This window comes from Paraburkholderia sp., assembly GCF_047605525.1.
GTDB lineage: Bacteria > Pseudomonadota > Gammaproteobacteria > Burkholderiales > Burkholderiaceae > Paraburkholderia.
This window is the reverse complement of record NZ_JASGFN010000030.1, coordinates 1-57,671: the sequence shown is the minus strand read 5'-3', so window position 1 is coordinate 57,671 and position 57,671 is coordinate 1. Positions and strand designations below refer to the sequence as shown.

Annotated in this window: 50 protein-coding genes, 1 tRNA gene and 1 pseudogene (1 of these 52 running past the window's edge); 21 read left to right on the top strand and 31 right to left on the bottom strand. The window is 64.0% G+C overall.

Annotated features, from left to right (window positions below):
* The 4 genes from QM685_RS31785 to QM685_RS31770 form a co-directional block, all read right to left on the bottom strand.
* Positions 1-204, bottom strand: partial view of an amino acid racemase gene (locus QM685_RS31785; RefSeq protein ID WP_415122970.1) — the beginning only. The gene continues 1,311 nt to the left of window position 1, outside the view; 204 of the gene's 1,515 nt are visible here — the first part of the coding sequence; it begins with the start codon at positions 202-204; the stop codon falls past the left edge of the window.
* 246 nt (positions 205-450) lie between these two features.
* Entirely contained in the window at positions 451-1,776 is a 1,326-nt protein-coding gene (locus QM685_RS31780) for an MFS transporter (RefSeq protein ID WP_415122968.1), read from the bottom strand.
* A gap of 112 nt (positions 1,777-1,888) precedes the next feature.
* The gene (locus tag QM685_RS31775; RefSeq protein ID WP_415122966.1) at positions 1,889-3,175 is read right to left on the bottom strand and encodes a CaiB/BaiF CoA transferase family protein; all 1,287 of its coding nucleotides are present in this window, start codon (positions 3,173-3,175) and stop codon (positions 1,889-1,891) included.
* Complete coding sequence (locus QM685_RS31770; RefSeq protein WP_415122964.1) at positions 3,172-4,938, bottom strand: acyl-CoA dehydrogenase family protein; 1,767 nt, start codon at positions 4,936-4,938, stop codon at positions 3,172-3,174. Before QM685_RS31770 ends, QM685_RS31775 begins: the two co-directional genes overlap by 4 nt.
* 109 nt (positions 4,939-5,047) lie before the next feature.
* Between QM685_RS31770 and QM685_RS31765 the strand changes: the two genes are divergently transcribed.
* On the top strand, positions 5,048-5,974 hold the full coding sequence (locus tag QM685_RS31765) for a LysR family transcriptional regulator (RefSeq protein WP_415122962.1): 927 nt from the start codon (positions 5,048-5,050) through the stop codon (positions 5,972-5,974).
* An 89-nt stretch (positions 5,975-6,063) separates the two neighbouring features.
* Here the strand turns inward: QM685_RS31765 and QM685_RS31760 are convergent, their stop codons facing one another.
* From QM685_RS31760 to QM685_RS31750, 3 genes are all read right to left on the bottom strand, one after another.
* Positions 6,064-7,089, bottom strand: a complete 1,026-nt coding sequence (locus QM685_RS31760) for an aldo/keto reductase (RefSeq protein WP_415122960.1) — start codon at positions 7,087-7,089, stop codon at positions 6,064-6,066.
* Between the two features lie 92 nt (positions 7,090-7,181).
* Positions 7,182-8,939 carry a tetratricopeptide repeat protein gene (locus tag QM685_RS31755; RefSeq protein ID WP_415122958.1) on the bottom strand — a complete coding sequence of 586 codons (1,758 nt, stop codon included), beginning with the start codon at positions 8,937-8,939 and terminating at the stop codon, positions 7,182-7,184.
* 246 nt (positions 8,940-9,185) lie between these two features.
* Positions 9,186-9,758 (bottom strand): DUF4142 domain-containing protein, encoded by a 573-nt coding sequence (locus tag QM685_RS31750; protein WP_415122956.1) that lies wholly within the window; start codon positions 9,756-9,758, stop codon positions 9,186-9,188.
* Between the two features lie 372 nt (positions 9,759-10,130).
* Here QM685_RS31750 and QM685_RS31745 point away from each other — a divergent pair.
* Positions 10,131-11,049 (top strand): annotated as a pseudogene (locus tag QM685_RS31745) (chemotaxis protein).
* A 54-nt stretch (positions 11,050-11,103) separates the two neighbouring features.
* Here QM685_RS31745 and QM685_RS31740 read toward each other — a convergent pair.
* Both QM685_RS31740 and QM685_RS31735 read right to left on the bottom strand, forming a co-directional pair.
* Positions 11,104-12,201, bottom strand: a complete 1,098-nt coding sequence (locus tag QM685_RS31740; RefSeq protein ID WP_415122954.1) for an asparaginase — start codon at positions 12,199-12,201, stop codon at positions 11,104-11,106.
* 73 nt (positions 12,202-12,274) lie between these two features.
* Positions 12,275-13,285 carry a LysR family transcriptional regulator gene (locus tag QM685_RS31735; protein WP_415122952.1) on the bottom strand — a complete coding sequence of 337 codons (1,011 nt, stop codon included), beginning with the start codon at positions 13,283-13,285 and terminating at the stop codon, positions 12,275-12,277.
* Positions 13,286-13,448: 163 nt separating this feature from the next.
* On the opposite strand from QM685_RS31735, the gene QM685_RS31730 reads away from it, so the two are divergent.
* Positions 13,449-14,360 carry a DMT family transporter gene (locus QM685_RS31730; RefSeq protein WP_415122950.1) on the top strand — a complete coding sequence of 304 codons (912 nt, stop codon included), beginning with the start codon at positions 13,449-13,451 and terminating at the stop codon, positions 14,358-14,360.
* 22 nt (positions 14,361-14,382) lie between these two features.
* Here the strand turns inward: QM685_RS31730 and QM685_RS31725 are convergent, their stop codons facing one another.
* From QM685_RS31725 to acs, 7 genes are all read right to left on the bottom strand, one after another.
* Positions 14,383-15,645, bottom strand: a complete 1,263-nt coding sequence (locus QM685_RS31725) for an MFS transporter (RefSeq protein ID WP_415122948.1) — start codon at positions 15,643-15,645, stop codon at positions 14,383-14,385.
* A 280-nt stretch (positions 15,646-15,925) separates the two neighbouring features.
* Positions 15,926-17,122, bottom strand: a complete 1,197-nt coding sequence (locus QM685_RS31720; protein ID WP_415122946.1) for a phytanoyl-CoA dioxygenase family protein — start codon at positions 17,120-17,122, stop codon at positions 15,926-15,928.
* Positions 17,123-17,197: 75 nt separating this feature from the next.
* A complete protein-coding gene (locus tag QM685_RS31715) occupies positions 17,198-18,100 on the bottom strand; it encodes a class I SAM-dependent methyltransferase (protein ID WP_415122944.1) in 903 nt (300 codons plus the stop codon).
* Between the two features lie 473 nt (positions 18,101-18,573).
* Positions 18,574-18,664, bottom strand: a tRNA-Ser gene (locus QM685_RS31710).
* A gap of 69 nt (positions 18,665-18,733) precedes the next feature.
* A complete protein-coding gene (locus QM685_RS31705; RefSeq protein WP_415122942.1) occupies positions 18,734-20,752 on the bottom strand; it encodes a sodium:solute symporter family protein in 2,019 nt (672 codons plus the stop codon).
* Between the two features lie 4 nt (positions 20,753-20,756).
* The gene (locus QM685_RS31700) at positions 20,757-21,179 is read right to left on the bottom strand and encodes a DUF4212 domain-containing protein (protein ID WP_415122940.1); all 423 of its coding nucleotides are present in this window, start codon (positions 21,177-21,179) and stop codon (positions 20,757-20,759) included.
* Between the two features lie 146 nt (positions 21,180-21,325).
* The gene (gene acs, locus QM685_RS31695) at positions 21,326-23,308 is read right to left on the bottom strand and encodes an acetate--CoA ligase (RefSeq protein ID WP_415122938.1); all 1,983 of its coding nucleotides are present in this window, start codon (positions 23,306-23,308) and stop codon (positions 21,326-21,328) included.
* Positions 23,309-23,911: 603 nt separating this feature from the next.
* On the opposite strand from acs, the gene QM685_RS31690 reads away from it, so the two are divergent.
* The 9 genes from QM685_RS31690 (at position 23,912) to QM685_RS31650 (ending at position 30,961) form a co-directional block, all read left to right on the top strand.
* Positions 23,912-24,094 carry a hypothetical protein gene (locus tag QM685_RS31690; RefSeq protein WP_415122936.1) on the top strand — a complete coding sequence of 61 codons (183 nt, stop codon included), beginning with the start codon at positions 23,912-23,914 and terminating at the stop codon, positions 24,092-24,094.
* Positions 24,095-24,259: 165 nt separating this feature from the next.
* The gene (locus QM685_RS31685; RefSeq protein ID WP_415122935.1) at positions 24,260-24,829 is read left to right on the top strand and encodes a TIGR00645 family protein; all 570 of its coding nucleotides are present in this window, start codon (positions 24,260-24,262) and stop codon (positions 24,827-24,829) included.
* Between the two features lie 53 nt (positions 24,830-24,882).
* Complete coding sequence (locus QM685_RS31680; RefSeq protein ID WP_415122933.1) at positions 24,883-26,406, top strand: fumarate hydratase; 1,524 nt, start codon at positions 24,883-24,885, stop codon at positions 26,404-26,406.
* Between the two features lie 218 nt (positions 26,407-26,624).
* A complete protein-coding gene (gene bfr, locus QM685_RS31675; RefSeq protein WP_415122931.1) occupies positions 26,625-27,104 on the top strand; it encodes a bacterioferritin in 480 nt (159 codons plus the stop codon).
* Positions 27,105-27,341: 237 nt separating this feature from the next.
* A complete protein-coding gene (gene murI / locus QM685_RS31670) occupies positions 27,342-28,229 on the top strand; it encodes a glutamate racemase (RefSeq protein WP_415122929.1) in 888 nt (295 codons plus the stop codon).
* A gap of 196 nt (positions 28,230-28,425) precedes the next feature.
* Positions 28,426-28,680 carry a bacterioferritin-associated ferredoxin gene (locus QM685_RS31665; RefSeq protein WP_415122927.1) on the top strand — a complete coding sequence of 85 codons (255 nt, stop codon included), beginning with the start codon at positions 28,426-28,428 and terminating at the stop codon, positions 28,678-28,680.
* A gap of 342 nt (positions 28,681-29,022) precedes the next feature.
* Complete coding sequence (locus QM685_RS31660; protein WP_415122925.1) at positions 29,023-29,760, top strand: energy transducer TonB; 738 nt, start codon at positions 29,023-29,025, stop codon at positions 29,758-29,760.
* Between the two features lie 27 nt (positions 29,761-29,787).
* On the top strand, positions 29,788-30,525 hold the full coding sequence (locus QM685_RS31655) for a MotA/TolQ/ExbB proton channel family protein (protein ID WP_415122923.1): 738 nt from the start codon (positions 29,788-29,790) through the stop codon (positions 30,523-30,525).
* A 16-nt stretch (positions 30,526-30,541) separates the two neighbouring features.
* Positions 30,542-30,961 carry an ExbD/TolR family protein gene (locus tag QM685_RS31650; protein WP_415122921.1) on the top strand — a complete coding sequence of 140 codons (420 nt, stop codon included), beginning with the start codon at positions 30,542-30,544 and terminating at the stop codon, positions 30,959-30,961.
* Positions 30,962-31,371: 410 nt separating this feature from the next.
* Here QM685_RS31650 and QM685_RS31645 read toward each other — a convergent pair whose 3' ends face one another.
* Positions 31,372-32,370, bottom strand: coding sequence for a LysR family transcriptional regulator (locus tag QM685_RS31645; protein WP_415122919.1), 999 nt, complete (start codon positions 32,368-32,370; stop codon positions 31,372-31,374).
* Positions 32,371-32,492: 122 nt separating this feature from the next.
* On the opposite strand from QM685_RS31645, the gene QM685_RS31640 reads away from it, so the two are divergent.
* The 4 genes from QM685_RS31640 to hemP all read left to right on the top strand — a co-directional run bounded on the left by QM685_RS31640 (position 32,493) and on the right by hemP (position 34,963).
* On the top strand, positions 32,493-33,371 hold the full coding sequence (locus QM685_RS31640) for a pirin family protein (protein WP_415122917.1): 879 nt from the start codon (positions 32,493-32,495) through the stop codon (positions 33,369-33,371).
* Positions 33,372-33,556: 185 nt separating this feature from the next.
* Entirely contained in the window at positions 33,557-33,955 is a 399-nt protein-coding gene (locus QM685_RS31635; protein WP_415122915.1) for an OsmC family protein, read from the top strand.
* 79 nt (positions 33,956-34,034) lie between these two features.
* Positions 34,035-34,517: an SRPBCC family protein gene (locus tag QM685_RS31630; RefSeq protein ID WP_415122913.1), complete on the top strand. Its 483-nt coding sequence runs from the start codon at positions 34,035-34,037 to the stop codon at positions 34,515-34,517.
* A 185-nt stretch (positions 34,518-34,702) separates the two neighbouring features.
* Positions 34,703-34,963, top strand: a complete 261-nt coding sequence (gene hemP, locus QM685_RS31625) for a hemin uptake protein HemP (RefSeq protein ID WP_415122911.1) — start codon at positions 34,703-34,705, stop codon at positions 34,961-34,963.
* Positions 34,964-35,253: 290 nt separating this feature from the next.
* Here hemP and QM685_RS31620 read toward each other — a convergent pair whose 3' ends face one another.
* The 5 genes from QM685_RS31620 to uvrB form a co-directional block, all read right to left on the bottom strand.
* Positions 35,254-36,663, bottom strand: coding sequence for a 4Fe-4S binding protein (locus tag QM685_RS31620; protein WP_415122909.1), 1,410 nt, complete (start codon positions 36,661-36,663; stop codon positions 35,254-35,256).
* Positions 36,660-37,505 (bottom strand): FTR1 family iron permease, encoded by an 846-nt coding sequence (locus QM685_RS31615; protein ID WP_415122907.1) that lies wholly within the window; start codon positions 37,503-37,505, stop codon positions 36,660-36,662. The genes QM685_RS31620 and QM685_RS31615 overlap by 4 nt, the downstream gene beginning before the upstream one ends.
* A gap of 96 nt (positions 37,506-37,601) precedes the next feature.
* A complete protein-coding gene (locus QM685_RS31610) occupies positions 37,602-37,934 on the bottom strand; it encodes a cupredoxin domain-containing protein (RefSeq protein ID WP_415122905.1) in 333 nt (110 codons plus the stop codon).
* Between the two features lie 141 nt (positions 37,935-38,075).
* Positions 38,076-38,624, bottom strand: coding sequence for an iron transporter (locus QM685_RS31605; protein ID WP_415122903.1), 549 nt, complete (start codon positions 38,622-38,624; stop codon positions 38,076-38,078).
* Positions 38,625-38,951: 327 nt separating this feature from the next.
* On the bottom strand, positions 38,952-41,045 hold the full coding sequence (gene uvrB / locus QM685_RS31600; protein ID WP_415122901.1) for an excinuclease ABC subunit UvrB: 2,094 nt from the start codon (positions 41,043-41,045) through the stop codon (positions 38,952-38,954).
* 459 nt (positions 41,046-41,504) lie between these two features.
* Between uvrB and QM685_RS31595 the strand changes: the two genes are divergently transcribed.
* The gene (locus tag QM685_RS31595) at positions 41,505-42,704 is read left to right on the top strand and encodes an amino acid aminotransferase (protein ID WP_415122899.1); all 1,200 of its coding nucleotides are present in this window, start codon (positions 41,505-41,507) and stop codon (positions 42,702-42,704) included.
* 150 nt (positions 42,705-42,854) lie between these two features.
* On the opposite strand, the gene QM685_RS31590 is transcribed toward QM685_RS31595, so the two are convergent.
* Together QM685_RS31590 and QM685_RS31585 are read right to left on the bottom strand one after the other, a co-directional pair.
* Positions 42,855-44,084 carry a DUF3734 domain-containing protein gene (locus QM685_RS31590; RefSeq protein ID WP_415122897.1) on the bottom strand — a complete coding sequence of 410 codons (1,230 nt, stop codon included), beginning with the start codon at positions 44,082-44,084 and terminating at the stop codon, positions 42,855-42,857.
* 11 nt (positions 44,085-44,095) lie between these two features.
* Entirely contained in the window at positions 44,096-44,893 is a 798-nt protein-coding gene (locus QM685_RS31585; RefSeq protein WP_415122895.1) for a 3-hydroxybutyrate dehydrogenase, read from the bottom strand.
* Positions 44,894-45,116: 223 nt separating this feature from the next.
* Here QM685_RS31585 and QM685_RS31580 point away from each other — a divergent pair, with 223 nt between their 5' ends.
* Together QM685_RS31580 and QM685_RS31575 are read left to right on the top strand one after the other, a co-directional pair.
* Positions 45,117-46,088, top strand: coding sequence for a potassium channel beta subunit family protein (locus QM685_RS31580; protein ID WP_415122893.1), 972 nt, complete (start codon positions 45,117-45,119; stop codon positions 46,086-46,088).
* 83 nt (positions 46,089-46,171) lie between these two features.
* Complete coding sequence (locus QM685_RS31575) at positions 46,172-47,017, top strand: 23S rRNA (adenine(2030)-N(6))-methyltransferase RlmJ (protein ID WP_415122891.1); 846 nt, start codon at positions 46,172-46,174, stop codon at positions 47,015-47,017.
* 72 nt (positions 47,018-47,089) lie between these two features.
* On the opposite strand, the gene QM685_RS31570 is transcribed toward QM685_RS31575, so the two are convergent.
* The 4 genes from QM685_RS31570 to cueR form a co-directional block, all read right to left on the bottom strand.
* Complete coding sequence (locus QM685_RS31570; RefSeq protein WP_415122889.1) at positions 47,090-48,130, bottom strand: ABC transporter substrate-binding protein; 1,041 nt, start codon at positions 48,128-48,130, stop codon at positions 47,090-47,092.
* A gap of 294 nt (positions 48,131-48,424) precedes the next feature.
* Complete coding sequence (locus tag QM685_RS31565) at positions 48,425-48,775, bottom strand: hypothetical protein (protein WP_415122887.1); 351 nt, start codon at positions 48,773-48,775, stop codon at positions 48,425-48,427.
* Between the two features lie 248 nt (positions 48,776-49,023).
* Positions 49,024-49,170 (bottom strand): DUF3563 family protein, encoded by a 147-nt coding sequence (locus tag QM685_RS31560; RefSeq protein ID WP_415122885.1) that lies wholly within the window; start codon positions 49,168-49,170, stop codon positions 49,024-49,026.
* Between the two features lie 301 nt (positions 49,171-49,471).
* Positions 49,472-49,894, bottom strand: a complete 423-nt coding sequence (gene cueR / locus QM685_RS31555) for a Cu(I)-responsive transcriptional regulator (protein WP_415122883.1) — start codon at positions 49,892-49,894, stop codon at positions 49,472-49,474.
* Positions 49,895-50,018: 124 nt separating this feature from the next.
* Between cueR and QM685_RS31550 the strand changes: the two genes are divergently transcribed.
* Positions 50,019-50,222 (top strand): heavy-metal-associated domain-containing protein, encoded by a 204-nt coding sequence (locus QM685_RS31550; protein ID WP_415122881.1) that lies wholly within the window; start codon positions 50,019-50,021, stop codon positions 50,220-50,222.
* A gap of 13 nt (positions 50,223-50,235) precedes the next feature.
* On the top strand, positions 50,236-51,159 hold the full coding sequence (locus tag QM685_RS31545) for a dTDP-4-dehydrorhamnose reductase family protein (protein WP_415122879.1): 924 nt from the start codon (positions 50,236-50,238) through the stop codon (positions 51,157-51,159).
* Between the two features lie 56 nt (positions 51,160-51,215).
* On the opposite strand, the gene QM685_RS31540 is transcribed toward QM685_RS31545, so the two are convergent.
* From QM685_RS31540 to imuA, 3 genes are read right to left on the bottom strand one after another with little or no spacing between them, the layout of a single operon-like run.
* Positions 51,216-54,830, bottom strand: coding sequence for an error-prone DNA polymerase (locus tag QM685_RS31540; protein WP_415122877.1), 3,615 nt, complete (start codon positions 54,828-54,830; stop codon positions 51,216-51,218).
* 5 nt (positions 54,831-54,835) lie between these two features.
* Positions 54,836-56,584, bottom strand: a complete 1,749-nt coding sequence (locus QM685_RS31535) for a Y-family DNA polymerase (protein ID WP_415122875.1) — start codon at positions 56,582-56,584, stop codon at positions 54,836-54,838.
* Positions 56,484-57,302, bottom strand: a complete 819-nt coding sequence (imuA, locus tag QM685_RS31530) for a translesion DNA synthesis-associated protein ImuA (protein ID WP_415122874.1) — start codon at positions 57,300-57,302, stop codon at positions 56,484-56,486. Before imuA ends, QM685_RS31535 begins: the two co-directional genes overlap by 101 nt.
* Between the last annotated feature and the right edge of the window lie 369 nt (positions 57,303-57,671).

The window sequence follows — 57,671 nt, the reverse complement described above, 5'->3', positions numbered from 1 at the left end:
AATCGTGTCGAACACATGGATCTTGAAGCGCGGGTCGGTGGCCTCGGGCATGGCCGGCCCCTGCCACGCGCGCGGCTCGAGAATCAGATCGAAGGGGCACGCCGCGCCGGGCCGGCGCGAGGCCACGCTGATCCGGCCAAGGATGTCGGCGCTGGCGAACTGCGCCGCGCCGGTCGCCACACCCAGCGAACGAAACCGATTCATGATGAGATCCCCCGTCTTCCTGTCCTTCCGCCCCGATGACGGGCGGCTTGCCGCGCGCTTGAGGATGACATTATGTGACGCGGGAATGTCGTGGGGTTAACCACGAAAAAAACATTCCTTAACCCCATAACGACAGAAGCCGAACGACAAAAGCGGCGCGGACAGCCCGAGCCGCCCCGCCGCTTTTGCAACCTGCCCGTTCGGGTGGTCCGGGCAACTCAGTTCACTCCCGCCACCCGCCCGGCCTCAAGCGGCCTCCGCCACTCCCGTCGCCATGCCGCGCTTGCGGCGCTCGAGCGTGCCGATACACACCAGCGACACGCCGGCGAGGCACGTATAGAACACGGCCAGCGGCCACCACGCGCCCGGATACCGATGCGCGAGCAAGGTGCCGATCAGCGGCGTCAAACCACCCGCCAGCGCCGCGCACACCTGATACGACAGCGAAATCGCCGAATAACGGGTGCGCACCGGAAACGCGGTCGACATGAAGCCCGCCATCACCGCATACGAGCTCGACATGCACATCACCGCGAGCGCGATACCGACGACGATCGCCACCGGCCGCCCGGTCGACACCAGCGCGAACATCGGATACGGCGACAGCATCGCCAGCGCCGCCGCGCCCTTCAGGAAGCGTCCGGTGCCGATGCGCTGCGCGAACCAGCCCGAGCCGAGCTGCGTGAACAACTGGATGAACGCGACGATGAACAGGCAATCGAGAATCAGCGAACGGTCGAGGCCGAGTGTCTGCGTCGTGTAATTGAGCATGAACGTGTTGACGAACCACGCACCGGCCACGCCGATCACGTTCGCGCCGAGGCACAGCAGCACGGTGCACCACGCGTCGCGCAGCACTTCGGCGACCGGCAGCGTCGCCACGCGGCGCTTTTCCTTCAGCTCGCTGAATTCCGGCGATTCGCCGACGCCCGCGCGAATCAGCAGACCGACCAGCAGCAGCACCGCGCTCGCGAGAAACGGCAGACGCCAGCCCCATTCGAGAAACGCATCCTTGTCCATCGACGCGACCGCGCGAAACGCGAGCAGCGACAGGATCAGGCCCGCCGGGCTGCCGAGCTGCGCGAACGACGCGAAGAACGTGCGCTGGTTGCGCGGCGCGTGCTCGCTCGCCATCAGCACCGCGCCGCCCCACTCGCCGCCGATCGCGATGCCCTGCGCGACGCGCAGCAGCACGAGCAGAACCGGCGCCATCACGCCCGCGCTCGCATAAGTCGGCAGAAAACCGATGCCGACCGTGCCCACGCCCATGATGGCGAGCGTCGCCACCAGCGCTTTCTTGCGGCCGATGCGGTCGCCCAGGTGGCCGAACACGAGGCCGCCGAACGGCCGCGCGAAGAAGCCGACCGCGAACGTGCCGAACGACGCGAGCGTCGCGAAGAACGGATCGCTGCCCGGGAAGAACAGCTTGCCGAAGATCAGCGCGGACGCGGTCGCGTAGATGTAAAAGTCGTACCACTCGATCGTGGTGCCGACAAACGCGGCGGCGGCCGCGCGCGTGGGTTGCGCCGAGTGTTGCCGCGGAGCGGCGTGGTCGTCTGACTCGCGATGCATGTCGATGTCTCCTGTGTCGACCCGCGCAAGAGGATTGCCGGGTCCTGCTTCTGGATGGCGCGGCTTCTGCGTGCCGTCGCCGGAAAACCGCCTCGCCGGCTGCCGCGACGCGTCAGGTCTTGAGCGCGTCCGCGTCCGCTTCGGCTTCGGCTTCGAGCGGCGTCGTGTCGCCTCGCGTGGCCGACTTCAACACCCCCGCTTCGAACAGACGCTGCTGCGTATCCGCATCGATACCGAGCGCGTCGAGCACGTCGCGCGTGTCGGCGCCGAGCGTCGGCGGCGCGCTGCGATAGGTGGCCGGCGTGCGCGACAGCTTGATCGGCGACGCGGTGCCGCGGTACTCGCCCAGCTCGATCACCATCCGGCGATGCAGCGTATGCGGATGCTTCGCAACCACGTCGACGGTTTGCACCGGCCCGCACGGCACGCCGCGCCGGATCAGCTCCTGCGCAAGCGGCTCGCAGTCGTGTTGCGCGAGCAGGCTTTCGAGCGCCGCCTTCAGCGGCTCGCGATGTCCGCAGCGGCTGCGGTTGTCGGCGAAACGCGGATCGTCGGCGAGTTCGGGCGCGCCGAGATGCGCGCACAGCTTCGCGAACTGCCGGTCGTTGCCGACCGCGAGAAAGATCGGCGCGGTCGCGGTGCGGTAGCTGTCGTACGGCGTGATGTTCGGATGCGCGTTGCCGGTGCGCCGCGGCGTGCGGCCCGAGCCGAAATAGTTCGGCAGATGCGGATGCAGCAGCGACACGCCGCAGTCGTACAGCGCAATATCGATCGACTGGCCGCGCCCGCTCTTCGCGCGCTCGGCGAGCGCGAGCAGGATGCCGGCAAGCGCATTGAGGCCGGTGACCATATCGACGACCGGCAGGCCAACGCGTGTCGCCGGACCATCACGTTCGCCGTTCACGCTCATCAGGCCGGTCATCGCCTGGATCGCGGCGTCGTAGCCGGGCAAACCGCCGAGCGGACCGTCGGGGCCGAAGCCCGACACCGCGCAATGGATCAGCTTCGGAAAGCGCTCGCGCAGCACGCCTTCGTAGTCCATCCCCCAGCGCTTCAGCGTGCCGGGCTTGAAGTTTTCAACCAGCACGTCGGCGTCTTCGAGCAGCTTCCACAGGATCGCGCGACCCTCGTCGCGCGACAGGTCGACCGCGATGCCCTGCTTGTTGCGGTTCACGCCCGCGAAATACCACGCGGTGTCGCCGTGGAACGGCGGCCCCCAGCCACGCGTTTCGTCGCCGTCGGGCGGTTCGAGCTTGACCACCTGGGCGCCGTGATCGGCGAGCGCCTGCGTGCAGTACGGGCCGCCGAGCACGCGGCTCAGGTCGACTACCCGGATGCCTTGCAGCGCGCCGTGGCAGCCGTGCTGGCGCTGAGTCGCGTAATTCGTGGCGGCGCTCATTGCATGCTCCCGGCCGGCAGCAACCGCAGCGCCTGTTCGAGCGTGACCGGGCGGTCGTTGACGAGCGCGTCGATCACGTCGGCTTCGTCGTCCGGGCCGCGCGGGTCGAGCGGATCGGATGGCAACAGCTTGTGCCGCACCACGAGGTGCGCGAGCGCCAGACGCCGATAATCGGGTCCGAGGCGCGCGCCTTCGCAGGCCATCAGTACCGCGGTGCTCGCGTGATACAGCGCCGAGCCCGCCTGGCGCACCCATTCGTCGCGGCCCGAATCGGCGACGCCCGCCAGCGCGTCGCATGCGCGCGTGACGATCCCGCGCAGCAGCGCGAGACTGCCGGCCGGCAAACCGGCCGCGCCGAGCAGATCCTGCAGATACGCGCGCAGCGGCTCGAGCGCGCCGTCGCGCTTCGCGGCCCGCGCGATGTCGAGCGCGACGATGTTGCTGGTGCCTTCCCAGATCGAGCCGAGGTGCGCGTCGCGCACGAGCCGCGCGTCGCTCCATTCCTCGATATAGCCGGTGCCGCCGCGCACTTCCATCGCGTCGCCGGTCACGCGCCGCGCGTCGCGGCATGCGCGGAACTTGATCAGCGGCGTGAGGATGCGCACGCACTTCGCGGCGTGGCGATCGCCCGCATCGGCTTGCTGCAGCAGCAGCGCGATGCGCATGAACATCGAGCGCGCCTGTTCGGCCGGCAGCATCATCTTCAGCAACTGGCGCTGCATCAGCGGCATCGCGATCAGCTTGCGGCCGAACGCCTCGCGATTGCGCGCGATATGCAGCGCCTCGGTCAGCGCGCGGCGCATCAGGCCCGCGGCGCGCACGCCGTTCGACAGCCGCGACATGTTGATCATGTCGGCCATCTGATGAAAGCCGCGCCCCACTTCGCCGATCAGATACGCGCGCGCGCCTTCCAGCGCGATCTCGCCGCTCGCCATCGAGCGGCTGCCCAGCTTGTCCTTCAGACGGATGATCCGGTAGCTGTTGCGCGAGCCGTCCGGCAGCGTCTTCGGCAGCAGGAACAGGCCCAGGCCGTTGATGCCGTGCGGCGCGCCGTCGGGCCGCGCGAGCACCATCGCGAGATCGGCGTCGGCGTTCGAGCAGAACCATTTGTCGCCGTACAGGCGCCACTGTTCTTCGCCGTTCGCGGCGCTTTCGAGCACTGCGCGCGTCGCGATGCGCGCGACGTCGGAACCCGCCGCCTGCTCGGTCATGAACATCGCGCCCTGGTACAGCGTGTCGAAATCGCGCGATGCGAGCATCGGCAGGAAACGCGCGACCAGTTCCGGCGCGCCGAACTTGCGCAGCGTACGCGTCAGCGAATCGGTCATGCTGACCGGGCAGCACAGACCGAATTCGGCCTGCACGAACAGGAAGGTCAGCGCGTATTTGACGAGCGGCGGCGGCGTTGTTTCGCCGTCGCGGGCGGCGTGGCTCATCGACGCGAGGCCCAGTTCCGCATAGGCGACGCGTTCGAGCGCGACGTAGTCGGGATGCTTGTCGATGCTTTGCAGCGCTTCGCCGCGGCGCGTGCGATGCCGCAAGGTCGGCGGGTTTTTGTCCGCGGAGAGCGCCCACAGGTCGAGTTCGTCCGACGCGCGCTGGCCGAGCGAGACAAACTGGCTTTCGAGTTCGCCGTAGAGCGTGTCGCCGAGATGGAGCCTCAGCAGGCGCGCGAAGTCGGGATCGCTGGAGAAGAAGTTGATGCCGCGGCTATCGGGAATGTTGGACGAGCCGTGGGCCGGCTGTTCGACGGTTTCGCTCATGCTTGTCTCCTTTTGTGGAAAGCAGCATAGAAGCGGCTTCGATAATCGTCTAATACAACTTATATCCGGTACGATAGACACAGCTTATCGATGACATACGGAGACGGCGATGGATCTGAAGCAATTGCGCTATTTCATGGCGGTCGCCGAGGAACTGCATTTCGGGCGCGCGGCGAAACGGCTCTTTATTTCGCAGCCCGCGCTCAGTTTCGACATCCGCAAGTTCGAGGAGCAGTTGGGCGTGCAGTTGCTCGCCCGCACCAACAAGTCGGTCTCGCTGACCAACGCGGGCCAGGTGCTGCTCGGTGAGGCGCGCCGGCTGCTCCTGCAGGCGAGCGAGGCCGAGCGCATCACGGTGCGCTCCGCGCACGGCCTCGCGGGCCGTCTGCGGATCGGCTTCGTGAACTCGATGCTGTATCGCGGCATGCCGCAGGCGGTGAGCCGCTTCGAGGCCGATCATCCGGGCGTCGAGATCGTGCTGAAGGAGATGAATACGAGCGAGCAGGTGCATGCGATCCAGCGCATGCAGATCGACATGGGCTACGCGCATTGGGGCAATTTCCCGTCGGACGTAATTTCGACGACGGTGTTTTCGGAGCCGTTCCTGTGCTGCCTGCCGGCCGATCATCCGCTCGCGCGCAAGCGTAAGGTCGATCTGCGCGCGCTTGCGCAGGAGCCGTTCATCCTGTTTCCGCGCACCGTGTCGCCGCATTATCACGATCTGATCATCGCGCAGTGCGTGAGCGCCGGTTTCAGTCCGCTGATCCGTCACGAGGCGCGCTTGTGGCAGACCGTCGTCACGATGGTCGGCTTCGGCATGGGTGTCGCGCTCGTGCCGTACACATTGCGGCAGCTACGCGATCCGCGCGTCTGTTTTCTGCCGCTCAATGGAGAGACGCTGCGCTCGGAGGTGTTGCTGCTGCGGCGCGGCGGCGACGCGGAGCCGGTGGCGGACAGGTTTATCGAGTATTTGCGCGATGCGGGGGATGCGGCGCGGAGAACGCAGCGTGCGCATTCGGCCGCGCGTTCGGTGTGAACGTTCATTCAGTATGAGCGCGCCGCCGTCGCGCCCCGCCTGGATCAGGCCATCAGATCGAGCCCGCGCACGACCTGACCTGCCTCCGCTCACACCGCCTTCGGATTACGCTCCGCAAACCCTTCCTGATGCCAGTATGGATACGCGGGCCGCACGGCGCTCGCCGCGTCGAGCGTGGCGATCTGCCCGGGCGTCAGGTTCCAGCCGGCCGCGCCGAGGTTCTGCCGCAACTGCTCCTCGTTGCGCGCGCCGATCAGCACGGTCGACACCGTCGGCCGTTGCAGCAGCCAGTTCAGCGCGATCTGCGACACGGTCTTGCCGGTTTCGGCGGCGACTTCGTCGAGCGCGTCGAGCACGCGGAACAGATACTCATCCGACACCGGCGGCCCCATGTCGGCGGTCTTGTGCAGCCGGCTCGTCTCGGGCAGCGGCTGGCCGCGCCTGAGCTTGCCGGTCAGCCGGCCCCAGCCGAGCGGACTCCACACCACCGCGCCGACGCCCTGGTCGATGCCGAGCGGCATCAGCTCCCATTCGTAATCGCGGCCGATCAGCGAGTAGTAAGTCTGATTCGCGACGTAGCGCGGATAGCCGTAGCGGTCCGCGATGTCCTGCGATTTCATCAGATGCCAGCCGGAGAAATTCGACACGCCGGTATAGCGGATCTTGCCCGCGCGCACGAGGTCGTCGAGCGTGGACAGCACTTCGGCGATCGGTGTCTTCGCGTCGAAGCCGTGCAACTGGAACAGGTCGATGTAATCGGTTTGCAGGCGCCTGAGCGCCGCGTCGACCGCCTGGATCAGATGGAAACGCGATGAGCCGACCCCGTTCGGGCCATCGTCGAACCGGAAGGTCGCCTTCGTCGAAATGATCGCCTTGTCGCGCTTACCCTTCAGCGCCTCACCGAGCACGGATTCCGACGCGCCCTTCGAATAGATGTCGGCGGTGTCGAACATCGTGACGCCCGCGTCGAAGCAGATGTCGATCAGGCGTCGCGCTTCGGCGACGTCGGTCGCGCCCCACGCCTCGAAAAACTCGCCCTTGCCGCCGAACGTGCCGGTACCGAAACTGAGCACCGGCACCTTGAAACCCGATGCACCCAGATGTCTGTATTCCATTGCAGGATCTCCGTGGCGTAGCCGTCGATAAACGGACGTTCAGTCTACGCGCGTCGGCGAAAACGCGTCGGCGAGCGAACACGTGAACGGAGCTACATGCCGCCGGCATGCGACGCGCTCAAGCCGGCCAGTGCATCGCGCGCCGCGTCGATCACGCTGTCCCAATCGCCGAGCGCCGGTTGTCTGAACAGACGCGCGCGCGGATACCACGGCGTGTCGGTGCGCTCGAGCATCCAGCGCCAGCAGGTGTCGAAGCGGTTCAGAATCCAGACCGGTTTATCGAGCGCGCCGGCCAGATGCGCGGTGGACGTATCGACCGAAATCACCAGATCGAGATTGGCGACGAGCGCGGCCGTGTCGGCGAAATCGCGCAGCAGGTCCGTGTGATCGACGACGCGCTCGCGCTGCGTGCTCTCCATGAGTTGCCGCGCGGCGATGCCCTTCTGCACGCTGAAAAAGCGCACGTTCGGCACGTCGAGCAACGGTGCGAAACGCTCGAACGCCATCGAGCGGCGCGCGTCGATCTTGCGCAACTCCGCGACGTGCGCGCGGTTCTCGCCGGCCCATACGAGGCCCACTTTCAGTTGCCGGCTTAGTTGCCGGTTTCTCGTATCCACATTCGCATCGATGTCGGCGTCGAGACGTTCGCGCCATTCGTTCACGGCTGCCTCGTCGGCGAAAAGATAAGGCACCGTCGACGGAATGCTCGCCTCGTCGGTTCTGAACGCAAGCGGCAAACTCATCAGCGGACAATGGCAATCGAAAGGCGGCAGCGGCTGCCCCGCTTCGATCAACTGGTCGACGCCTTCGAGCGTCGACAGCAGCCGCAGCAGCGCAGCCGGTACTTCGAGCACGACCTTCGCGCCGCGCTTCGCGACGAGCGCCGCATAGCGGCAGAACTGCAGCGTGTCGCCGAGACCCTGCTCCGCGTGCAGCAGGATCGTCTTGCCGTCGAGCGGAAAATCGCCGAGCCACAACGGCTGCGCGAATTCGCGCCTGCTCGCCTTGATGCGGCTGCGCGCCCAGCGCCATTCGTATTCGCGCCAGCCTGTCTCGAAGCGCCCCATCTGCAACAGACATAGTGCCTGATTCCAGTGCGTTTCCGCCGCCGCGGGATCGAGCGCAAGCGCGCGCCCGTAACTCGACAATGCGTGCTCGCGCTGGTTCAGGTCGACCTGCGCGAGACCGAGGTTATTCCATGCGTCGACGAACGCGGGGGCCAGTTCCAGCGCGCGCCGGTAGCTGCGCTCCGCTTCGTGCGGCCGGTTCAGATCGCCGAGCGCATTGCCGCGATTACTCCACGCATCGGGATAATTCGGCTGCAACGCGAGTGCGCGGTCGCAACTGTCGAGCGCCTCGGCATAACGGCCGAGATCGCGCAGCACGCACGCGCGATTGTTCCAGCTCACCGCGAATTCCGGCATGAGCGCGAGCGCGCGATCGAAGCTCGCGAGCGCATCGAGCGGCCGATTCAGCGCCGCCAGCGCATTGCCGCGGTTGTTCAACGCATCCGCGAATGTCGGCTGCAAGGCGAGCGCGCGATCGGCGCTGGCGAGCGCTTCGTCATGGCGCTGCAATGCGTTCAATGCGTAGGCGAGATTCGAATGCACGGCCGCCTGTTTCGCGTTGACCGCGAGCGCCTTCCTGAGCAGATCGACGCCCTCCTGCAAACGGCCGGTCTGCAACGCCAGTTCGCCGAGCCAGCGCAACGCGTCGACATGTCTGGGCTTGAGTTCGAGAATCTCGCGATAGAGCTCTTCCGCTTCGACGAGCGCGCCGTTGCGCTGAAGCGCGACGGCTTGCCGAAGCATGGCGTCCAACTGTTGCGGCAGACTGGCGGGCTTGCTCATGCGGTCGGTGATGGCGTACGCGGAAAATCATCAAGGCGGAATCGCGGCGCAGGTGTCGTGTGAAACACGGTGCGCGGCGAGACTGGAGAAGCGATCGATTATCGCCGAAAAGCCCGCATTCGAACTACCGTCGACGAGCGAAGAGAATCATGCAGTGCGTGGCCGCGGGAATGAGCGTTGCCGACCATGCCGGCATCACGCGCCGCGCCATCACGCAGGCGCGACGCATATCGAACGCAGCGCCGCTTACTGCGAGGCCACGGAAAGATGCTTGCGTCTGGCAAGATCCTGCGCCATCTCATAGTGCTGCTGGATCGTCGGCAACGCCTTCTTCGCGGCGTCCTTCAACTGGTCGTCGCGGCCCGACGCGATTTCCGCCTGGAATGCGGACAGCACTTTCTGCTCGTGCGCGAGCGCGACCTGCTCGATATACGTCTTGTCGAACTCCGCGCCACGCAGATTGTTGATGCTCGCGAGCACGGCCATATCGGGATCGTCCTTCGGCACGTCGACACCGCGCGGGCTTGCCGCGCGCAATGCATCGGTGATCTTCGCGTCATCGGTCGACACGCGTTCGGCGAATGCTTTCACGTCGCGATCCGAGGAACGCGCGGTCGCGATCCGCGCGGCATCGCGCTGCGTCGCGACGGCTTCCGTGCCGCTGGCGACGAACGTCTGGTCGGCGGCATGCAGGCGGCCTGTTTCAGCGGCGGCGGCAGCGGGAGTCTGAGCGCTGGCCACCGAGGCGACCGTCAGAAGGCCGCACATACATGCGGCAGCGGCGATTCTGGCGAGTGGGACGGAAGTCGGACAGATCATACGTTCTCCTTTGAGGTGGAAGCGAAACCGCAAACGTGTGCGCCGCGAACGAGCTTGCGGCCCGCTTGCGAGCGAGGCGCCACGCTTTCATCGCTGCCGATTCTAGAAGTCACGTCGCCGGGCAGGTGAAACGGTGCTGTCGCTTCTGTAACCTTAGGTAACCCTCATATGAATGCCTGCGTTTCTCCAACGCACACACGTGACACTCCTTCATCAAAGCCACCGCAAAGCGCTGAATTTTCCGCGAGCGGCGCCGATAACCCGTAGACGAGCCACGCGCCAGGGGCGAACGAAATAACGACATGGCGCACCTTTCGAATCGACATGCATCGACATGCACCGATGGCATCGCAACCCTGGAGACCGATTCCGATGGCAGACCAACACCGTGCCAATCACGAGCGCAACACCGAACGCAGCAGCCTGACGAGCTCGAACAGGTTCGAGCTGCTGCTGTACCGCCTCGGCTGCGTGCCGGGCAGCGACGCGCACGAACTGTATGGGATCAACGTGTTCAAGGTCCGCGAAATCTCGACGATGCCGACGGTCACGCCGATCGCCGGCTCGTCGCCGTTCGTGATGGGCGCGGTCGACATTCGCGGGCAGATCATCCCCGTGATCGATCTGCCGCGCCTGATGGGCTGCGAGCCCACGCGCGGCCTGAACATCCTGCTCGTCACCGAGTTCGCGCGTTCGACCCAGGCCTTCGCGGTCGAGGAAGTCGACGACATCGTGCGGCTCGAATGGAACCAGGTGCTGTCCGCCGGTGGCCCGGCGGGCGGCAAGCTCGTCACCGGCATCGCGCGCATCGACGGCAATACGGGCGACTCGCGGCTCGCGCAGGTGATCGACGTCGAGCAGGTGTTGCGCGACGTGTTTCCAGCGCAGCATCCGGGTGTCGACCCGGCATCGGTCGGCGCGGCGCTCGGCATCCGGCGCGGCGCGAAGATTCATGACGAAGACCGGCGAGGAAGCGTGGAACACGCTCCAGCAGGCCGCGCGTGAAGCGCAGCAGAACGGCGCGCGCACGAAGGACAGCATCGCGCTCGTGCTGACCGATCTCGAGATGCCGGAGATGGACGGCTTCATGCTGACGCGTCAGATCAAGGCCGATGACCGGATGCGCGATATTCCGGTGATCATCCATTCATCGCTGACGGGCGCGGCGAATGAAGCGCATGTGAAGAACGCCGGCGCGAACGGCTATGTCCCGAAGTTCGCGGCGGCCGAGCTGGCCGACGCGATCCGGAATGCGTTGGGCGGTATGCCGGTGAGAGGCGCCGCGGCTTGACCCCGGCCCCGATCGGAGTTCGAGGGCGTGGGATGGCGCTGCTTGAGCCGCCGCTTAACGATGCGCGGCGAGCTCGATCGAAAAACCCATACGGCCAATTTCGACGCCCATCGTATTGAGCCGCTTCGGCGCGTGAAAACCGTCGAGCTTCGCGCGTTGTTCGGGCGTTCCAAGTTCGAGCAACGCGAGTAGTTCGGCGCTCACCGCGTACAGCGCGGCAAGGTTGCCGTCCTCGATCTTCACCGCGATGCCGAGCGCGCCCTTCGCACCGAGGCGCGCGGTCTGTTGCGACGCGCGCACGCCGATCGCATAGCTGCCGTCCGCGCCGACCTTGCCGACCAGCGCGCCGCCGAACGCCCGCATCAGCAGCGTGCAGAAACGGCCCTCGCCTCCGACCAGTTCCGGGTAAGACGTCATCGCGCGATAGATTCGCGCGAGCGCGGCCGTGCGAGTGGTGACGGAGGGGGCCGCCGCCAGCCGCGCCGCCGCGACTTCATCCTGCGCGGCGGCGAGCTTCGCGAACAGACGCGCGAGCCGGTCCAGCGGAAAAGCCGGGGTCGGCAGATTGCAGCCGTCGATCGCCCATTGCACGCCGTCGTCCGGCAGATCGCAGACGCTCGCGACCGTCTGCTTCACGCGGATCTGCAACGGATGCTCAGGCAGTTCATAGCCGGCGAGCGCCGCGCCGATCGCATGCGCGCCGGCCAGCATGCCCGCGTGCTTGCCCGAGCAGTTGCTGCATACGCCGCCCGGCGTGAAGCCGCGCCGGATCCAGTCGACATGGACCGCATCGGACAACGGCGGATGGCCGCCGCAGCGCAGATCCGCTTCGCTCGCCTCAGCCTTCGCGAGCATGCCGCGCGTGCGTTCGATATGGCGCGGCTCGCTGCTGTGCGACGCGCACATCAACGCGAGATCGGCTTCGTCGAAACCGTAACGCTCGAGCGCGCCGGTTTCGAGCACCGCGAGCGCCTGGGCCGGCTTCGCGGCGGAACGCGCGAGCGTCATGCGCGCGGCGTCGCCGAACGAGTACAGCAGACGGCCGTCCGCATCGACGACAGCGATGTGCGCGAGATGCGTGTTCTCGACGGAAGCGCCGCGATAGATCGTCGCCGCGACCGGGGCGGCGTGGTGCATTTCGGGCTGGTTCATCGGTATTCTCCTCCTGTTCGCACGAGCGGGGCGTCGGCGTTCTGCCGCGGGTTTCTGTTGTGGGTGAGCGATTTTACGTGCGCTTTGCGCGTGCGTTCGTGGTCGCCTTCGCGCCTGCTTTTCTGTTTGCCGGATCGCGTGAAGAAGGCCGCGCTTGCACCGCGTCGAGTGCATCCGGAATATGCGCGGCCAGATAGTCGATCAACGCCCTCACCTTCGGCGGCAAAAAACGATTCGGCGGATACAGCAGCCATACCGAACCGACATAGGCGCGCACGTCGAGTTGCCAGTCCGCCAGCACCTCGATCAGTTCGCCGTTGCGCAGCGCAGGCGCGGCCGCGAACTCGGGCACGCAGGCAATGCCGAACCCCTGCTGCGCGGCCTCGAGCCGCGCGCCCGCATGATTGGCGACGTAGCGGCCCTTCACGTCGACACTCTGCGTTTCGGTGCCGCGCCGGAAACGCCAGCGGTTGTCGTCAACGGCTTCGCCGAGATAGATGCACGCGTGCTCGCGCAACTCGCGCGGCTGCGCGGGCGTGCCGCGCTCACGCAGGTAAGCCGGCGACGCCGCCAGCAGCCAGCGCACCGCGCCGAGCCGGCGCCCCGCGAGACCCGGCGGCGGATGCCCGGTCAGGCGAATCACGAGATCGACGTCTTCGGCGAGCGGATCGACGTCGTGATCGGTGAACAGGATCTGCAGATCGACCTCGTCATACGCGCGCAGAAAACCCGGCATCAGCGGATGAAGCACGGCCCGCGCGAATTGCGTCGGCGCGCTCACGCTGACCTTGCCTTGCGGCTTGCCGGCCAGTTGCCCGGCGGCATCGACCGCGCCCGACGCGGCGCTCACCATATCGCGGCAGAAACGCGCGACCTGCGCGCCCGATTCGGTGACGCGCACCGTGCGCGTCGAGCGTTCGAGCAGACGCGTCGCGAGCGCACCCTCGAGCCGCTTGATCTGCCGGCTCACGGTGGACGGCGTGCTGCCGAGCTGGCGCGCGGCCAGCGAAAAATTGCCGGCATCGACGACGCGCGCGAACACGGCCATGTCGGACAACAGCGCGAAAAGCTCTGAAGGGGTCATCGTGGCGGGCTCGGGGAAAAGAAAATCGATGGAATCGATTAGTGCGTTTGCGACATAAAAGCTGTGCGTGACGACCCAATTATCTTCTTCGACGCAAAGCTCGACAATAGCCGCTCGATCCGCGCCACGCGCACTACACGCTCTACTCACCCAAGGTCCCGCCATGTCGAAACAGGAACGTCTGCTGATGCTGTCCGATCTGATGCTGCTCGCCGTCGCCGCGGTGTGGGGCACCAGCTACGGCGTCGTGAAGAGCGCGCTCGCGTTTTATCCGGTGCTCGGTCTGCTCGCGCTGCGCTTCGGCATCACGTTCGTCATCCTCGCACCCGCGTTGCGTCATCTGCGTACCGCCAGCGCGCGCACGCTGCGCGGCGTGCTGACGGCGGGCGCACTGCTGCTCGGCATCTTCCTCGCCGAGACCTTCGGCATCCAGATGACGCGCGCGGCCAACGCCGCGTTTCTGATCAGCCTGTGCGTGGTGCTGACGCCGCTCGTCGAATGGCTCCTGCTCAGGCGCGCGCCGAGCCGCGTCGAATGGGCCGCGGTGATGCTGTCGCTGTTCGGCGCATGGCTGCTCGCCGGCAACGGCGCGTTGCGCTTCAATCCCGGCGATGCGCTGATCCTGCTCGCCGCGCTGCTGCGCGCGTTGACGGTCTGCGTGACCAAGCGCGTGATGCGCGATCCGGCGCTGCCGCCGTTGACGGTGACCGCGGTTCAGTCGGGTGTGGTGTCGGCCGGCAGCGCGGCGGTGGCATGGCTGTTCGCGCCGCAACAGTTACAGGCGCTGCCGGCGCCGAACGGACACGCGACGTTCTGGAGTTATGTCGCGTACCTGGTGCTCGCGTGCACGCTGTTCGCGTTCTTCGCGCAGAACTTCGCGATCAAGCGCAGCAGCCCGACGCGCGTATCGCTGCTGATGGGCAGCGAGCCGGCGTTCGGCGCGCTGTTCGCGTGCCTGTGGCTGGGGGAAAGGATTTCACCGACCGCGTGGGCGGGTGGCGGCTTGATCGTCGCGGCGTCGGTTCTGGCGACGGTACGGTGGAGCGCATGGCGCGCGAGCACCGCGCGGGCGTGAGTGGGGAATCTCCGCGGAGGCGTCATACGCTCGCCGCCAGCCCCTCTTCGCGCTCCAGCGTGCGAGTGCGCCGCAATTCCGGAAACAGCCGCATCCACAGCAGCGCAATCGCGATCGTCGCAATGCCGCCGACCAGCACGGCCGGCTGCGCGCCCCACCACCCCGCGGTGAGCCCTGATTCGAATTCGCCGAGCTGATTCGACGTGCCGATAAAAAGCGAATTGACCGCGTTGACGCGGCCGAGCATTTCGTCAGGCGTGCGCAACTGTACGAGCGACAACCGCACGACGACGCTGATCGTGTCCGACGCGCCGAGCACCATCAGCGCGAACAGCGACACGAGAAACTGATGCGACAGCCCGAACACGATCGTCGCGATGCCGAACGCGATCACGCCGCCGAACATCGCCGCGCCGGGCCGGTTGCGCAACGGAAAGTGAGCGAGCCAGATCGTGCCCGCCAGCGCGCCGATCGCGGTGCCCGAACGCAGAAAACCCAGACCGATCGGTCCCGCGTGCAGCACGTCGCGCGCAAAGATCGGCAACAGCGCGGTCGCGCCGCCGAACAGCACCGCAAACAGATCGAGCGACAGCGCGCCGAGAATCACCGGCTCGCGGCGAATGAACGCGATACCCGAGAAAACCGATTCGAGCGTGACGGGCGCGCGGCTCGCCGGCTTCGTCTGCAGCGGAATGCTCCACACGGCCGCCGCGGCGGCCGCGAACGACAGCGTGCACGCGAGATACGCGGCACCCGGCCCGATACCGTACAGCAGACCACCGAGCGCGGGCCCTGCGATCTGCGCGGTCTGATTCGCGGACGTGGCCCACGCGGTCGCCTTCGGCAGATAACCGCGCGGCACGACGGCCGGTAACAGCGACGACACCGCGGGCGATTCGAACGCGCGCGCCGCGCCGACGCAGGCGGCCAGCACGTAAATAACCGGCGCGCTGATCCAGCCGCCGAACGTGCCGAACGCGAACAGCAGCGCGGCGACACCTTCGAGACTCTGACAGACCGCGGCGATGCGGCGACGATCGTAGCGATCGGCGACATGACCGACGACCAGCGTCAACAGGAACATCGGCAGGAACTGCGCGAGACCGACCAGACCGAGTGCGAACGCGCTATGCGTGAGCGCGTAGACGTGCCAGCCCATTGCGACGGCGAGCATCTGGAATGAAAGCGATGACAGAATGCGGGTGCACCAGAAACGCTGGAACGGTGGGTGTTTCGGCAGGCTGAAATTGGGGGATTCGGCGGGATCGGCGGGGGCTGGGGGCATCGGTGGCTGGCTCGTGACGTGGCGCACGGCGGCTGGTTGGGCGGGCGCTAGTTTAGAGCAAGATCCAGGGGCGTGCAGAAAGGGGGCTGCCATGGGCGATGTGATCGCGGTGCGGCCTGTGCCGGAGTGGCGCCCTTGCGCGCATGACTTGATTGGAGGCTGGTTGTCAGCCTGGATAGGTAGCTTTGCGCGCGACATCGCGCGCAAAGCGTTCCGACACTCACTTTCTTCGACTTTGCCGAAGCAGGCCGCCCTCGCCTGACTCGGCGCGCGGCGTCACTCAGGGCCGCAGCGGGCGGCCTTCCGCGCGGCCGAACTCGACGAAGTGATCGACCGCGTCGACACCCGCCGCGGCAACGTCGGGATTCGCTTCGAGGTAAAGCTTTGGATCGAACCCGTCAGGCAGTTGGGCAAGCCGTGCCTTGCGTTGTAACGACTCGGCGCTGTTCAACGGGCGGCCTTCGAATCGACCGTAGTAGATGTAATGCTGCAACGCATTGCCGCCGCTCGCCGCCACATCCGGATTGGCGTCGAGGTAGGCGTCCCCGTCGAAGTTGACGATTGGCGTCAGGCTCGACGGCATGCCGGTCAAGTCGTGATAGCACAGACAGCCATCCGCGAAAAAATGGCAAACGAGTGCCTTGCGACTCACATGCTCCGGATCGCGCATCTTGCTGCCACCGTGCAGCAGGTTCGCATGCCACAACAGCACGTCGCCCTTCTTCGGGTAGAAATACTGTGGGCCAGCTGAATGTTCAGCGATGAGCTTCTGAATCGCGGGTTCGTAGATATCGTGATAAGCAGAATAACCGCAACCAAACGGCATGCCCAATTCAGTGGACATCAGATACGGCAGTTTGTGCGTGCCGGGGTGATAAACGAGCGGGCCCGAGTCCGGATGAATATCCTCGAACGCGATCCAGTTCGCAACCAGATACCCATTCGGATAGGTCGACATGTGAATCGAATCGGAATGCTCGAGTTGCTCGCTGCTCTTGTGACCACCGATCGTCTGGAACGGCGCCGATTTCGCGCCCAGCAACAGACTCACGATCTCGTTCATGCGCGCATCGAACAGCATTTCGCGAACAGCCGGCACGTTGAAATGCGGATTCAGCGTGCGCCCTGGCAGCGTATCGCCTTCAAAGAGCGGCTCGTGCGGCGGCCGCAGCGTGCCGTCGGCAATGGCGTTTTCATAGGCTTGCCACGTCGCATCGAGTTGTTCGTCCTTGAAGAAACCTTCAATGATCAGGTAGCCGTCGTTCACCCATTTTCTGCACCACTCGGCTTGCTGCTCGCTGATGACTCCGACGGACAAAAGCTCCGCGACGCGCTCCAGCGCATCCGGTCGATCGAGCCACGGGATCGGGCCCGCCGTGGGAAATTTTTCGAATTTGAAGACCTGAGTCTGACCGTCGATCGGAACGTCCGCGACTACGGGTTGATCGAAAAAGCGCTGATTCTCAAGGGTATTCATTTTCTTACGAGAAACTTTCCGGATTCGCGTTTTGAGGTAATCGGCTTGAACAGGACGCTGGCTCCACGGTGTCGATCACTCGAGCGAGCGCCCTTCCGCACGGCCATAGCGGATGTAATGTTCTGCGCCGGAGTTGATATGCTTTTGCGCAACGGCTTGTGCTACGTCGGGATTGCGCTGAAGATATTGCGCCTCGTTGAAATGCGGGATGTGAGCAGCATAAAGAAGAATTGACGGGCCAGCCGGATGTTGTTCGCGATCGTCCAGGCCCACGATCACCGTCATATTCAGTGCGTCGAGCACCGCCATCAGGCTCTCGCGGGTCATCCAGTTGGCTTGCGGAGCAGTCCCGCCGATGAATTTCGCGTTGTTTACGCTATCAAAATAACTATATCGATGGAGATGGATTTCGCGTCCGCGAAACTCCGATATGGTCGGCGTCGGATCGACATGGCTCTGCATGTTCGCGTTTGTCCGCGCGACCTCGGCATCGTAATAGTGTGTCCAGATGCAAATCGAGTCGGACGCGTGCGCCATATTTTCCAGTAACGATACCGGATCGATCATGTGGTAAAGCACACCGCTTGCAAGAATCAGATCGAATCGCTGATCACGTTTTTTCAGCAATTCTCTGAAATCGCCGTACATGAATTCGGCACTGAACTTCAACGCATTCTGCACGAGCAGGCATTTCAGAAAGGACTTTGAGTTCGCCTCGACAGCAAGGACACGTGAAGCGCCGGCTTTGGCTAGCATGAACGTATGGCCGCCTTCCATGGGGCCGAGTTCGAGCACGCTTTTTCCGGAGAATCCCCCACACACTGTCTCGAACCAGTGAAGACGCCCATCGTCGAAATGGGGTGCCATGCCTAAACCATAGCCCGGCACATCAGACACCCATGTACCATTGAAGAGATTGAAAGCCAGGACGTGATCTGGCTCTTCGGTTGTATACAGATCCAGTTCAGTTTCTTTCAATTTGGCGCCTCGATCGGTCGTCAAGTTTGCCGATTATGGCACGGTCACGAGCTAAATCACGCAAACGTTGCATCAGCACGCTGCCAGTCACAAGAGGGGTTTCAAATCAACGCGCGTCCATATCAATGGACTGGAAGTCCCGGAGGATATCGAATTTAGGAAACTCGTCGTACTTCCATTCATCGCCTCGGCGCTCATTGCGCTCACGAATCGGCGTGCCGCCTCGTTCCACACGTGGATTGCGATAGAACGCTGGACTGATTGTCACGCCATCGACTCTTGTCCATGAGCGAGAACGGAACGCCGACGCCATGTTCACCATGAATTGAAGCTACAAGGTCAGTAGCCGGCAGGCGCCGCCCGCGTTTTCATCGAATCGAGAGTAAGTAACAATCGGCCCGTGGGTCGTTTTGTGGGGCGAAAAAGCAAAAATCCCGTAAGTCACAGAACTTACGGGATTTTTTGACCGTCTCTGGCGGAGAGAGGGGGATTCGAACCCCCGATAGGCTATTAACCTATACACGCTTTCCAGGCGTGCGACTTAAACCGCTCATCCATCTCTCCGCGGGGAGCCGAATTATAGCAAACTTCGCGCCTTACGCTACACCCCGCCCATGCCCTGCCGCAAACGGCTTACGGATGCCGGATATAGTCCACCAGCGCGACCGTATAAGCATCCGGTTTGCGGTCGATCAGACTCACGCCGATCGCCACCAGAAACCCCGCCGGCACCCCGAATACCCCCGAACTGATCGGCTCGATGCCAAACCAGTGCGCGCCCGTAAAACCCGTCATCTGCGTGAAGAACGGGTACGTCGACACGATGTAATAGATACACACGACGAGCCCCGCCACCATCCCCGCCACCGCGCCGCGCCGGGTCGTGCGTTTCCAGAACACGCCGAGCACGAGCGCCGGAAACAGACTCGACGCCGCCAGCGAAAACGCCGCCCCGACCAGAAACAGAATATTCCCCGTATTGAGCGACGCGACGTACGACGCGAACAGCGCAACCCCCAGCAGCAGAATCTTCGAGATCGTCACGCGCCGCTGGCTCGACGCGGCCGGATCGACCATGTGGTAGTACACGTCATGCGACAGCGCGTTCGCGATCGTCAGCAGCAAACCATCCGCGGTCGACAGCGCCGCCGCCAGCGCCCCCGCCGCGATCAGCCCAGACATCACATAAGGCAGACCCGCAATCTCCGGCGCCGCGAGCACGACCATATCGGGCTGCATCTGGATCTCGCTCCAGCGCACGATGCCGTCGCCATTCGTATCGGCGACGCTGATCAGGCTCGGCTCGACCTTGCGCCATTGCATCAGCCATTGCGGCAGATCGGCGAAGCGATGGCCGACGAGGTTCGTCAGAATCTCGTACTTGATCAGCACGGCCAGCACCGGCACCGTCAGATAGAACAGCGCGACGAAAAAGAGCGTCCAGCCGACCGAGCGTCGCGCGGACGCGACCGACGTCGTCGTGTTGTAGCGCGTGAGAATATGCGGCAGGCTCGCCGTGCCGAGCGACAGACACAGCAGCAGTGACAGAAAATTGCGCTCGTGGGTGCTGCGGTCCTCGTCGCCGACCGCGGGAAACGGCTCGTGCATCGGCACCGGCGCGGTCGCGCGCATCAGCATTTCATCGCGCCGCTGGGTCCAGACGATCTGCGCGGCGGCGGCATCGCGCGGGAACTGCTCAAGCGCGCGTTCGCGCTCCTTGATCTCGCGCAACGGACCATTGTGGCGGCGCAGATCGGCGACTTCCTGGCTGAGCCGCTGTTTCTCGTCGACGAACGATTGCGGCAGCGTATCGAGGCGCATCTGCATCAGCGTGGCGCGGCGTCGGTAGTCGTCGCGCACGCGCTCTTCGAGCGGCGCGTCGCGCACCTCCTTCTCGAGCCCTTCCATGCGTTCCATCAAACGTCCGTAGCTGATTTGCGGCACCCAGCCGAGGCCGTCCTTATGCGCGATCATCGACACCGGTATCAGGATCGCGGCGATCAGGATGATGTACTGCGCGACCTGGGTCCACGTGACCGCGCGCATGCCGCCGAGAAACGAGCACACCAGGATGCCCGCGAGTCCGCAGAAAATGCCGACCGCGAAATCGACGCCGATAAAGCGTGTCGCAATCAGGCCGACGCCCTGGATCTGCGCGACCAGATAGACGAACGAACACAGGATCGCGGCCAGCGCCGCCAATCCGCGCACCGCGTTGCTCGAAAAGCGCGTGCCGAGAAAATCGGGAATCGTGTAGCGCGCGAGCTTGCGCACATAGGGCGCCAGCAGAAACGCGACGAGGCAGTAGCCGCCCGTCCAGCCCATCAGATACGCGAGGCCGTCGTAGCCGGTCGCGTAGATCGAACCGGCGAGGCCGATGAAGGACGCGGCCGAAAGCCAGTCGGCCGCGGTCGCCATGCCGTTGAACGCCGACGGCACGCGCCGCCCCGCCACGTAGTACTCGACCAGATCGGACGTGCGTGACAACACGCCGATCACCGCATACACGGCGATCGGCACGAACAGGAACACATAGCCGATCCACACGCCGGGCCCGGTGGTGCGCTCGATGCGCCACATCACGTAGACGAAGAGCAGGAAGCCGAGCGTATAGAGCGCGTACGAGCGGATCAGCCGATGCGTGAGCTTCATCGGCTCAGCTTCCGCGCGCGGACGCTGCGTTCACGCCGGTGCCGCTGGTGGAATCGGCCGCGGAGCCGGTTGCGGAATCGCTCGACGCGCCCCGTCTGGCATCCGCTTCGAACGCGCGCTGCAATTGTCGATCGGCGCGCTGCATCAGCACGATATACACGACGATCAGCGCGAGGTAGATCAGGATCGCGCCCTGCGCGCCGAAGTAGAACGGCAGCCTGAAGCCGCCGATACGTATCTGCGCGAGCGTCGGCGCCATCAGCGGCACGACGAACGATACGAGAAAGCCGATCGTCATCAACGTCGCGATCAGCGCGAGATTGAAACGCCAGTACCTGCGATGCGCGAGCGCCATCGCCGCCGAAACCGGTGGCGGTTCGGGCGTGGGGTTCAGCGTGGTGTGAGAGGGATGGTGCGGCGCGGCCATGCGCCTATGTATCAAAAAGGCATCGGGCAGGCAATTGGGATTGTCCGCGCGATGCCGTTTAACGTGTGCCGTTCGAGCCGGCCGCTTGAATCGGATGTCTGTACATTACGCTCAGGAGCGTATCGGCCGATACGCTCCCGCCGTTCTCAAAGCGACTCGCCGAGCTGATCGAGAATCGCCGGGTTTTCGAGCGTCGACACGTCCTGCGTGATCTCTTCGCCCTTCGCGAGCGAACGCAAGAGACGGCGCATGATCTTGCCCGAGCGCGTCTTCGGCAGGTTTTCGCCGAAGCGGATGTCCTTCGGCTTCGCGATCGGACCGATCTCCTTGCCGACCCAGTTGCGCAGTTCGTTCGCGAGCTTCACCGCCTCTTCGCCTTGCGGACGCGCGCGCTTGAGCACGACGAACGCGCACACCGCCTCGCCGGTGGTCGCATCCGGCCGCCCCACCACCGCGGCCTCGGCGACGAGCGGATTGGCGACCAGCGCCGACTCGATCTCCATCGTGCCGAGCCGGTGGCCCGACACGTTGAGCACGTCGTCGATACGGCCCATGATCGTGAAGTAGCCGGTCTCCTTGTCGCGCACCGCGCCGTCGCCGGCGAGATACAGCTTGCCGCCGAGCTCTTCGGGGAAATAGCTCTTCTTGTAGCGGTCCGGATCGCCCCACACGTTGCGCAGCATCGCCGGCCACGGACGCTTGATCACCAGGATGCCGCCTTGCCCGTTCGGCACGTCCTGGCCGGTTTCGTCGACCACGGCCGCCATGATGCCCGGCAGCGGCAGCGTGCACGAACCCGGCACCAGCGGCGTCGCACCCGGCAGCGGCGTGATCATGTGGCCGCCGGTTTCGGTTTGCCACCACGTATCGACGATCGGGCAGCGGCCGCCGCCGACGTTCTCGTAGTACCACATCCACGCTTCCGGATTGATCGGCTCGCCGACGGTGCCGATGATGCGCAGCGACGACAGGTCGTAGCTCTTCGGATGCACTTTCGCGTCGGCCTCGGACACCTTGATCAGCGAGCGGATCGCGGTCGGCGCGGTGTAGAACAGCGTGACCTTGTGCTTCGCGATCATCTGCCAGAAGCGCCCGGCGTCCGGATACGTCGGCACGCCTTCGAACACGACCTGGGTGCCGCCGAGCGTGAGCGGCCCGTACGTGATGTAGCTATGGCCGGTGACCCAGCCGATGTCGGCGGTACACCAGAACACGTCGGTGGGCTTCCAGTCGAAGGTCCACTTCAGCGTCTGCGCGGCCCACAGCAGATAGCCGCCGGTGCTGTGTTGCACGCCCTTCGGCTTGCCGGTCGAGCCGGACGTATAGAGGATGAAGAGCGGATGCTCCGCGCCGACCCACTCGGGCGCGCACTGATCCGATTCGGCCTGCATGAGCTCGTGCATCCACAGGTCGCGATCTTCGTTCCATGCGACCTTGCCGCCGGTGCGGCGGTACACGATCACATTTTTGACTTTTTCGCAGCCGCCGAGCGCGAGCGCTTCGTCGGCGATGTTCTTCAGCGGCAGCGCCTTGCCGCCGCGCATCTGTTCGTCGGACGTGATCAGCGCGACCGCGCCCACGTCGACCAGCCGCTCGTTCAGCGACTTCGACGAGAAGCCGCCGAACACGACCGAGTGCGTCGCGCCGATACGCGCGCAGGCCTGCATCGCGACGATGCCCTCGATCGACATCGGCATATAGATGACGACCGTATCGCCCTTCTTCACGCCGCGCTTTTTCAGCGCATTCGCGAAACGCGATACGCGTTGCAGCAGATCGCGATAGGTGACGTTGGTGACGGTGCCGTCGTCGGCCTCGAAGATGATCGCGACGCGCTCGCCATTGCCTGCTTCGACATGACGGTCGAGGCTGTTATACGACGCGTTCAACTGGCCGTCTTCGAACCACGTATAGAACGGCGCCTTCGATTCGTCGAGCACCTTCGTGAAGGGCTGTTGCCAGTTCAGCGTCTCGCGCGCGAGCCGCGCCCAGAAGCCTTCGTAATCGCGCTCCGCTTCGGCGGCGAGCGCCCGGTACGCATCCATGCCGGAGATCGCGGCACCCGCCATGGCCTCGGCGGAGGGCGGAAAAACGCGGCTTTCCTGAAGAACCGATTCAATCGCAGACATCGACAACCCCTTGGTGAAGATGAAACGTAAAACCTGTACCGGCGCGCGCGACGCACGCCTTATCCTGTTCAAGCCACGGCCAGCGGCGCTGTCTCCCGGCCCCTGTGCCGCCTCGTCATGCCGCAATGCGAGTTCATGCGGCAACGCAACATCCCTGTGCGCAAGGCAAATCGTCCCCGCGCGAGCATGCAAGCCTAACCTTAAGCGTTGCAACTTACCGTCCACTTACGCGCATGGCCTTGATCGACAAGCGAAAACCCTTAGATCGCAAGGCGGGCAACGTGCTGGTCGGACAGATGCGCGGGCGGTTGCAACACGCGTTCGACAGCGTCACACGATGCAGCGCGTCATGCCGCGCCTGCAACTGCTCGCGACTGTTTGCGAGGGCTCCGCCGCGCACAGACAAGCAGCACATCGCATGCCGCACGCGTCTGTCTCTTACCGCCGGCTGGCGACAGCGCACTGCCCGCGGCGCCTTCAAGCTCGCTTGCGCGGCCTCTTGCAATGCTAACTGAACTAGCCGTCCGGATTCCAGCCTGAATCGCTGCGCGCTGCTTCTCACACCTCGATGCTGCTCGTCGGCAACAATCCGCGTTAAACGCGATGAAGCCCTACGGCGTCGCGTTCCCCGGCGAGCGGCCCACGCTCGCGCACGGCATCGCGCTCGCCCGCCCGTCACGCGGCAGCAAATTCGACCGACGCTGTACAATAGCGCGCCTGACGCGAGCCGCGCGGCCTTCGGTGGCCGCGCACCGCACCGTCGGCGCCTGGTTTGCGTGCCGGTGACACAGTCGGGCGGAATGCTCGAGTCGTCGCCCGATCCGCTTGCCTGACTCATCTGCGCAGCCGGCATGCCGGCCGGCGCATTGGTCCACGTTCCGTCACCCCCGCTTCATCTGATCGTTGCCTATGTCCGCTTCGCGACCCGCCCCCGCCCGTCCGCGCCGCCCGATGCGCGCGCTGCCCCATATCGTTTTCATGAGCCGCTGGCTGCAGGTGCCGCTCTATCTCGGCCTGATCGTCGCGCAGGCGGTCTACGTCGTGCTGTTCCTGAAGGAAGTCTGGCATCTGGTCACGGACTCGATGAAGCTCGACGAGACCAGCGTCATGCTCGTCGTGCTGAGTCTGATCGACGTGGTGATGATCTCGAACCTGCTGATCATGGTGATCATCGGCGGGTATGAAACGTTCGTGTCGCGCCTCGGCCTCGACGGCCATCCGGACGAACCGGAATGGCTCGACCACGTGAACGCCGGCGTGCTGAAAGTGAAGCTCTCGATGGCGCTGATCAGCATCTCGTCGATCCATCTGCTGAAGACCTTCATCAGCCCCGACCAGAACACCACCCACACGATCATGTGGCAGGTGATCATCCATGTTGCGTTCCTCGTCTCGGCGCTCGTGATGGCGCTCGTCGACCGCCTCACCACGCACACGCACCCCAGACATTTCGAAGAGCCCACCGCATTGCACGCCGTGGGCGGCCTCAAAGGTTCCACTCCCATGAAGGCGCAAGACTGACCGCATTGCACCGCGATCCAGACATACAAGCGCCCCTCCCCACTGAGCTAGCCATGACCGTCATCAAACAGGAAGACCTGATTCAGAGCGTCGCTGATTCGCTGCAGTACATCAGCTACTACCATCCGCTCGATTACATCGAGGCCCTCGGCCGCGCTTACGAGCTCGAGCAGAGCCCGGCGGCGAAAGATGCAATCGCGCAGATTCTGACCAACAGCCGCATGTGCGCCGAAGGCAAGCGCCCGATCTGCCAGGACACCGGCATCGTCACGGTGTTCGTGAAGGTCGGCATGGACGTGCGTTGGGACGGTGCGACGATGAGCGTGACCGACATGATCAACGAAGGCGTGCGCCGCGGTTACCTGAACCCGGACAACGTGCTGCGCGCCTCGATCGTTTCGCCGCCCGAAGGCGCGCGCAAGAACACGAAGGACAACACGCCGGCCGTGATCCACTACGAGATCGTGCCGGGTAACACCGTCGACGTGCAGGTCGCGGCGAAGGGCGGCGGCTCGGAAAACAAGTCGAAGTTCGCGATGCTGAACCCGTCGGACTCGATCGTCGACTGGATTCTGAAGACCGTGCCGACGATGGGCGCGGGCTGGTGTCCGCCGGGCATGCTCGGTATCGGCATCGGCGGCACCGCTGAAAAAGCGATGGTGATGGCGAAGGAATCGCTGATGGATCCGATCGACATTCAGGACGTGATCGCGCGCGGTCCGCAGGACTGGATCGAGGAGCTGCGCGTCGAGCTGCATGAGAAGGTCAACGCGCTCGGTATCGGCGCGCAGGGTCTCGGCGGCCTGGCGACCGTGCTCGACGTGAAGATCATGGCCGCGCCGACGCACGCCGCGTCCAAGCCGATCGCGATCATCCCGAACTGCGCGGCGACGCGTCACGCGCACTTCACGCTCGACGGCTCGGGCGTCGCGAAGCTCGAAGCGCCGTCGCTCGACGCATGGCCGAAGGTGCACTGGGAACCGAACACGGAAACGAGCCAGCGCGTCGATCTGAATACGCTGACGCCGGAACAGGTCGCAAGCTGGAAGCCGGGCCAGACGTTGCTGCTGTCGGGCAAGATGTTGACGGGCCGTGACGCCGCCCACAAGCGCATCGCCGACATGCTCGCAAAGGGCGAGAAGCTGCCGGTCGACTTCACGAACCGCGTGATCTACTACGTCGGCCCGGTCGATCCGGTGCGCGACGAAGCGGTCGGCCCGGCGGGCCCGACCACCGCGACGCGCATGGACAAGTTCACCGAGACGATGCTCGCGCAAACCGGTCTCATTTCGATGATCGGCAAGGCCGAGCGCGGTCCGGTCGCGATCGAGGCGATCAGGAAGCACAAGGCCGCGTATCTGATGGCCGTGGGCGGCGCCGCCTATCTCGTGTCGAAGGCGATCCGCAGCGCGAAGGTGCTCGCGTTCGAAGACCTCGGCATGGAAGCGATCTACGAGTTCGACGTGCAGGACATGCCGGTGACGGTGGCCGTCGATTCGAACGGTACCTCCGTGCACCAGACCGGCCCGAAGGAATGGCAGGCGAAAATCGGCAAGATTCCGGTCGCGACCGCCTGACGCGCCGCCGGATTCCGCAGAAGCCTGTCAAGCAGATGGAGAGCCGGGGCGGTGGTCCCGGCTTTTTTTATAGCCGCGCGCCATGTACGCACCATGCGGCACGCGAAGCCGGAAACAACGTCACGAGCAATGCCGGAAGTTGTGTCGGTTTTCTTGGCTTTTTCAGGCATGGCGTTTATTGTTGTGGGAAATTCAAGGTCCCCAGAAAAGGAAATAATATGCAAGGCGACAAGAAGGTCATCGAATATCTGAATGCGCAGCTCAAGAACGAGCTGACCGCCATCAACCAGTACTTCCTGCATGCGCGGATGTACCGTCATTGGGGCCTCGAGAAACTCGGCAAGCATGAATACGACGAGTCGATCGGCGAGATGAAGCATGCCGACATGCTGATCGAGCGCATTTTCATGCTCGACGGTCTGCCGAATCTGCAGGACCTGCACAAGCTGCTGATCGGCGAGCAAACCAAAGAGATCATCGAATGCGATCTGAAGCTCGAACAGATTTCACAAAGCACCTGCAAGGAAGCGATTGCGTATTGCGAATCAGTCCGTGATTTCATCTCGCGCGAAATCTTCACGACCATTCTCGACGACACCGAAGAACATATCGACTGGCTCGAAACCCAGCTCGATCTGATCGACAAGGTCGGCATCCAGAACTACCAGCAAAGCGCGATGGGTTCGGTCGAATCCTGATCGAACCACGCTGATGCATTCCGTGCGGCGGCACAGTCCGCTTGCGCGCAAGCGTGGCTGCAAGATGCATTGACGTATTGGCAGATACGCATTCGCGCTGAACCCCGCCGCACGAGCGATATACTTGCGCACGCTCTGAAGCGCTTTTTTTTGGTGTGCTTTTGGGTGCGCTGTTTAGTGCATTACCGGTTTCCCCCGTTTTCTCCGAGCATCGAATCACGCGCGTTTTCTTCGTCTATGCCCGCATCCTCGCCGTCTCCGACTATCCGGACTTTCGCCGCAGGCGCCGCATCGCAGGCGCCGGTCGGCATTTTCGATTCGGGGCTCGGCGGTCTGTCCGTGCTGCGGGCGGTGCGCGCGCAACTGCCTGACGAAGCGATCCTGTATGTCGCCGACTCGCTGTACGCCCCGTACGGCGAGCGCGACGACGACTTCATCGCCGACCGCACGCTCGCGATCGGCGAATGGCTGGCCGGGCAAGGCGCGAAGGCGTTGGTGGTGGCGTGCAACACGGCAACCGCGCAATCGATCGCACTGGTCCGCGAAAAGCTGCCGATTCCGCTCATCGGCGTTGAGCCAGGCATCAAGCCCGCCGCGTCGCAGTCGAAAAGCCGCGTCGCCGGCGTACTCGCGACGCAAGCGACGCTGCGCAGCGCCCGCTTCCAGGGACTGCTCGAGCGCTACGCCGCCGACTGCCGCTTTCTGTGCCAGCCGGGCCATGGGCTCGTGCAGGCAGTCGAGCGCTGCGACGTCGGCTCGGCCGAATTGCGCGCGCTGCTGCGCGGGTACCTCGAACCGATGCTCGAGGCGGGCGCCGACACGCTCGTGCTCGGCTGCACCCATTACCCGTTTCTCGATGCGGCGATCCGCGACATCGTCGGCGACCGGCTTGCGCTGATCGACACGAGCGTGGCGATCGCGCGTCAACTGGAGCGCGTGCTGGACCAGTACGGCCTGCGCGGCGGCGCACCGGTAACCGATACGCCGCCGCCGCGCTTCTATTCCACCGACGACGGCATCCACCAACAACGGCTCGCCGCGACACTGCTGCATATCGAGGCGACGGTCGAGCAGGTGGTGATTCCGTCGCGCCGTACGGCCGCGCCGGATTCGCGGGCGGCGTAAAGCGCACGCAGCCTGTTCCGTCCGGCTCTCCCCGCACCTTGGCCAGCGTCGCGCGGCTCGCGCGCAGCGGCTTCCCCCTGACGAACCCCTTCTTTCTAAGAGTCTGGTTCTGTTACAAAAAATCGCTCAGGGTGCTTGCCAAACGGACCAAACAAAATGATAATAATTCGCATTAACGTTAGCTATGACGCCTGCCATGATTGTCTGTGTCTGCAAATCCGTTTCCGACCGCGCAATCCGCTCCTCGATCGCGGACGGTATTGATTCGTTCGACGAGTTGCAGTTCGAGCTCGGCGTCGCCTCCTGCTGCGGCAAGTGCGAGGAGTCGGTGCGCGACGTCATGCTGCAAAGCGGCGTGTGCGCGAGCCGCTGCGGCGTCATCGAGCATCAACAGGTGCAGACCGTGGCGCAAGTGGTGCAGGTCACGTTCTACGAGCGCAAGGCAGCCTGATCCGGCTTTCGAGGCGCGGCGCGAACCGTGCCCGGCATGTTTTCCATGCATCATGCCTGTCCGTATTTAATGTAACGTTTAAATGCGACATTGAATGTGCCGCGTTTCTGCAACATGCTCGCGGTACGCTCGCATCAGGCTCGCATTAGCTTTATCCCACTGCCGTCAGCAAGCCAGTATTCGTACCAGCCAGCTACCCCCTCACCCCGTGAAAAGGAGTTCGAGATGGAATTGCTGATTGGTTTCGTGACTACCTTGTTCATTTCGCTGCTGATTTTCCGAATCCGAACATGACGATGTCCTGTCTGACGCGCCGCCCGAGCGGCGCGCTGCCACGCTAACATGCAGGCCCCGCATCCCGTTTCCGCTGGCGTCCCGCTGGCTTCGCCCTCCCGTACGAATTCCCGCGTGCTCACCACCACCGTCGTGGTGGCGGCGATTCACGTCGTGTTGCTGGCCGTACTCATGACGCTGCGTCATGATCCGGTCCAGCCGGCGCTCGAATCGCACGTGATGACCGCCGAACTGCTGCCGCCCGCGCCGCTCGCCGCGCCCGTCGCGCTGCAATCGGTGGCGCCGCCGCCCCCGCAGCCGACGCCGCCGGTTCATACGAAGCCGAAGGTGCAGCCGAAGCCGACCCCGAAGCCCAAGCCTACGCCAACTCCCTTGCCGCAAGCCGCCGCGCCGTCGCCGACGCCAGTCGCGGCGCCCGATCCGACACCGCCCGCGCCCGCCGCGCCGGTAACGCCGCCCGCTGCCGCGGCGCCCGCGATCGGCAAGGAAACGATGGAAATCGCCGCGCCGAAGAACGTCACGCACCTCGACTGCAACATCGCCAAGCCCGATTACCCGGCGCTGTCGCGGCGTCGCGGCGAAACCGGCACCGCCTATGTGAAGTTCGTGGTCGGCCTGAGCGGCAGGCTCGAGAACATCGAACTCAAGAAGAGCAGCGGCTCCAGCCGTCTCGACGACGCCGCGCTCGCCGCCGTCCATGCGAGCACCTGCAAGCCCTATCTCGAGAACGGCCAGCCGGTTCGAGCCGCGTATACCCAGCCTTACAACTTCAATCTGGACGATTGAAGCGGATTTCAAAACAAAGGAATTGCAATGCAAAACTACGGATTGGCGCACGTGTGGGCGCAAGGGGATTTCGTGACGCGCGGTATCGCGCTCGCGCTGTTGATCATGTCGGTACTGTCGTGGAGCGTGATCGTCGTCAAAGGCTGGAACGTGATGCGTCTCAAGCGTCTCACGAAGAATGCCGAGCAGTCGTTCTGGCACTCGGACGATCTCGCCGACGGCGTGAAGAAACTCGGCGCCGGCTCGTCGTCACCGCAGGACAACCCGTTCCTCGCGCTCGCACTGGCGGGCCAGGAAGCGGCCGACCATCATCATCAGACGCAGCCGCATCTGCACGACCGCATGGACGTCTCCGACTGGGTCACGCGCTGCCTGAAGGACACGATGGACGAAAGCGTGTCGCGCATGCAGAGCGGCCTCGCGATTCTCGCGTCGATCGGCAGCACGGCGCCGTTCGTCGGCCTGTTCGGCACGGTGTGGGGCATCTATCACGCCCTGCTCGCGATCGGCGCGAGCGGCCAGTCGTCGATCGATCAGGTCGCCGGCCCGGTCGGCGAAGCGCTGATCATGACCGCCTTCGGTCTGTTCGTCGCGATTCCCGCGGTGCTCGGCTATAACGCGCTCACGCGCGCCAACAAGGCGATCGTCGCGAAGCTCTCCCGCTTCGCGCACGGCCTGCATGCGTTCTTCGTGACGGGCGCGCGCCTGTCGTCGTCCAAGCGCGGCGACGGTCTGCGTCTCGCGACCCGCGCCAACGCCAACTGATCGACGAGGCATTCCGATGGCAATGAGCCCCTTCGCCGGAGACGATGACGACGGCCTGATGAACGAAATCAACATGACGCCGCTCGTCGACGTGATGCTGGTTCTGCTGATCGTCTTCATGGTGACGATCCCGGTAATCCGTCACGCGGTCAAGATCGATCTGCCGCACGCGAGCAGTCAGAAGGAAGACACTAAGCCCGCGCAGGTGACGGTGTCGATCGACGCGGACGGCGACGTCCTGTGGGACAACACGAAAGTCGACGACGCGGCGCTCGCGTTGAAAATCGCGCAGGCCGCGCAGGCGAGCCCGCAGCCGGAACTGCATCTCGACGCGGACCGTAAGGTGCCTTACGAGAAAGTCGCGCAGGTGATGTCGGCCGCGCAGGCCGGCGGCCTGACGAAAATCGGCTTCGTCACGCAGCCCAAGGCGAAGTAACGTGGGAAATGCGGCGTGAAATAACACGCCGCGGCATCCGCGGGAATTCGGCGTAAAGTCGACGCGAGCACGAAAAAGCCCTTTGAACGGGGGCCAAAAAGTAAAAGGCCTTCATCGTCAGATGAAGGCCTTTTTTTGTGCGCGCTCGGCGCATTCGGGCGGCGGGATCATTTGCCATCGGCCGAAGACTGATAGCTCGTATCACCGCATGCGACGGCCGTGGTCGACACGGACAGCGCGGTCAGCCCTATCAGGCCCGCTATGATAGCGGCCATGAGTTTTCGCATAGGAGACTCCTTAGCGAAAGGGATTTCAATATAGGCCCGGGCGCGCGCGCATTCAAGCAAACGGCCATTGAAAGTAATGATGACAGGCCACGCTTAAATGCTAAAAACGATTTGCGGTATGCGCTATGACGTAGCGGCGGAGACATCGGCAAGCGAGCGCTGCTTCGGCGCCCGCTCATCGCGCACCGGACACTCGCCCGTGATGTGCTTGCCGTGGTCCGGATCGAGCATCTCGACCAGATAATCGACGAACGCGCGCACCGCCGGCACCATCCCCTGACGCGACACGAATACCGCGTACAACTGCGGCGTCGGAAAACTCCAGCCCGGCATTACCGGCGACAACTGCCCTGCTCTCAATGCGGCGCCGTACATCATCTCCGGCAACGCGGCGATACCGACGCCGGCGAGCACCGCCTCGCGGATCGTCATCAGATCGGCGGTCACGAGGCGCGGCTCGTGTTCGTGCGCGTGGCGCGTGCCGTCGGGCGAGATCAGGTTGTACACGTGGCGGCCGTCGTTCGTCGGCACATCGAGCGTTTCGAAGCGGTTCAGATCGGCCGGCGTGAGCGGCGGCGCATTCTGCTGCAACAGGCTCGGCGCGCCGACCAGCATCTGCTGCGTGCGCCACAGCGGCCGCACGACGATGTTCGCGTTTTCCGGCGGATCGGAACGCACCCGCAACGCCACGTCGATCGCATCCTCGAACAGATCGACCACGCGGTTCGTCACGCGCATCACGACGCGCACCTCAGGATAGCGGTGCATGAATTCCGGCAGGATGCTCGACAGGATCGTCTGCGAAATCGTGACCGGCACGCTTACGCGCACCGTGCCGCGCGGCGACGAGCGCAGTTGCTGCACGACGTTGACCGCCGCCTGTGCCTCGCTCAGCATCGCCTGACAGTGCTGATAGAACAGTTGCCCGGCTTCGGTCAGCGCGAGCTTGCGCGTCGAGCGCTGCAACAGGCGCACGCCGAGCGACGCCTCCAGCTCCGTGAGCCGGCGCGACAAACGCGATTTCGAGATGCCCAGCACCCGCTCCGCCGCGGAAAATCCGCCATGCTCGACGACCTGCGAGAAGTACATCAGATCATTGAGGTTATGTGAATCGATCTTCATCTCATCGTTCCATTATCAGAACAATCCATTGCCCGAGGGTGGCTGGAATGCCGAAAAACGGTCCCTATAATAGCTCCATGTTTCAAAAATAACGCTATTCCCCATTTTTCGAGGTGATATTGATGAGCACGTCACGCACGATCGAACGTACGTTTCCCGCGCTTCGCACGACTGAAGGCGGCGGTTTTGTCGTCTATCGCCCGTTTCCGACGCGTCTGCTGATGGACTTCGATCCGTTCCTGCTGCTCGACGAAATGGGGCCGGTCGACTACGCGCCGGGCGAGGCCAAGGGCGCGCCCGATCATCCGCATCGCGGCTTCGAAACGGTCACGTATGTACTGGAAGGTCAGTTCGGCCACAAGGATTCGGCGGGCCATTCCGGCACGCTGCGCGCCGGCGATGTGCAGTGGATGACCGCGGGCGCGGGCGTCGTGCATAGCGAAATGCCGGACCCGGAGTTCACGCGCACCGGCGGCCGCGTGCATGGCCTGCAACTGTGGGTGAATCTGCCGCGCCGCGACAAGATGATCGCGCCGCGCTACCAGGAAATCCCGTCGGCGAACATTCCGGTCGCGACGTCCGCGGACGGCAAGGTACGCGTGAAGGTGATCGCCGGCGAGGCACTCGGCGTGCGAGCCGCGATCGAAACGCACACGCCGATCCTGTATCAGCATTTCTCGCTGCAGCCGGGCGCGACGATCCGCCAGCCTGTGCCGGCCGGCTACCGGGTGTTCGCTTATGGCCTGTCCGGCAAGGGCCAGTACGGTGAAGGCGACGCGCGCCACGCGATCGACGCACGGACAATGGTCGTGTTCGGCAACGACGGCGACGCCGTCACGATGTCCGCGGGCGAAGAGCCGCTTGAAGTGTTGCTGCTCGGCGGTGTGCCGCTCAAGGAACCGGTGGTGCGCTACGGCCCGTTCGTGATGAACACCGAAGACGAGATCCGCCAGGCGGTGATCGATTATCAGGCTGGGCGGATGGGCGCGATTACGCATTGATGCGCGCTCACCGCTAGCACCCGCTAGCGCACGCCGCCGGACCATCGGCCGCAGCCAAACCACGCGCGTCAGGGCGCGAACGCCGGTAAATTCGGTCACAATAACGGCTCATGTCGCGCGGCGCGTCTTTCATCGCAATGAGCCGCGGTGCGCGACGCTTTTTCGTCCCCTGCAAAGGAACGCGCATGGCAGAGTCCACCGTCACCGCCCACATCGGCTCGACGAATTTCCAGGTCATTTTCGACGACGGCAAGCACACGTGGCTCGCCGACGAACCCGAGTCGCTCGGCGGCGGCGATCGCGGCCCGACGCCAGTCTCGTTGCTGCTGTCGAGCCTCGGCGCCTGCACGTCGATCACGCTGAAGATGTATGCGCAGCGCAAAGGCTGGCCCCTCGAAGGCGTGCGCGTCAGGCTATCGATGGAAACCGGCGACGCGGGCTCGACCATCGACCGCCAGATCCTCCTCGAAGGCGAACTGTCCGACGAGCAGCGGGAACGGCTCTTGCAAATCGCCAATGCGTGTCCGGTGCACAAGATCCTCACACATACGATTTCGATCCGCTCCGCGCTCGCCGTCGCATAACGAAGCGTGCGGCGGGCGTCCCGCGCGAACGGCACTGCGACGCGCGGGTATTGCAACATTTTTATAGGACGCAGTTGTCTTGAATTTCGAACATCTCATCCAGATCAACGATCCGCTGAATCCTCTCGTCGAATCGATGACCCGCGATCAGCTATGGGAAGGGCTCGTGCTGCGCGCCGAGCAGCCGCAACTGTTCGTGATGGGTCTCGATAGCTGCACGATTCTGTCGCGCGAGGGCAATGTGCTCGAGCGCGAGTTGCACTACGGCCAGGCCACCGTGCGCGATCGCGTCACGCTGCAGGAAAGCCGGAGTGTGCGCTACGACATCCAGCCGACCGCGGACTACGTCGGCGGCTCGCTGACGATGACGATCGAGCAGCCCGACGAACTGCAATTGTTCCTGCGCTTCGAGTACGCGACCACGCTGCCCGTCTCGACCGATCAGGACGCCGTGCAGACCCAGGAGATCGTCAAGTCGGCGTATCGCGAGAACGACATCGATACGGTTCGGCTGATCCGCCAGTACGTGGCGACCCGGCAGGAACCGGGACCGCTGCACTGAAATCCCGCGCGGGCGACCTGCCCCGCGCGTTTGCAGGGCCCGGATTCAGGACGGTCCCGTCGTCCTCGTATTGCCGCTCTCTCACCCAGCTATCAGAAATCAGATCCGATGAATTTCTCAAGCTTGTAAATGGGAATAGTTATCATTTAGAATCATCTCATCGAATCGACGAACAGCTAAAACGAATGACCGATCTCAGCCGCTCCTCCACGCTCAGCCTGCGCCGCCCGGCGGCCGCGCTGACCAGCCGTTCGAAGTCGTCGACGGCGGTCGCCCCCGCCGCGAAATCCGCCGCGGAGCGCGCGAACGGTCCGGGCGAGACGTCGGAACGGGTCGTGCGCAGCGAGGCGCTGCTGCAAGGCCATAGTCATATCAGCATCGTGCACAACGGCGAAACGTACCAGTTACGGGCCACTCGCCTCGGCAAGCTGATCCTGACGAAGTAGTCATGCAACACACGCAGTAAGTACCGGGTATTGTGGGGACCACCTCCCAGAGAGGTGTTAGGCATTAGCCAGCCACGACGGCTTGCACGCGAGAACTAGACCCCTTCGTGCAAACACCAAGCCAGCCGTCGCAGCAAGCCAGGCCGTTTTTTTGGTCCTCACTGGAAGTGGATGCACGAAACGTCGTGTATCGCTGAAGACGAAAATGAAAAAGCCGTGGGATGGCACCATCCCACGGCTTTTCTGTTTTACGCGCCGGGGTGCGCTGGCCGCACGAAAGACTCAAAGGCTTACTTCGACGCCCAGCCCCAGAACATCAGCCACCACGCGCTATTGACAACGCCCAGCGCCGCAACGAACCACACCATCGCAAGCGCGCGCTGCACGAAGCGCTCGCTATAGCGGCGCGTGACGAGCCACGCGAGCCACGCGCTCCACGCGCTCGCAACCACGAGAATCGCGATGCGCAGATCCGACGCCCACCACAGCGGCACGTGCTCGGCGCGCAGCAGCGATAGCGTCGTTGCGGACAGCCCGAGGAACACGCCCGCGCCGGCGATCGGAATCAGTCCCTGCGTCAGATGATGCAGACGCGTCGCGTCGAAGCGACCGAGCATACGCGTCGCGCCGGTCAGCAACACCAGCAGCGCGGTGCCATATACGAGCGCCGTCGCGAGGATGTAGCCGACCAGCAGCGAGCCGTCGAGCCACGAGAACACGTCGTTCTGCTCGGGGTAATGCGTGAACAGGAACCACGGCGCGTTGGTCTCGAGCAGCCACGTGATGTCGTGATCGACGAGCCACGTCGCGGAAAACATCTTCAGATCGATGAACCAGCGCGACGCGGTCCAGTGGAACGCGCCGATCGCGATGCCGAGCAGGCCGTACAGGATCAGCGCCGTGTCCCACGGATTCGCTTTTTTGTCGCCCAGTTGCACGACTTCGGTCGAAGGCTTGCGCCACGTCAGCGCGATCGCGTCGCGGTGGCCGCTGCAACGGCCGCACATATGGCAGTCGGCCGCGCCCTTCATGTTGCGCAACGGCACGAGCGGCGCGCAGTTGATCGGAATCACGCGATGCCCATGCTCACCGTTCGTGTACGAGCGACGCCATGCGTCTTCGTCGACCTTGTAGTGGAACGGCGCGAGGCGCGCCAGAAGCGAAAAAACCCCGTTGACGGGGCACAGGTATTTGCACCAGACGCGCTTCTCGCGTCCGTAGAGCAGACCGATCACGATCGCCGCGAAAGTCGAGCCGCCCAGCACCAGCAGCACAGCCTTCGGATACTGGTAGACACTGACCATCTGGCCGTAGATCGTCGTGATGCCGAATGCGACAAAGGGCCAGCCGCCCCAGCGCATCCAGTGCGGAATCGCGCGACCTCGCCCGAATTTGCTCGCGAACTCCGCGAGGGCGCCTTCCGGACACAGCACGCCGCACCAGACACGCCCGAGCATCACCATCGACAGCAGCACGAACGGCCACCAGATGCCCCAGAACACGAACTGCGCGGCGAGCGTCAGGTTGTTCCACAGATGCGCGGTGTCATCCGGCAACGGCATCAGCGCGGGCACGACGATCAGGAACGCGTACACCGCGACCACGCCCCACTGGATGCCGCGGATCACGGTGCCGTGACGCTGCATCCATTGACCGGCCGCCGCGAGGCGGCCTGGCCGGGGGGCCGTCACGGTGCTCATGCCGCGCGCCCCGCCGCCTGTTGCGTCGGCTTGCGATTCGCGCGGCGCACGAGCAGATAGACGACTGCCCAGTACACGACATACGCGATCAGGTTCATCAAGGCGGGATGCGCGCGATAGCCGGTCAGCGTCGCGACCAGCGAGCCGAAGGTGCTGGAGTCATCGAGAATCGCCGACGAATTCCACAACTGGTCGACGAGCGTCGGCAGGATTTCCTTGTCGATCAGCTTGTCGATGCCGGTCTGGAACAGGCCCGCGCCGAGGAACAGCAACATGATTTCGGTGACGCGGAAAAAGTGCCGCCACGAGAAGAACTTGCCGCCAAGCTGCAGCACGTAGAAGGTCAGGAACGCGAGTGCGAGGCCGAGCGCGACCGCGAGCAACTGGTTGCCGTCGACGTGACCCGACTGACCGAAGCCGAGGCCGTACAGGAAGATCACCGTTTCGCTGCCTTCGCGCGCAATCGCGAGGGCGACCAGCACCGCGACGCCCCACCAGTTCGAATCGTGCTGGCTCTTTTGCAGCGACTGTTCCATGTCGCGCTTCAGCGTGCGGCCGTGCTGCTTCATCCATAGCACCATCTGCACGATCAGCACGCAGGCGATCAGCACCATCGCGGTCTGGAAGTAATCCTGCGCATCGCCGGAGAGCACTTCCGTGAAACCGACGAGCGCCGCGCCGAGCGCCACCGCCGCGATCACGCCGGCCGCCACGCCGCCCCACAGGTACGGCATGCCGCGGTGCGCATCGGCATCGCCATTTTTCAACCACGCGTACAGGATGCCGACGACCAGCAGCGCCTCGACACTTTCCCGCCACACGACGAACACAATCTGACCCATTCAAGCTCTCCCTTCGATCCTTCTACTGCCCGCATCCATTGCCTGCGCGAACGGCAGCACTCGCCTCACGCGGCGCGCTCGCGTTCCAGGCCATTGCTACTTCGCGACGATCACGCCCTGCGCCTGCTGGTGGAAATCGTCGAAAAACTTGTATTCGCCCGGCTCCAGCGGAGCAATCACGACGAACGAATCGGCGCCCGGCGCCAATACCTTTTCCTTGCGCAACTGCACGCTCTCGAATTCGGCCGCGCCCTTGCCGGTGTTGCGCACTTCGATCTTGATACGCTGCCCCGCCGGCACTTCGATGCGGGCCGGGTTCAGCTTGCCGTCGTTCATTTCCAGCTTGAAGGTCGGCAGGTCGGCTGCTTGAGCTGCGCCCGCCAGCCAGAACGTGGCGGCGAGCATTGCGATCTTTCGGTTGATTCCCATTAGCCTTTCCGGAAAACGCGACGCGCCGACACCGGTGTGACACCGGATGTCCGCGCGCCGTCTGCTGCATTCACTGATACGCCCGTTGTTCGCCGCATGGCCGCGCGCTCGGGCGCGACGCAGCGGCGCAACTTGCGTCGATCAATAACCGCCCTTCTTGCCGATACCGGCGAAAGTGAAGTCGTAGTCGATCGTGAACGGCTTGAACCACGGACCCACGCCGGTTTCCTTGTCGACGTGGCGGCCGAACGCCATGTGGCCCATCTGCATCGGCGGTTCGATGATCAGCTTCAGATGATATTTACCCGGACCTTGCAGCTTGACGTTGTCGCCGTAGTGCGGGCCGTCGTTCGCGACCATCGGCATCAGATCGCCCTTCTGCGCCTGGTTCGAACCCGCCTTCGTCAACTCGTAATGGACCTGCAGATACGGCATCCAGTCGCCTTCGGCGAAACCAGTCGGATTGTTCTTGACTGCGTGAATGTCGGCCTCGAGGTGGACGTCCGAATCCGACGCCTTGCGCATCATGCCTTCGGGTTCCATCGTGATCGGCTGCAGATAAACCGCGCCGATTTCCATGCCGCCCTCGATATGCTGCTTGCCGATCGGGTATTCGGCGGCCGCGGCCGAGAAAGCCGCGACGGCGGCCACTGCTGCCGCGCCGCCCCGCACAATTGAAGAAATCCGCATTGAAACTCCTTGTTTTTATCAGACTGGAATCGAACCCATTGGAACAGTGCGCCGCGCAAGCCGGATGCAAATTTAAATGCGAACCATTCTCAATATTGGGGGAGTTTATCATTGTTCTCGGACGAGAACAAACGCGGACGCACGCAAAGCCCTGTGCCATCAGGGTCTTAAGGCACTCTTAAGGAAGCGGGCGGGTGCCGGCCGTGTCAATTGGGGCCGAATGCGATTGAGAGCGGTCGAGTCGCGCGGGCGATTCGGGCGGAAACGTAAGGCCGGCACAGGCGGATGGGGCGCGATACATGACCGCGCCCCAATTGAAAAAACGCGTTATTCAACGTCCGATACGTGATCGCCGACATTCGCGCCGAACACGCGCTGACGCAAGAGCGCCAACTGGTCGCGGGTCTGCGCGGCCTTTTCGAATTCGAGATTCTTCGCGTGCTCCATCATCTGCTTTTCGAGACGCTTGATCTCCTTGGCAAGCTGCTTCTCGGACATATCCTCGAATTTCGCGCGCACCTGCTGCTCCTTCAGCTCGGCGCGCGCTTCGTCGACGTTGTACACGCCGTCGATGATGTCGCGAATCCGCTTGACCACGCCGCGCGGCGTGATCCCATGCGCTTCGTTGAACGCGATCTGCTTCGCGCGGCGCCGCTCGGTTTCGTCGATCGCGCGACGCATCGAGTCCGTCACGTTGTCCGCGTAGAGGATCGCCTTGCCGTTCACGTTACGCGCCGCCCGGCCGATGGTTTGAATCAGCGAGCGCTCCGCGCGCAGGAAGCCCTCCTTGTCCGCGTCGAGAATCGCGACCAGCGATACTTCCGGAATATCGAGCCCCTCGCGCAACAGGTTGATCCCGACCAGCACGTCGAAGGCGCCGAGGCGCAGATCGCGGATGATCTCGACGCGCTCCACCGTGTCGATGTCACTATGCAGATAGCGCACCTTGACGCCGTGGTCGGCGAGAAACTCGGTGAGCTGCTCGGCCATCCGCTTGGTCAGCACCGTGACCAGCACGCGGTCGCCGGCCTTGACGCGCTCGTTGATCTCGGCGAGCACGTCGTCGACCTGGCTGCGCGCGGGCCGCACCTCGATCTCCGGATCGACGAGACCGGTCGGGCGCACCAGTTGTTCGGCGATCTGGCCTGAAGTTTTCTTTTCGTAGTCGGCGGGCGTCGCCGACACGAATACGACCTGACGCATCTTGCGCTCGAACTCGTTGAACTTGAGCGGCCGGTTGTCGAGCGCCGACGGTAGCCGGAAACCGTAGTCGACGAGGTTTTCCTTGCGCGCGCGGTCGCCGTTGTACATGCCGTTCAACTGACCGATCAGCACGTGCGATTCGTCGAGCATCATGATCGCGTCGGACGGCAGATAGTCGACGAGCGTCGGCGGCGGCTCGCCCGGCGCCGCGCCGGAGAAATGCCGCGAGTAATTCTCGATGCCCTTGCAGAAGCCGAGCTCCTGCAGCATTTCGAGGTCGAAACGGGTGCGCTGCTCGAGCCGCTGCGCCTCGACGAGCTTGCCTTCGCTATAGAAGAACTCGAGCCGGTCGCGCAGCTCGGCCTTGATCGTTTCGACCGCGCGCAGCACGGTGTCGCGCGGCGTCACGTAGTGCGACGACGGATACACGGTGAAACGCGGAATCTTCTGCCGCACGCGGCCGGTGAGCGGGTCGAACAGTTGCAGCGTTTCGACTTCGTCGTCGAACAACTCGACGCGCACGGCCATCTCGGCGTGTTCGGCCGGGAAAATATCGATCGTGTCGCCGCGCACGCGGAACGAGCCGCGCTGGAAATCGGCTTCGTTGCGGCTGTACTGCATTGCGATCAGCCGCGCGATGATGTCGCGCTGACCGAGCCGGTCGCCCGTGCGCAGCGTGAGAATCATCTGATGGTATTCGGACGGATTGCCGATACCGTAAATCGCCGACACGGTCGCGACGATCACGACGTCGCGCCGCTCCATCAGGCTCTTGGTCGCCGACAGCCGCATCTGCTCGATATGCTCGTTGATCGACGAGTCTTTCTCGATGAACAGGTCACGCTGCGGCACGTACGCTTCCGGCTGGTAGTAGTCGTAGTATGAGACGAAGTACTCGACCGCGTTGCGCGGGAAGAACTCGCGAAACTCCGAGTAGAGTTGCGCGGCGAGCGTCTTGTTCGGCGCGAACACGATCGCCGGGCGGCCGAGCCGCGCGATCGTGTTGGCCATCGTGAAGGTCTTGCCGGAGCCGGTCACGCCGAGCAGCGTCTGGAACGCGAGCCCGTCCCCGACGCCTTCGACGAGCGTATCGATGGCCGTGGGCTGATCGCCGGCGGGAGAATACGGCTGGTAGAGCTTGAATGGCGAGTCTTCGAACGTGACGAATCTGGATTCGTCGAGCGTATCGTCGGCTTCAGTCAGGTGGTGTTCGGACATGAGGGACAGCCAGGCCTTGGGCAAAGAATCATTCTAACGGGTTGCGGGAAGCGGGGATCGGGCGAGGTTGCGTAGGTTCGGGACGGGCACGCCGGCCGGCCTCGTTGGCGTTGGCGGCAGCGTGTTATGGCCCTTTGTGCGAAACGCGTGACGCCGCCGACGCCTCGTCCGGCTCGCGCCTTATAACCGCCCCGGCCCGACGCGGATCCCGCACCGCCGCACATGGCTCCGGCTGCCTCTTTTTCAAGCAAATAATTGCCCGCGGGCCGCCCTGTCGTCCGAAAAACGAGCCCGGATTCGTTACAATGTGAAGTTGCGCTCGCTCACCGCTACCCTCAGGCCGTCCCCGTTTTCGCGTTTCGCCGGACTCACGTCGAATGTCCAAAACGCCGCCGACGCCCAAGGCCAGGCCGCCCGCGCGCGAAACCGCCCTCTTTTCACAACTGCTGCCCACCCACCATGTCTCTGTTCTCCGCCGTCGAACTTGCTCCCCGCGACCCGATTCTGGGCCTGAACGAAGCCTTCAACGCCGATACGCGCACCACCAAGGTCAACCTCGGCGTTGGCGTGTACTTCAACGAAGAAGGCAAGATTCCGCTGCTGCGCGCCGTGCGCGATGCGGAAAAGGCCCGCGTCGAAGCTGCGCTGCCGCGCGGCTATCTGCCGATCGAAGGCATCGCCGCCTACGATGCCGCCGTGCAAAAGCTGCTGCTCGGCAACGACTCGCCGCTGATCGCGGCCGGCCGCGTCGTCACGGCGCAGGCGCTGGGCGGTACGGGCGCGCTGAAGATCGGCGCGGACTTCCTGAAGCGCGTGAATCCGGACAGCAAGGTGGCGATCAGCGATCCGAGCTGGGAAAACCATCGCGCGCTATTCGAAGGCGCGGGCTTCACCGTCGAGTCGTATCCGTACTATGACGCGCAGACGCACGGCGTGAACTTCGACGGCATGCTCGGCGCGCTGAACAGCTATCCGGCGGGCACGATCGTCGTGCTGCACGCGTGCTGCCACAACCCGACCGGCGTCGACCTCAGCGTCGAGCAATGGAAGCAGGTGGTCGAAGTCGTCAAGGCGCGCAACCTCGTGCCGTTCCTCGACATCGCCTATCAGGGCTTCGGCGACAACATCGAAGCCGACGCGGCAGCCGTGCGTCTGTTCGCGGCACAGGAATTGAACGTGTTCGTTTCGTCGTCGTTCTCGAAGTCGTTCTCGCTGTACGGCGAGCGCGTCGGCGCACTGTCGATCATCACCGCGAGCAAGGAAGAGTCGGCGCGCGTGATGTCGCAACTGAAGCGCGTGATCCGCACCAACTACTCGAACCCGCCGACGCACGGCGGCTCGGTGGTCGCGGCAGTGCTCGCGTCGCCGGAACTGCGCGCTACGTGGGAAGCGGAACTGGGCGAAATGCGTGATCGCATCCGCGCAATGCGCAATGGTCTCGTCGAGCGTCTGAAGGCAAGCGGCGTCGATCGCGACTTCGGCTTCGTGAACGCCCAGCGCGGCATGTTCTCGTATTCGGGTCTGACGGCTCCGCAAGTGGACCGTCTGCGCGAAGAATTCGGCATCTACGCGGTGAGCACCGGCCGCATCTGCGTGGCTGCGCTGAATACGCGCAACCTCGACGTCGTGGCTAATGCGATTGCTCACGTACTGAAATAAGGCATTACGCTGTAACCGGCTGCGAAAACGGCGCCCTTTCTTGTGAAAAGGGCGCCGTTTTTTATTGCCTGATCGCGCAAGGCGTCGTTGTCGAAACAGCGGCTCTTCCGGTGAGAACCAGCGCTACAGTCAGCACCCGTTCGGCCCCTATCAACGCTGCCGATGGATATCGTGCGTCACGAACCCCGCATCGTTGTCCGGCATGTCGAGCCAGTCAGGTTGCTCGAGCGAATGGCGGATATCGTCCAGACCGCTTTGCCAATGTTCGCGCATCGTCGACAGGCCGAACTGGAAGTCCTTGTAGTGCCCTTCGTATTCCTTGTGCCGGTAGATCAGGTGGATCACGTTGTAGCGCTTCGAGCACGACAGGTCTTCGGCCAGCTTGCACCACGGGTCGTCGCGCTGCTCGACGGGCACGCGGTCCAATACCTCGCGCAGCACGTGCCGGAAACGCTGCGAGCGCTGCAGCATGTCGGTGACGAGGCGAGTGCGGCTCGAATACTGGATGTCTTTCATGCGCCCCTGCACGTCGGTGATGTTGTCCGGCACCGGTCCGATCGCGCTCCATAGATCGACCTGGAACGCGAGCGTGTCGCGGCGCGGCGTGGACTGGATCACTTCGTAGAGCGGCGTATTCGACATCAGGCCGCCGTCCCAGTAGAACTGGCCGTCGATTTCGACTGCCGCGAAGCCCGGCGGCAATGCACCCGACGCCATGAAATGCTCCGGCCTCAACGTCATATGCGTGTTGTCGAAGTACGCGAAATTACCCGTACCGCAATTGACCGCACCGATCGACACACGTATCCCGCCCGAATTGATCCGGTCGAAATCGCAAAGCGACTCGAGCGTAGCCTTGAGCGGCGTGGTGTCGTAGTAGCTCGCCATTTGCGGCGGCCCGGACACCGTGGGCAGCGGCGGCGGGAAACGCGGCACGAAAAAACCCCGTTGTCCTTCGACAAGCGCGCTCACCGCCTGCGTCGCCGTGAAAGCCTTGCGCACCGCTTCGCTGGAGTTGAACAGTGCGTGCTCGATGAAAGCCGGCAGCGGCGGCCCGAACGCCGGCTGGCAGATCGTCTCCCAGAATTGCAGCAGACGCTCGACGCGTTTCTCCGGCGGATTGCCCGCGATGATCGCCGTATTCAGCGCGCCGATCGAAATGCCCGCGAGCCAGTTCGGTTCGATGCCGGCTTCGTGAAGCCCCTGAAAGACGCCAGCCTGATAGGCGCCCAGCGCGCCACCGCCTTGCAGCACCAGCGCGATGGTCTGGTAATTGGGCAACTGGAGGGGCCGGCCCGGGTTGGCGGCCGGCGCCGAACCGGCGCCCTCCCCATTGCCGGACACGTCCACGCGGGCCCGCGTCGGATTGCGTTGCGCCACAGGCACTCTCCTCAATGCATATACCAGCCGTGACTCACCACGAAGGACTGGCCGGTCAGCGCGGCCGTCGGGAAAGTGGACAGGAACAGCACCGTCTGCGCGACGTCTTCGACCGTGGTGAAAATGCCGTCGACCGTGCCACCCAGCATCACGCGCTTGATCACCTCTTCCTCGCTGATGCCGAGTTCCTTCGCCTGCTCGGGAATCTGCTTGTCGACGAGCGGCGTGCGCACGAACCCCGGACACACGACATGCGAGCGCACGTTGTGCTGCGCGCCTTCCTTGGCGAGCACGCGTGACAGCCCGAGCAATGCATGCTTCGCGGTCACGTAGGCGGACTTCAACGGCGAGGCGACATGCGAATGGACCGAACCCATGTAGATCACGACGCCGCCGCGATCGTCCTTGTACATGTGCCTGAGCGCGGCTTTGGTGGTCAGGAATGCGCCATCCACGTGAATGGCCTGCATCTTCTTCCAGTCAGCAAACGAATAGTTTTCGATCGGATTGACGATCTGGATGCCGGCGTTGGAAACGAGGATGTCGATCGAGCCGAACTCCCCGGCAACCTTGTCGATACCCTGGTTCACGGCGTCTTCATTCGTCACGTCCATCGCCACGCCGATTGCCTTGCCGCCGCCCTTTCTGATTTCCTCGGCAACGGCGTTCGCGCCGTCCTGATTCAGGTCGGCGATTGCCACCGCCGCGCCCGCCGCGGAAAGAGTCAACGCGATCTGCTTGCCGATGCCGCTTGCGGCGCCAGTGACGACGGCGACCTTGCCGTTCAGATTCGTGTTAAGAGACGACATCCAGAACCTCCATGCAGTTGATGAGCAATGAGACCACAAGACCACGCGCGGCGTGAAGCCGGCCAAACGGCATAGACCGTTCGGCGGATACAGCGCGGCGGCCAACCTTGCTATTGTGCATGAACCCCGTGACCTTCATAGGTAAAACGCACGCCGCACCATATCTCTTTAAACTTGACGTTTCCGGCCCGATTCCCGTGGCATTACCAACAAGGAGACATGCATGAATTATCGACGTCTGGGCCGCTCCGGCCTGCAAGTCAGTGAACTGTCCATCGGCTCGTGGGTCACGTACGGCAACCAGGTGGATCATCGCGCCGCGCGTGAGTCGCTTGCCGCGGCCCGCGACGCCGGCGTCAATTTCTTCGACAACGCCGAGGTCTACGCCGGCGGCCAGTCCGAGGAAATCATGGGCCACGCGTTGAAGGAACTCGCGTGGCCGCGCGTGAGCTACGTCGTCTCGACGAAATTCTTCTGGGGACTCACGGAAGCGCCGAACCAGTACTACACGCTCAATCGCAAATATCTGCTGAACGCGATCGACGGCTCGTTGAAGCGTCTGCAACTCGATTATGTCGATCTGGTGTTCTGTCACCGTCCCGATCCGAACACGCCGATCGAGGAAACGGTCTGGGCGATGAGCGACATGATCTCGCGCGGCAAGGCGCTGTACTGGGGCACCTCCGAATGGAGCGCCGATGAAATCCGCGCCGCTTATGAAATCGCGGAGCGGCATCATCTTCACAAGCCGGTCATGGAACAGCCGCAATACAACCTGTTTCACCGCAAGCGCGTCGAGCAGGAATACAAGCGGCTTTACGAGGACATCGGCCTTGGCCTGACCACGTGGAGTCCGCTCGCGTCGGGCCTGCTCACCGGCAAATACCGCGACGGCGTGCCCGCCGACAGCCGCGCGCAACTGCAAGGCTACGACTGGCTGCGCAAGGCGCTCACCGACCCGGCGAGGAACAACGTGGTCGGCCAGCTCGGCACGCTCGCCGACGAACTCGGCTGCACGGTCGGTCAGCTCGCGATTGCGTGGATCCTGAAGAATCCGAACGTCAGCACGGTGATCACGGGTGCGTCGCGGGTCGAACAGATCGGCGAGAACATGAAATCCGCCGAGGTGGCCGCGCGCATCACGCCGGACATCAAGCAGCGGATCGAGGAGATCGTCGGCGACGCTCACGAGTGAGCGCAGCGCGGTCGCGTACAATACGCGACCGCGCGCCACCGACTCCTCCGGCTCGGCCTGCGCTCTTTCAGCGTCTTCTCATCATGCTCAGCTACCGCCACGCCTTTCATGCCGGCAATCACGCCGACGTTCTGAAACACACCGTCGTCCTGCAGTTGTTGCGCTATCTCGGCCAGAAGGACAAAGCCTACTGGTATATCGACACGCATGCGGGCGCCGGCGTTTATTCGCTGAAGGAAGGCTACGCGACCAGGACCGGCGAATTCGAGACGGGCATCGCGAAATTGTGGGAGCGCAACGACCTGCCGACGCTCTTCGCCGAATACGTCGACGAAGTCAGCGCGCTCAACACCGATGGCCAGTTGCGTTTCTATCCCGGCTCGCCGTATATCGCATGGCGGCAATTGCGCGAACAGGACCGCATGCGTCTGTTCGAGCTGCACACCACCGAGATCGACGTGCTGCGCCACAATTTCCGCGACGCGGGGCGACGCGCGATGCTTTACGCGGGCGACGGCTTCGACGGCATTCTCGCGCTGCTGCCGCCGGCGCCGCGGCGCGCGCTGGTGCTGCTCGACCCGTCGTATGAAGACAAGCGCGACTACACGCGCACGCTGCGCTGTGTCGAGGAAAGCCTGAAGCGCTTTCCGACCGGCACCTACGCGATCTGGTATCCGCAGGTAAAGCGCCCCGAATCGCAGCGCTTTCCGGATCAGTTAAAGCAGTTGCAGAAGGACAACTGGCTACACGTCAGCCTGACGGTCAGCAATCCGCCGGCCGACGGTTTTGGACTTTTCGGCAGCGGTATGTTCATCCTGAACCCGCCGTATACGCTCGCGAAAATGCTGAAGGATCAGATGCCCTGGCTCGTCAAAACGCTTGGCGAAGACAAGGCCGCGACGTTCAAGGTCGAATATCGCGGTAATTGAATGCCGTGAGTGCGCGTGAGCCGGCACAAAGCGCGTTTCGTTTAACGTAACACGGCGGCTAACCCGCCCCGCTCACTTCAACTGCGCAGCCGCCTTGATCGCGAACTCATTGGTATAGGTCGCGCTCAGGTCGATCTTCTTCGGATCGAGCCGGTTGTCGAACGACGACAGCGCGCGCAGCGAAGTTGCCGGTCCATCCGCGGGCATCAGCCCATCCGGCGAATACGCATCGCGCACGTTGTGAAAGGCATCGAGATAGAGCGTCGGGTCGCCCAGCAGATAGGCCTTCGGCACCATCTTCAGCAGATCGGCGTCGCTCGCCGTCTGCAGCCAGCGGTTCGCGCGCACGATCGCATTGGTCAGCGCCTGCGTGGTCTTCGGATTTTTCTGGATGAAAGTCTCCGGCGCGTAGAGCGTCGCGGCGGGCATGGTGCCACCGAACACTTCCTGCGTGCCCTTCACGGTACGCGTATCGACCAGCACCTTGATCGCGCCGCTGCGCGTGAGCTTGGTCATCATCGGATCGACGTTGGAGAGCGCGTCGATCTGTCCGCTGCTCACCGCGGCCAGCACCGTGGCGCCGCTGCCGACGCCGATCGCCGAAATGTCGCTGCGTTGCACGCCGGCCTTGCGCAAGGCCACGGTCAACACGAGATCCGTCGACGAGCCGGGCGCGCTCACCCCGACCTTCGCGCCCTTGAAGTCCGCGAGCGATTTGATCTGATCGGCCTTTGACTTCACGACGCCGATGACGATCTGCGGCGCGCGGCCCATCAACGCGAACGCGCGATAGTGCTGTCCCTTCGCCTGCATGAACAGCGTGTGCTCGAAGGCGCCCGCGCCGACGTCGGCGCTGCCGCCCACCACGGCTTCGAGCGCCTTCGAGCCGCCCGCGAAATCCTCGAGCGTGACATTCAGGCCTTCATCCTTGAAGTAGCCGAGCTGCTGCGCGGCGAGCACCGGCAGATAGTAAAGACCCGGCAAACCGCCGACGGCCACCGTCAGCGTCGGCTTTTCAGGGGTGTCCTTCGCGAACGCGGCGCCGGACAGCGCGGCGAGCGCAAACAGCATTACGCAGGCGCGCGTGGCACGCTGCATCCAGTGAATCGGCATGTTGACGTCTCCTTGTTCTGTTTCCCGTTTGAAGCGGTGATGCGGGCGCGCACGCCGCGGTTGGCGTTCGAGGCGGCAGAGCGCGAAACGATTGTCGTCGGACGGTTTCGCGCGCGCCATGCGCCCAAACCCCAATGTGACGCCAGCATTGCGGGATAACGCGTGAGGGGTGATGGGGCGTGCGGATGCGCGCTCAGTACCGCGCAAGAAGGCCGCCACGCGCCGGCAACTGAATACGCGACGAGGTGAAAACCGCGTCGCTAAACCCCATCTCTCTTTTACGGATTCCCGATCCTATTGCGAAGCCGGCAGCGGCCGGGGCAACGGGCGCACCGGTACACTGCCGCCCACCGGCAACTGGATATACGGCGCGACGACGAACGGCGGCGACGATTCCCGCGGCAGTTCGACGGGCGCCGCGATCGGCGGCGCAGCGACGATCGGCTGTTGCGAAGGCGGTGCGCTCAACAGCACGGTGCCGCTCTGGCCGTTGTTGACGCCGCCCAGCGTGTCGAGAATCACCGGCCTGCGGGCACCGTCGGATACGGCGAACGCACCCGGCACGGCGCAGACGGTCGTCAACGTCGCCACAGCGGCGATAGTCAGCGCGGATTTGAAGGATTGGAGCGAGCGGACGGAAGACATGGGCGGCCTGGTGGGTGATGAAGGTAATCCCGGCTTGCGCAAAAATCGTCCTACCTTACCTCGGCCTGGGTTGCGAAGCTAGTCGAGATTCGCCATGACCGGCCTTCAGGCGACACCGGCTCGAAAGCCGCGAAAAAGGGCGAAAATTCCCGGCTCCAGATGCGACAAAGCCCCGCTTCGACGGGGCTTACGCTTTACTGCAATGGGTCGCGCGACAACGCGCGCCGGGTCGAACCGGGAAGTGAAACTTACAGCGAGTAGCCGTGAGCTTCGAGCGAGCGGATACGCTGTTCGAGCTGGACGATATCCGACGACGATGCCAGGTAGGCTTCACGACGCTCGCGTTCAGCGGTTTCGAACCAGGTGCTCAGCTTTTCAAGAAGGAATGCAAACATGATGTTCTCCAAGGATCAGATCGAATCCCCGGTGATCGAACATCAGGGATTTCCCGCAAAAGGGTTAACCCTAATTATAGCCGGATAGTGCAACCTGACCAGTGAAATGCCCGCATGATGCGCATTCCATTTTGGAATGATGCACAACAATGCTGCAATAAGACCACTGATTTTATTGCATTTAGCAGTCCGCCTGCGTCGTCCCTTGGATTCATCCTCCTTTATTTGCACAATTCAGGTGCAAATTCCGCAAGGTGGCGAGAAATGTCCCAATCGAGTTGCACCTTCCCACTCGCCACAGTCAAAGCGGATGACAACCCTGCCCCGAAACCAGATCCGTATCGGCAAGCCGTTCGATAATCGGGCACTCGGGCCGGTCATCGCCGTGGCAATGATCGGCCAGATGCGCGAGCGTGTCGCGCATGTCGGTCAGCTCGGCAATGCGGCGATCGAGCTCCGCAACATGCTCGAGTGCAATCCGCTTTACTTCGGCACTCGCGCGCGAGCGATCGTGCCATAGCGCGAGCAGCCGCCGGATATCCTCGACCAGAAAACCGAGCCGGCGGGCCTGGCGGATGAAGCGCAGCGAATGCACCTCCTGCGGGCCGTATACGCGATAACCGGCGCTCGTGCGCGCCTTCGCCGTCAGCAGGCCAACGCTTTCGTAATAACGGATCATCTTCGCCGTAATGCCCGACGCGCGGGCCGCTTCACCAATATTCATGACTGTTTCCCCAAGGTTTGAGTCGATCGTACACCTTCCCATGATGGGAAGGTCAGCCACTCAAATACGGATCGGCAGGCATAATTCAACTATCTGCCATCCTGATTTCACCGAGGTCCCTGCAATGACGATCGAACTCCACGTAGAAGGTATGAGCTGCCAGCATTGTGTCGCGGCCGTCACAAACGCGATCCGCGAACACGACACCGCCGCGCGGGTTCAGGTGGACCTCGCGGCCGGCCGTGTCGTGGTGGAGTCGGCACAATCCGTCGATGCGCTGAAGGCCGCGATCGACGAGGCCGGCTACACGGTCACGTCCGTCCGCTGAGCGGGTGCCGGTCATGTTCAAGGTTGCCGTCATCGGCGGTTCCGGGCTGCTCGGCCGCGCGCTCGTCGACGAACTGACGCGGCAAACCGGCTGGCAGATCGTCGCCACCGCGTTCAGCCGGCCATCGCCGCGGAGGGTCGCGCTGGACATTCGCGACGCAGAGGCAGTCGGACACTTCATCGAGCAGACGGCGCCGGACGCCGTCGTGATTGCCGCGGCGGAGCGCCGTCCCGATGTCTGCGAGCACAACCCGGCGCTGGCCCGCGCGCTGAATGTCGATGCCGTGCGCAGCCTTGCCGCGGCGGCGAACCGGTGCGGCGCGTGGACCCTGTCGATCTCCACCGACTACGTGTTCGACGGCTCGCATCCGCCCTACCGGCACGACAGCGCGCCCGCGCCGCTCAACGCCTACGGACGCAGCAAGCTCGAAGGAGAACGGGCGCTGGGCGAAACGGCCGCGCGCGGCTGCGTGCTGCGTTTGCCGCTGCTGTATGGGCCGATCGTCGACTGGTCGGAATCGGCGGTGACAAGCCTCGTGCCGGCGATCGCCGCGTCGGCCGCGCCGGACGGCCGAGCCGCGACGATGGACGCATGGGCGATCCGCTATCCCACCTTCACGCCCGACGTCGCCTGCGTCATCCGGCAAATGCTCGAACGGCATGCATGCGGCGAAACAATCTCGGGCATCGTGCAATGGTCGGGGGACGAACCGATGACCAAATACGAGATCGCCGTGCATCTCGCCGAAGCGCTGCAGCTCGACGCGCATCTGGCGCCGCAGCACACGCCAACCGATGCGACGCCTCGCCCGCATAACTGCCATCTGGCGTCGAGCCGGCTCGAAGCGCTGGGGATCGGCCGGCGCACGCCGTTCGACACGGCGATCCGCGAGGTCTTGGCCGCGTTTCCGTGGCGGGGCGATTCACCGTCGGCGTGAACCGCCAGCATCGCAAAGCCGCGTTCGATCACGGCAGCGAGGCCTGCCTGTCTCAATCAATGGAAATCTCGGCTCATCGTGGCCAGTTCGCCGAGCCATGCGCTGTAATCCTCGAGGCGATGGGCGACGAGATGAACCACCTCGCCCTTCTGCTTGCGCCTCTTCTGTGTTGCCGCGCCACCGCGGCTTTCGTTGCCGCTCCGAGCGTGCCGGTCCGCTCTATCGCCGCCGGTCGTCACGCCATCGTCGCACTGCACGACGCCGTAGACCGCCAGCAGCGATGAGCCCAGCAACGCCTTGCGCTGCTTTTCCACGAGCGACGGCCAGACGATCACATTGATCGAGCCGGTCTCATCCTCGATGGATACGAACACGGTGCCGTTCGCCGTGCCCGGCCGCTGCCGCACGGTGACGATGCCGCACGCGCGCGCGAGCGTGCCGTGTCCGCACGAGGCAAGCTCGGCCGCCGTGCGAAAACGCTGCTGCGCGAGACGCGAGCGCAACAGCGCGAGCGGATGACGATTGAGCGTGAGACCGAGGCTCGCATAGTCGTCGACGATCTCGCGATGCTCGCTGGCCGGCGGCAACGCGAGCGACGCTTCGGCAATCGGCGCGTCGCGCAGCAGCTTCGGCACCGTGTGCTGCGCGGTCACGGCCCACCACGCCTCGCGCCGATGACCGGCGATGCTGGCAAGCGCATTCGCCGCGGCCAGCGCCTCGAGATCGCGCCGCGTCAAGGCCGCGCGGCGCGCGAGATCGTCGACGTCCGCAAACGGCGCGGCGCGGCGGGCCGCCATGATGCGTTCCGCAGCCTCCTGCGCGAGCCCCTTGATCAGATGCATGCCGATGCGCACCGCCGGACCACGCGCCCCATAGGTACCCGGCGGCTGGAATACGCGCGCGGTCCGGCGCTGCGCGGCACGGCGGATCGTCCGGCTCACCTTCAGGTGCGGCAAGGACAGATTGCGTAGCTGTTGCGCGGACAGCACCGCATACTGACTCCGCAACCGGGTTTCGTCCGCCACGATCCGCCGCCCTTCGGCATCGCGCCGCTCGAAGGTCGACTCCCAATCGCTCACGCTCACGTCGGGCGGCAATACCTTGACGCCGTGACGCTTCGCGTCCTGCACGAGCTGCGACGGCGAATAAAAACCCAGTGGCTGGCTGTTCAGCAAACCCGCCAGAAACGCGGCCGGCTCATAACGCTTCAGCCACGCGCTCAGATAGACGAGCAACGCGAAGCTCGCCGCATGGCTCTCCGGAAAGCCGTATTCGCCGAAGCCCTCGATCTGTTTGCAGATGCGGTCGATAAACGCCTGTTCATAGCCGCGCGCCCGCATGCGCCTGGTCAGATCCTGCTGATACTTCGCGAGATTGCCGCTGCGCCGCCATGCGGCCATCGCGCGCCTGAGCCTGTCGGCCTGCTCGCCGGTATATTTCGCCGCGACCATCGCCAGATGCATGACCTGCTCCTGGAAGATCGGCACGCCGAGCGTGCGTTCGAGCACCGGGCGCAATTCGTCCTTCGCGTAATCGATCGGTTCGAGCTTCTGCTTGCGGCGCAGATAGGGATGCACCATGCCGCCCTGAATCGGCCCGGGCCGCACGATCGCCACTTCGATCACGAGGTCGTAATACTTGTCCGGCTTCAGACGCGGCAGCATGCTTTGCTGCGCGCGCGATTCGATCTGGAACACGCCGATCGTGTCGGCATGGCCGCACATCTCGTAGACGGCGCGATCCTCGCGTGGAATGTCCTGCATCCTGAACGACGGAAAACCCCGCCGCAGCGCGACGAATTCGAGCGCGCGCCGGATCGCCGACAGCATGCCGAGCGCGAGCACGTCGACTTTCAGCAGCTTGAGCGCGTCGATATCGTCCTTGTCCCACTCGATCACGCTGCGATCTTTCATCGACGCATTCTCGATCGGCACGAGCCGCGACAGCCTGTCTTTCGCGATCACGAAGCCACCGACGTGTTGCGACAGATGCCGTGGAAAATTGCGCAGCTCCTTGGTGAGCCGGATCAGATTGCGCGTGATGTGCGAGCTCGCATCGAAGCCCGCTTCGGCCAGATAGGCGGCCACCGCGTCCGGGCCGTCCCACCATTGCTGCGACTTGCTGATCCGCTCGATCAACGACGCCTCGAGACCCAGCGCCTTGCCGACGTCTTTCAGCGCGCTGCGCGAACGATAGGTGATCAGCGATGCCGTCAGCGCCGCGCGATGGCGGCCGTACTTCGCATAGATGTACTGGATCACCTCTTCGCGCCGCTGATGCTCGAAATCGACGTCGATATCGGGCGGCTCGTTGCGAGCGCGCGAGATGAATCGCTCGATCAGCATGTTCATGCTGACCGGATCGATTTCCGTCACATGCAGGCAGTAGCACACGATCGAATTCGCCGCCGAGCCCCGCCCCTGGCACAGAATGTTTCTGGAGCGCGCGAAGCGCACGATGTCGTGCACCGTCAGAAAATACTTCTCGTACTTCAGATCGGCGATCAGGCCCAGTTCCTTCTCGATCTGCTGGATCCGCTTCAGGTCCATGCCGTCCGGCCAACGCTCCAGCGCACCGGCCATGACCAGCTTGCGCAGATAGCTCGACGGCGATTCGCCGGCGGGCACCAGTTCCTCCGGATATTCGTATTGCAGTTCATCGAGCGAGAAACGGCACAACGCGGCGATGCGCAGCGTTTCTTCGAGCGCATCGCGCGGATACAGCTTGCCCAGACGCACGCGCGTGCGCAGATGCCGCTCCGCATTGGCCTCGAGCGCATAACCGCAGCCCGGAAGCGGCGTGCCGAGCCTGATCGCGGTCAGCGTGTCCTGCAACGGCTTGCGCGAGCGCGTGTGCATCAGCACGCCACCCGCTGCGACGAGCGGCAAACCGCTCTCTTCTGAAAGCATCCGCAATGCGTCGATCTGAAGATCGTCGCTGCCGGTTTGCCACAGCTCGAGCGCGATCCACGCGCGCCGCGCCGCGAACGAGGCGAGCCAGTGCGCGCAACGCAGCGTGTGCGACAGCGTCGCCGTGCGTTGCGGCACGAGCAGCAGCGCGCAATCGGGCAGTCCTTGCAGATGCTCGAGGTGCGGTAGCGACGCGGTGAAATCGGCTGGGCCGATCCGATAGCTGCCCTTGTCCGCGCGCGAGCGCGCGAGCGTGATCAGTTCGGACAGGTTGCCGTAGCCGTTGCGATTGATGGCGAGCGCGATCAACGTGCAGAAGGGTTTGCCATCGGCGTCGGTCAGGTTGAATTCGCTGCCGATGATCAGGTGAGGGATTGGCTTTAATGGCTCGTTTTGGGTGGCCTCTTTTTGGGTCTCCTTTTGGACTTCCTCCGACGAAGCCACCCTGCTGATGACGTCCTCCGAAGATACCGCGTCCTGCGCGGCTTTGCTGGCCTTCTCCTCGCGCTCTTTCCGTTCGCGCTCCTGCTCCTCCGCGATTTCCTTTACCGTCGTGTGAGCGCGCACGACGCCTGCCAACGAACATTCGTCGGTAATCGCAAGCGCGCTATAGCCGTGCGACATCGCCCGCTCGACAAGCTCATACGGATGCGAGGCGCCGCGCAGGAACGAGAAATTGGTCAGGCAATGCAGTTCCGCGTACGCCGGCAGATGGGCCGCGAACGTCTGCTGCGGGGGGGAGGATGGCGCAGGAATCTTCATCACGCTCAGCCGAACAGGCCCTGCAGATACCACTCGCCTTTGACACGCTCGCGATACACCCAGAACATGTGGCCGCGATCGTCGGCCGCGATGTAGTAATCGCGCTCGACGGGATTGCCGTCCCACCACCCCGCTTCGATTCGCTCGGTACGCGTGAGCATTTTCAGCGGCCGGCGATAGATCGGCCGCTGGTCGCGCATCATCAGACGCAGCGGCTGATCGAGCAGCCAGAGCGGGCGCGGTTGCGAAGGCAACGCGCTATCGGGGAGATCGAGCGAGGCGTGGGCGTGATGCTCGGGCTGCGTTGTCGCGAAAGAGTTCGCAGTGTCGGCGGCTGGACTGGCTTGCGCTGGCGTTTCGCTGTCCTCGTGCTCTTTTTCCAGAGCCGCATTGCGCAGTTCGTCGGTCAGCCAGGTCTTGTCCGCCTTGACTTTGGCGCGGCTCTTCGCGGGCGCGCGCGGCCTGCGCGAAAACGCTTGCGCCTCGTAGGCTTCCACGCGCATTGCCCGCTCCGGGCGATGATCGTTCCGCACCGACATCTGCAACACGTTCTCAGGCCCCAGACGCGCGCTCAGGCGTTCGAGCAGCCGCGCGAGCGAATCGCCGTCCGACCCGGGCATCGGAAACAACGTGTTCGGCCGCCCCGCATAGTCGACGATCTGATCCGCCACCAGCTTCAACTCGATGACCGGTGCCGCCAGCACCGTCTGGTTCAGCTTTTCCCTCAACAGCCAGATCAGATGCTCGGCATCACGCGACGGTATCGCCCACCCGACTTTCAGACTCGACGTCCTCGACGCATGACGCGACGCCAGCTCATGCTCGAGCAGCAACGTATAGCTGCTGAGCGCCGCATGATGCGCACTCAGCCAGCCGGCCAGTTGCACGATCAGCCGGCGCGCGGCGAACAGCAGCGCATCGGCGTTATCGACCCGCGACGGCAATTCCAGTTGCGCATGAAACGACGCCGGCGCGCGAAACGATTCGCGCGGATCGGCCAGCGTGCCGTACGCCTGCGCGAGCAGATCCAGAATGCCGCGGCCGAAACGCCGCACGACACCAGACCTCGGCAAACCGCGCAAATCGGCGAGCGTCGCGCAGCCGACATGCAAGAACGCATCGCGATGCGCCTGCGCGACCGGTAATAGCGCGACGGACAAACCATCGAGCACACGTGCAAGCGACGCCGCCTTGACCACATGCCAGCGACGTCCCTGCCGGCACGCGCGTGCCTGCGCCAATAGCCATGCGCCCCAGGCGGTCGGCGCGCAGGCAATGCGCGCCGCATAGCCGAACTCTGCCACCGTAGCCAACACACGCGACAACAACGCGCGCAAGCCGCCGAACAGGCGCAGGCCGGAACCGACTTCCAGCAGCAGCGTGTGCGCATCGGCGAGCGACACTTTGGGTGTGTAGCTCAGCAAGGCCAGCGCGATCGCTTCGAATGCCTGGGTCTCGCGGGCTGCATCGGCGGCAAGTAACGTCAAACCGGGCGCCAGCGCCAATGCGTATGAGCGCGAGTGTCCTGCCTGCACGCCGGCGCGCAGGGCGTCGAGATCCGGCATCAGGATATGGGCGTGATCGGCCAGCGCATAACAGCTTCGCGTGCCTGGAGCCGTGCCAACTCGAGACTGGCTGGTGACGCCGCGCGAATCAGGCTGATTCGGCTTCGCGAGTGAACCATCCGGAAAGGGTGCGAACGGTTTCACCGCTTCCAGCGGCAACAGCGGCAAGGTGACGGCGATCCACAACATGTTTGACCTCTGGGCGTTGATGACTGCCGCTCCCGCTTTCCGGCAACACGACGCTCTGCAAAGGCAGAACGAGACGAAGAGGCTCGGCTAGCGGCGGTCCGCGGCGCTTGAAGATGTCGATCGACAGACCGATTTCCTGCAACCACTGGCGGCGATTGATCGTCTCCGCGTTGGCCGGCAGAAGGGGGGCGCAGATCATCCGCAAGGGCGCCGGTGAAGATTGCGAGGCCACTTCCACGGGACGGATCAGGAATGCGAGCGCCGTCGACTCCTGAGCCGCCACCTGCAGGCGCCGGACCTTGTCTGCACGCGCACTCGACAGCCAGACCAGGACCGCGCCGATACCGTTCTGCTTCAATGCCTGAGTAGCGGCCCAGAGCGCTTGATCTTCCATCGCGCGCACCCACAGCACGCGCCCGGTATCGATCCCCCAAGCCTTCAGCGCCGCGGCACAGGGCTGATAGGGAGGCGCCACGAGCATGATGTGCCGCCCGGCCTGCCGGGTCAGATGACGAAGTGCATGAGCCAACAGACGCACCTCCCCCAAGCCGCAATGCTCGATCAACAGTTCCGTCAGACCACCCGCCGACCAGCCTTGCCCTGGCAGCAACCGATCCAGCCCGGCATAGCCACTGGAAATCACGTACGAGTCAGAGCCGGCAAGCTCGTTGCCTTGCCATATCTGACCGGGTGGACGGAAAATTTGCAGATTCTGCATATAAATAGCGCTGATATGCAGCCAACTTCTTGCAGTATGGGAGGTTGTGGGATCGGGTATTGTGCCTGAAAATACTGTATGTTTATACAGTATTAGGGGTGAATGTTAAGGGTGCGCGACTGGAGGCTGTACGCAGGCCGGCGTCAACGCTACCAACCGCGACGAACTGAAAAATGGTCAGTTATGTTGAGGATTGAAGCTGTCGCAGCCAGAAGGAATCTGGGGACTTATACGGCTCAGGCACGCGAGTAAATCAGGGGGTCCTGCCGCGTCGGAACATTTGAAGGTAAATCTATCCGGATGACCGGGGCGCATCTGTCTGAACGATAGCGGCCGGTAAACGCCGAAACCCCACCGCGAGGGGTGGGG

Coding starts and splice junctions, on each gene's coding strand:
- QM685_RS31780 (WP_415122968.1), bottom strand. CDS start 1,776: ATGCATCGCGAGTCAGACGACCACGCCGCTCCGCGGCAACACTCGGCG.
- QM685_RS31775 (WP_415122966.1), bottom strand. CDS start 3,175: ATGAGCGCCGCCACGAATTACGCGACTCAGCGCCAGCACGGCTGCCAC.
- QM685_RS31770 (WP_415122964.1), bottom strand. CDS start 4,938: ATGAGCGAAACCGTCGAACAGCCGGCCCACGGCTCGTCCAACATTCCC.
- QM685_RS31765 (WP_415122962.1), top strand. CDS start 5,048: ATGGATCTGAAGCAATTGCGCTATTTCATGGCGGTCGCCGAGGAACTG.
- QM685_RS31760 (WP_415122960.1), bottom strand. CDS start 7,089: ATGGAATACAGACATCTGGGTGCATCGGGTTTCAAGGTGCCGGTGCTC.
- QM685_RS31755 (WP_415122958.1), bottom strand. CDS start 8,939: ATGAGCAAGCCCGCCAGTCTGCCGCAACAGTTGGACGCCATGCTTCGG.
- QM685_RS31750 (WP_415122956.1), bottom strand. CDS start 9,758: ATGATCTGTCCGACTTCCGTCCCACTCGCCAGAATCGCCGCTGCCGCA.
- QM685_RS31740 (WP_415122954.1), bottom strand. CDS start 12,201: ATGAACCAGCCCGAAATGCACCACGCCGCCCCGGTCGCGGCGACGATC.
- QM685_RS31735 (WP_415122952.1), bottom strand. CDS start 13,285: ATGACCCCTTCAGAGCTTTTCGCGCTGTTGTCCGACATGGCCGTGTTC.
- QM685_RS31730 (WP_415122950.1), top strand. CDS start 13,449: ATGTCGAAACAGGAACGTCTGCTGATGCTGTCCGATCTGATGCTGCTC.
- QM685_RS31725 (WP_415122948.1), bottom strand. CDS start 15,645: ATGCCCCCAGCCCCCGCCGATCCCGCCGAATCCCCCAATTTCAGCCTG.
- QM685_RS31720 (WP_415122946.1), bottom strand. CDS start 17,122: ATGAATACCCTTGAGAATCAGCGCTTTTTCGATCAACCCGTAGTCGCG.
- QM685_RS31705 (WP_415122942.1), bottom strand. CDS start 20,752: ATGAAGCTCACGCATCGGCTGATCCGCTCGTACGCGCTCTATACGCTC.
- QM685_RS31700 (WP_415122940.1), bottom strand. CDS start 21,179: ATGGCCGCGCCGCACCATCCCTCTCACACCACGCTGAACCCCACGCCC.
- acs (WP_415122938.1), bottom strand. CDS start 23,308: ATGTCTGCGATTGAATCGGTTCTTCAGGAAAGCCGCGTTTTTCCGCCC.
- QM685_RS31690 (WP_415122936.1), top strand. CDS start 23,912: ATGAAGCCCTACGGCGTCGCGTTCCCCGGCGAGCGGCCCACGCTCGCG.
- QM685_RS31685 (WP_415122935.1), top strand. CDS start 24,260: ATGCGCGCGCTGCCCCATATCGTTTTCATGAGCCGCTGGCTGCAGGTG.
- QM685_RS31680 (WP_415122933.1), top strand. CDS start 24,883: ATGACCGTCATCAAACAGGAAGACCTGATTCAGAGCGTCGCTGATTCG.
- bfr (WP_415122931.1), top strand. CDS start 26,625: ATGCAAGGCGACAAGAAGGTCATCGAATATCTGAATGCGCAGCTCAAG.
- murI (WP_415122929.1), top strand. CDS start 27,342: ATGCCCGCATCCTCGCCGTCTCCGACTATCCGGACTTTCGCCGCAGGC.
- QM685_RS31665 (WP_415122927.1), top strand. CDS start 28,426: ATGATTGTCTGTGTCTGCAAATCCGTTTCCGACCGCGCAATCCGCTCC.
- QM685_RS31660 (WP_415122925.1), top strand. CDS start 29,023: ATGCAGGCCCCGCATCCCGTTTCCGCTGGCGTCCCGCTGGCTTCGCCC.
- QM685_RS31655 (WP_415122923.1), top strand. CDS start 29,788: ATGCAAAACTACGGATTGGCGCACGTGTGGGCGCAAGGGGATTTCGTG.
- QM685_RS31650 (WP_415122921.1), top strand. CDS start 30,542: ATGGCAATGAGCCCCTTCGCCGGAGACGATGACGACGGCCTGATGAAC.
- QM685_RS31645 (WP_415122919.1), bottom strand. CDS start 32,370: ATGAAGATCGATTCACATAACCTCAATGATCTGATGTACTTCTCGCAG.
- QM685_RS31640 (WP_415122917.1), top strand. CDS start 32,493: ATGAGCACGTCACGCACGATCGAACGTACGTTTCCCGCGCTTCGCACG.
- QM685_RS31635 (WP_415122915.1), top strand. CDS start 33,557: ATGGCAGAGTCCACCGTCACCGCCCACATCGGCTCGACGAATTTCCAG.
- hemP (WP_415122911.1), top strand. CDS start 34,703: ATGACCGATCTCAGCCGCTCCTCCACGCTCAGCCTGCGCCGCCCGGCG.
- QM685_RS31620 (WP_415122909.1), bottom strand. CDS start 36,663: ATGAGCACCGTGACGGCCCCCCGGCCAGGCCGCCTCGCGGCGGCCGGT.
- QM685_RS31615 (WP_415122907.1), bottom strand. CDS start 37,505: ATGGGTCAGATTGTGTTCGTCGTGTGGCGGGAAAGTGTCGAGGCGCTG.
- QM685_RS31610 (WP_415122905.1), bottom strand. CDS start 37,934: ATGGGAATCAACCGAAAGATCGCAATGCTCGCCGCCACGTTCTGGCTG.
- QM685_RS31605 (WP_415122903.1), bottom strand. CDS start 38,624: ATGCGGATTTCTTCAATTGTGCGGGGCGGCGCGGCAGCAGTGGCCGCC.
- uvrB (WP_415122901.1), bottom strand. CDS start 41,045: ATGTCCGAACACCACCTGACTGAAGCCGACGATACGCTCGACGAATCC.
- QM685_RS31595 (WP_415122899.1), top strand. CDS start 41,505: ATGTCTCTGTTCTCCGCCGTCGAACTTGCTCCCCGCGACCCGATTCTG.
- QM685_RS31585 (WP_415122895.1), bottom strand. CDS start 44,893: ATGTCGTCTCTTAACACGAATCTGAACGGCAAGGTCGCCGTCGTCACT.
- QM685_RS31580 (WP_415122893.1), top strand. CDS start 45,117: ATGAATTATCGACGTCTGGGCCGCTCCGGCCTGCAAGTCAGTGAACTG.
- QM685_RS31575 (WP_415122891.1), top strand. CDS start 46,172: ATGCTCAGCTACCGCCACGCCTTTCATGCCGGCAATCACGCCGACGTT.
- QM685_RS31570 (WP_415122889.1), bottom strand. CDS start 48,130: ATGCCGATTCACTGGATGCAGCGTGCCACGCGCGCCTGCGTAATGCTG.
- QM685_RS31565 (WP_415122887.1), bottom strand. CDS start 48,775: ATGTCTTCCGTCCGCTCGCTCCAATCCTTCAAATCCGCGCTGACTATC.
- QM685_RS31560 (WP_415122885.1), bottom strand. CDS start 49,170: ATGTTTGCATTCCTTCTTGAAAAGCTGAGCACCTGGTTCGAAACCGCT.
- cueR (WP_415122883.1), bottom strand. CDS start 49,894: ATGAATATTGGTGAAGCGGCCCGCGCGTCGGGCATTACGGCGAAGATG.
- QM685_RS31550 (WP_415122881.1), top strand. CDS start 50,019: ATGACGATCGAACTCCACGTAGAAGGTATGAGCTGCCAGCATTGTGTC.
- QM685_RS31545 (WP_415122879.1), top strand. CDS start 50,236: ATGTTCAAGGTTGCCGTCATCGGCGGTTCCGGGCTGCTCGGCCGCGCG.
- QM685_RS31540 (WP_415122877.1), bottom strand. CDS start 54,830: ATGAAGATTCCTGCGCCATCCTCCCCCCCGCAGCAGACGTTCGCGGCC.
- QM685_RS31535 (WP_415122875.1), bottom strand. CDS start 56,584: ATGTTGTGGATCGCCGTCACCTTGCCGCTGTTGCCGCTGGAAGCGGTG.
- imuA (WP_415122874.1), bottom strand. CDS start 57,302: ATGCAGAATCTGCAAATTTTCCGTCCACCCGGTCAGATATGGCAAGGC.